Source organism: Vulcanococcus limneticus LL (assembly GCF_002252705.1).
GTDB classification, from domain to species: Bacteria; Cyanobacteriota; Cyanobacteriia; order PCC-6307; family Cyanobiaceae; genus Vulcanococcus; species Vulcanococcus limneticus.
Genome location: NZ_NQLA01000003.1, coordinates 111,032 through 164,995 on the forward strand (window position 1 = coordinate 111,032; position 53,964 = coordinate 164,995).

Here is a 53,964-nt window from a genome sequence, read left to right on the forward strand (position 1 = left end):
GAAGCCCTGGTGGGCCTGATCTCCTCCCCCCCGTCCCCGTCTCGCCCCGACCGCCCCATGCGCCGTTCCCTCCAACTGCTGCTGAGCTCCCTGCTCGTGCTCGGATCCGTCTTCGCAGCTCCCCAGGCCAGCTGGGCCTATCCCTTCTGGGCCCAGCAGAACTACGCCACTCCCCGCGAAGCCACCGGCAAGCTGGCCTGCGCCAACTGCCACCTGGCCAAGAAACCAACCCACGTGGAACTGCCCCAGGCCGTGTTCCCCGATGAGGTGTTCAAGGTGGAGGTGGAGATCCCCTACGACACCAGCGTGCAGCAGGTGGCCGGCGACGGTAGCACCACCGGTCTGAACGTGGGCGCCGTGGTGATGCTGCCTGACGGCTTCAAGCTGGCCCCCGCCGATCGCCTCAGCGAGGAACTCAAGGAGGAGACCGCCGGCGTCTACGTGACCCAGTGGAGTGACAACGACCCCAACATCCTGCTGGTTGGCCCCCTGCCTGGCGACCAGCACCAGAAGATCGTCTTCCCGATCCTCTCGCCTGATCCCGCCACCGACAGCGCCATCCACTTCGGCAAGTACCAGCTGCACGTGGGCGGCAACCGCGGCCGCGGCCAGGTGTATCCCACCGGCGAGAAGAGCAACAACGGCGTGTTCAACGCCTCTGCCACCGGCACCGTCCAGTCCGTGGAAGCGGGTGAGAACGGCGGCTCCGTGGTCGTGATCCAGACCGCCGACGGCAGCAGCGTCAGCGACGCGATCCCCGCCGGCCCCAGTGTGATCGTCAAGGCGGGCGAGAGCATCAGCGCCGGTTCGGCCCTCACCAATGACCCCAACGTTGGTGGCTTTGGCCAGCTGGATGCCGAGGTGGTGCTGCAGAACCCCGTCCGCATCTATGGCCTGCTGGCCTTCTTCGCCAGCATCGTCCTGGCCCAGATCCTGCTGGTGCTCAAGAAGCGCCAGGTGGAGAAAGTGCAGGCCGCCGAAGGCATCTGATGCCCCACCCCCTGGCTGCGGTCTCGGCGATTGCCCTGACCTTCACCTCCCCCGGGCCCCTGCTGTTCCAGCTGGGGCCCTTTTCCCTGCGCTGGTATGGCCTGCTGATCGCGCTGGCGGTGCTGCTCGGGCTGCTGGTGGCCACCCGCCTGGGCCAGCGCCGGGGCATTGAGCCAGCGGTGATCGCCGACCTGCTGCCCATCCTGGTGCTGGCCGCCGTGGTGGGTGCCCGCCTCTACTACGTGGCCTTCGAATGGCGCCAGTACCAGCTGAACTGGCTGGATGCCCTGGCGATCTGGCGCGGCGGCATCGCCATCCACGGCGCCCTGATCGGCGGCACCCTGGCCCTGATCCTCTACACCCGCTGGCGGCGGATCCCCTTCTGGACCCTGCTGGATGTGCTGGTGCCCTCAGTGGCCCTGGGCCAGGCGATCGGCCGCTGGGGCAACTTCTTCAACTCCGAGGCCTTCGGCCTGCCCACCGACCTGCCCTGGAAGCTCACCATTCCCTTCGCAAACCGGCCGGTGGAATTCCTCGACCAGAGCGGCTTCCACCCCACCTTCCTCTATGAGTCGCTGTGGAACCTGGGGGTGTTCGGCCTGCTGCTGCTGCTCTTCCGCCTCGGGCAGCGGGGCAGGATCCAACTGCCGGCTGGCGCCCTCAGCTGCATCTACCTCCTGAGCTACAGCACCGGTCGGGTGTGGATCGAGGGCCTGCGCATCGATCCGCTCTGCCTGGTGGGGGTGCCCCCCTTCTGTGAGGGCGGGCTGCGCATGGCCCAGCTGGTGAGCCTGCTGTTGATCGCCGTCGGCGGCCTGGGCCTGTGGTGGCTCTACGGCCAAGGCCGCTCCCTGCCCGATCCGAGCGGCGTGGGCAACTCCAATCCAAACGGCGGAGCAACACCTTGAGCGACGGCCCGAGCAACACGCACCCCGCCGCCAACGGCCCAGCTGACGGCCCCGCTGAAGAACCGACCGGCTCACCTGGCCACGGCGTCGTGAGCAGCGGCAAGGTCTGGATCGTGGGGGCCGGCCCCGGAGCCCCTGACCTGATGACCCTGCGGGCCCTGCGGGCCGTCGAGACGGCCGAGGTGCTGGTCTGGACGGATTCCCTGGTGAATCCCCAGATCGCCGCCCTGGCCCCCGAGGGCTGCGAGCGGCTGCGCACCAGCACCCTCACCCTGGAGGAGCTGATGGCCGTGATCATCGACCGGGCCAGAGCCGGCAGGAAGGTCGTGCGGCTCCACGATGGCGACACTGCCCTCTACAGCGCCCTCAACGAACAGCTCTGCCGGCTGGTCGATGCGGGGATCGCCGTGGAGGTGGTGCCCGGCCTAAGCGCCTACCAGGCCACCGCCGCCAGCCTCAGCAGCGAGCTGACCATTCCAGGCCTGGTCCAGACGATCGTGATCAGCCGGGCCGGCGGTCGCACGGGCGTGCCGGAGCGGGAATCGCTCGCCAATCTGGCCTCCCTGGGGGCATCCCTATGCCTTTATCTCAGCGCCCGTCATGTGGAGGAGGTCCAGGCCGAACTGCTGCGCCACTACCCCGCCGACACGCCCGTGGCGATCGGCTACCGGGTGAGCTGGCCGGACCAGTGGCTGAGCGTGGTGCCCCTCAGCTCCATGGCGGCGGTGAGCCAGGAGCGCCAGCTGATCCGCACCACCCTCTACATCGTCAGCCCGGCCCTGGCAGCACCAGGGGAGGCGCGCTCGAAGCTGTACTCGGCCAGCCACCACCACCTGTTCCGCGGCGGCGCGACCTAGAGGAACGCCCCCCAAGGCTCAGCGGGACCCGGGCCCTCGATGTTCTAAAGTCTGGAGGTGCGGGCGATTAGCACAGCGGTAGCGCACTTCCTTCACACGGAAGGGGTCACTGGTTCGAATCCAGTATCGCCCATTCAAAGCTCCTGCACTGCAGGGGCTTTCATGCTTTTCAGGGGCGCCATCGGGCCTGCGCGGCCGAGGAAGCTGCACAGTTCGGCAAATCAAGTGACAATTTGGCAGTTATCAAAACGGCCGCCACCGGGAAATGCCAATGAGTGCAGGCGATCCAGTCTCGCCGAACGCCGAAGCCGTGCCACCCGCTGCAGGCGCAGAACAGGGAAGCGAACGCCCGCCCGACGGCGACCCCCTGGTTCAGCTCGGTACCAGCCTGCTGGAAGCCCGCCAGGCCCGGGGACTCGATCGTGCCACCCTGGCCAGCCAGCTGCACATGGGAGTGGAGCAGCTGGAGGCCCTGGAGACCGCCGACCGTAGTCGTCTGCCGGAACCGGTGTTCGTTGTGGCCCAGGCTCGCCGGGTCGCCTCCAGCCTGGGCCTGGATGTAGCCCCACTGGTGGAACCGCTGCGGGGCCTGACAGGGCCGCAGCGGGCCGCTCCCCGGCCGCTGCCGGACCGCGGCAACGAACGCAGCCGCCCTGCCGCCGGACCGCGCCGCTGGGGTCAGCCGCAGCCGCCGGCCCGTCTGCGGACAGGGCAGGTGCCGGGCCTTGGCCCGTGGCCCCAGCCCTTGGCACTGCTGGCCGGCACCGCCCTGGTCGCAGCCCTAGCAGCCGCCGGCTGGTGGACCCTGAGGGGGCCTGGAGAGCGTCCAGCCAGCCCCCAGGCCCAGGGCTCCAGCGCCGGCGAGCCAGGCCGCAGGAGTCCGACGGTCTCAGGAGTTCCGATTGCCGGTGCGGGCGCCGACGGCAGCGCCACAGAGCTGGTGCTGCGCAGCACCGAACCCAGCTGGCTGGCCGTGCGCACGGCCGATGGCGCCAGCCTGTTCGAGGGCACCTTCCAGGGTCAGCGGGCCTTCCCCCTGGGCCGGGGGCTGCAGGTGCGGGCCGGCCGCCCCGACCTGGTGACAGCCCGCGTGGGGGGCGGACCGGCCCGGGCCCTGGGGCCCATTGAACAGATCCGCTGGTGGAGCTTCAGGCCCGCCGGGCCGGCAGCGCCGGCTCAGCAACCCTGAGCTCCACCCCCACCGCCTCGCGCACCACGGCGGCGCAGGCCTGCAGGCTCCAGCGCTCCAGACTGAGGTCGGCGTCTGCGGTCATCGGCTCCAGGCGGATCAGCAGGCCGTGGTCGCCCTCCGGCCTCACCTGGATGCCGGCCACGGTGGCCTGGGGCCGGCGATCGAGGGCCACGGCCAGGCGCAGCAACAGCGCCAGCTCCGCCACGGTGCGGCGCTGCTCGCGGGCCTCGATCAACTGCCAGGCCTCGTGGCGCTTCTTGGGCAGGCTGCGGCGGTGGTAGCGGGCGATGGCGGCCACCATCAGGTGCTCGCTCTCGGCGTAGCCCAGCAGGTCGCCGTGGCGGATCAGATACCAGCTGTGCTTGTGGTAGGCGCTGAGGTTGATGTGCTGGCCGCAGCTGTGCAGCATCGCCGCGGCCCAGAGCAGCTGGCGGCCGCTGCCGTCGTCGTGGTGGAGGATCCCGTGGCTCTGGCTGTAGAGGCTGAGGGCGTAGCCGGCCACCCGCTCTGCCCGTGGCAGGTCCACGCCGTAGCGCTGCACCTGGTGCAGCACCGTGCGCTGCCGGATGCTGCTCTGGAAGGCGAAGCGATCAACGATCAGCCCCTTGCGCAGCATCCAGTCGACGATCAGCCCCTCGCGCAGGGCCCGCTCGCTGATCACCAGCTCCCGGGCCCCGAGCATGGCCATGGCGGTCTGCAGCACCAGGGCGCCGGGCACGATGATCTCCGCCCGACGCTCGTTCAGGGCCGGATGGGCCCGGCGCTGCTCCGGCGTCATCTCCAGCAGGCGCGCCACCAGGCCATCGAGCCGCTCCCGGCTGAGGCGATAGCCCTGCATCCGCAGCGGCGGCCGCGGGTCCTCGGCCGCCGCCATGGCGGCGATGGCCATGGCCGTGCCACTGGTGCCCACCAGCACCGGGACCTCCCCCGGCTCCAGCCGCTCCTTCACCTTGAGCACGGCGGGCTCCAGGGAGCCCTGGATGAAGGCCCGCAGGAACTGGCGTCGCTTGGGCGATAGCGGGTCCTCGCTGACGAAATCCCGCTGCAGCCGCACGGCCCCCACGCGGGTGCTGGTCAGGGCACGGGCGTCGCGACCGTCCGCCAGGATCAGTTCGGTGGAGCCGCCGCCGATGTCCAGGATCAGGTGGGGCTGCTCGCCGAAAGCCATGCCCGAGAGGACGCCGAGGTAGATCAGCCGGGCCTCCTCCGGGCCGCTGATCAGGTCCACCTCCAGGCCCAGCTGCTCCTGCACCGACTGCAGGAACTCGCGGCCGTTGGGCGCCTCACGCACGGCGCTGGTGGCGGCGGTGAGGATGTCGCCGAGCTCGACGCCATGGCTGGCGGCCAGCTCGCGGCAGTGGCGCAGGGTGATGAAGGCCCGCTCGATCGCCTCAGGGCTGAGGTCGCCGGTGTCGGGATCGCGCTCCCCCAGGCGAGTGGCCGATTTCTCGGTGAGCACCACTGAGAAACTGCGCAGCCCAGGATCCACCGCCGCCACCAGCAGATGGATTGAGTTGGTGCCGATGTCGATGGCGGCCACGGGGCGCTGCCCGTTGGCCGGCGCGGCGCTGCTGGGGGTGACGGTCACGCGGCCAACCACGCGGCGGTGGCGCCCACTTTGCCACCGCTGGGTGGTGGCCTCCGCCGCGCAGTGGGCGACCTGACGGGCGTGGGGCTTCGCCCGGGGCCGACCGCCCTAGGGTGCGGCCCACATCGCTTGAGCCCGCTCGCCCGTGGCCTCCGCCCCAGCACCCGCCACCACCGGCCCGGGCCCGGGCGGCCTGCTCCGGTCCTGGCTCGGCCTGCTGCGGTGGGACAAGCCCAGTGGCCGCCTGATCCTGCTGATTCCGGCCGGCTGGAGCCTGTGGCTCCAGCCCGGCGCCCCGCCGCCGGCGCCCCTGGTGGGCTGGATCGTGCTGGGGGGGCTGGCGGTCAGCGGCGCCGGCTGCGTGGCTAACGACCTCTGGGACCGGCGCATCGACCCCCAGGTTGAGCGCACCCGCCAGCGTCCCCTGGCCAGCGGCCGCATCGGCGTGGCCGGGGCCCTGCTACTGCTCGTGCTCTGCCTGATGGCGGCCCTGGCTGTGGTGATCTGGGGCCTGCCGCCCGCCAGCCGGGCCCTGTCCCTGGCCCTGGCCCTGGCCACCCTGCCGCCCGTGCTGCTCTACCCCTCGGCCAAGCGCTGGTTCGCCTACCCCCAGGCGGTGCTGGCCCTGTGCTGGGGCTTCGCGGTGCTGATCCCCTGGGCCGCCGCCAGCGGTTCGCTCGCGGGGGGCTGGGCCCTGGCCTGCACCTGGCTGGCCTGCCTGCTCTGGACCTTCGGCTTCGACACGGTGTACGCCATGAGCGACCGGGAGGACGACCGGCGGCTGGGGGTGCGCAGCAGCGCCCTCAGCCTGGGCGAGCGCGCCCCGGGTGCCGTGGCCCTCTGCTACGGCGCCACGGCCCTGCTGCTGGCCCTGGCGGCGGCCATTCAGGGGGTTGGCCCCCTGTTCTGGCCCCTGTGGCTACTGGCCGGTGGCGGCATGCTGCGCGAGGCCCGGCGCCTGCGCCGGCCCGATCTGCCCCGCTCCGCCTACGGCCTGCACTTCCGCCACCAGGTGTGGCTGGGTGGGCTCTTGCTGCTGGCCCTCGTGGTCAGCCGGATTCCATGACGGGTTCCGGCGGCGCGGCCTGCGCCGAACCCAGCCCCCCCCAGTGCTGGCCGGAGCCGCTGCGCCCCGGCGATCGGGTGCGGCTGGCGGCCGCCAGCTCGGCCCTCGACGGCACCGAGCGGCTGGAGGCCGGCAGCGCCGTGCTGACGGGCTGGGGCCTGGCGGTGGAGCCCCACCCCAGCCCGCTGCGGCGCTGGGGCTACCTGGCCGGTGCCGACCCGGAGCGCCGCGCCGACCTCAGCCCGGGGGAGGGGGCGGCCCTCACCGCCTGCGTGCGCGGAGGCTGGGGCGCGGCCCGGCTGCTGGAACAGCCCCTGGAACAGCCACCCGGCTGGCTGCTGGGCTTCTCGGATGTGACCTCGCTGCTCTGGGCCCGCTGGGCCCGGGGGCTGACCGGCGGCATCCACGGCCCCCTGCTCACCACCCTGGCGGCGGAGCCGGCCTGGAGCCAGGAGCGGCTGCGGCGCCTGCTGTTCGGCGAGCCCGTCGAGCCGCTGGCCGGCGAAGTCTGGAGCCGGGGAACGGGCCCCCACGTGGCGGAGGGCCCCCTGCTGGTGGGCAATCTCACGGTGGCGACCCATCTGCTGGGCACCGCCCACCTGCCGCAGCTGCGCGGGGCGGTGCTGGTGCTCGAGGACGTGGGCGAGGCCCCCTACCGGATCGAGCGCATGCTCACCCACTGGCGCCTGGCTGGCGCCCTGCAGCAGCTGGCGGCGATCGGCTTCGGCAGCTTCAGCGGCTGCGATGACGACGACGAGAGCGACGAGGCGGGCGCCACAGTGGTGGACAGCGCCGTGGCCAAGGCAGAGGAACGCCGCGAGCAGCGCTTCTCCTGCGAGCAGGTGCTGCGGGAGCGCAGCGCCGACCTGGGCATTCCCGTGCTGGCGGGCCTGCCGGTGGGTCACCGGCCTGGCAATGCGGCCCTGCCGGTGGGGGCCCGGGCCCGCCTGGATGCCAACCGGGGCCTGCTCAGCCTCGTGCCGCCAGCACCGCCTCCGCGACCGTGAGGTCGAAGGGGGTGGTGATCTTGATGTTGGAGGGGGCCGCCTCGATCACCCGCACTGGCCAGCCCAGCCGCTCGAACAGCGAGGCGTCGTCGGTGACGCTCCAGCCCTCGGCTGCAGCGCGGGCATGGGCAGCCCGCAGCTGCTCCACCGGGAAGCCCTGGGGCGTCTGGGCACCCCAGAGCAGGGAGCGATCGGGGGTCTCCTGAATCAGGCCGGCGCCATCCACCCGCTTGATCGTGTCGGTCACGGGGGCGGCGGCGATCACGGCCTCCCCCGCCGCCGCGGCCTCCGCGCAGCGGGCGATCAGCGCCGGATCCACCAGACAGCGGGCGCCATCGTGGATCAGCACCGCCGCCGCGGCATCGGGTAGGGCGGCCAGGCCGTTGCTCACCGAGGTCTGGCGGGTGTCGCCCCCCTCGATCCAGACCACCGGCCGATTCGGCCGGGCCGCCACCACCAGAGCCTGAATCTCAGCCGCATCCACGGGCTGTCCGACGATGCCGATCCAGTGGATCAGCGGGCAGGCCAGGGCCGCCTCCAGGGTCCAGGCGAGCACGGGCCTGCCCGCCACCTCGAGCAGAAGCTTGTTGCGCTCGGCTCCCATGCGGCGGCCGCTGCCGGCGGCGGCGATCAGCAAATGCACAAGTAGTCGGTCTCCAAGGGGTGATGACGTTGGTGCGTCAGAAGGTGATCCATACAATCAGCCGGCGATCCGCCTGCCCGCCCGCCGCCATGCGCGTTCTGTTCCTGCTCCCGGGCGGCACCGACTCCCAGCTTCAGGCGATACCGGCGGCGGCCACCGTGGCCGAGCGGCTGGGGGCCCAGGTGCAGGTGGCCTGCTCCCCCGAGGCCGCCCCGGCATGGAAGCTGCTGCCGGTGGTGGAGAAGGTGATCCCCTTCGGGTTTGAGGGCGGCCCAAGCCTGGCGGACTGGGCCAACCTGCTGGGCAACGTGCGCGAGCCCGACTTCCAGGCCTGCATCAGTCTGGCCCGCGGCCGCCAGGTGGATCTGATGCTCTCGATGAGCCACATCCCCACCCGGGTGGCGGCCGGCGGCTTCTCCGCCACCAGCACCGTGACGCCGGAGGTGGGCTGGCCCCAGCAGACCTTTGCCCCCTACCTGCGGGCCCTGGGCCTGGAGCTGGACGCCGCCGCCTTCCGGCTCAGCCTGCCCAAGGCGGCCCTGGAGCAGGCCGCCGCGGCCCTGCCGGCCGGCCAGGGTCCGGCCCTGCTGCTGGCTCCGGGAGGCGGCGGCGGCGACTGGCCCGCCGCCGAGTGGGAGCAGCTCGGCAGCCAGGTGCGCTCCAGGCTGGCCGACGTGCGCCTGCTGCGGGCCGGCGCGAACCAGCTGGTGGAGCGCGCTGCCCAGGTGGCCAGCAGCGATGTGGTGCTGAGCAGCGATCCGGTCACCACCGAGCTGGCCCTGCTCAGTGGCACGCCCCTGGTGGCCCTGGGCCGGGATCCCGCCAGCCTGCCCAGCCGTGAGGGGGTGCAGGGCCTGGGGGGCAGCCTCACGACCCTCGCGGTGGCGGATGTCCTGCGGGCCCTCGGGCTCGGATGAGCCTGGCGCGCCTCAACGGCCAGCAGCGGGACAAGTCCCCCCGGCAGCGCCACCTGCGAGGCCGACGGGCCCAGAAGGGCCGTCGGCCCCTGGGGCGGGGCTGGGCCCTGCTGCGGGGGCGCCCCTGGGCCGTCCCCCTCCTGGCGCTGACGTCGCTGGTGAACCTCGGCGCCGGCGCCTATCGGATCTCAGAGGGCTGGGACTGGGGCGACTGCTACTGGATGGTGCTGATCACCCTCAGCACCCTGGGCTTCAGCGACGAGCGCACCGCCCCGCTCACCACCTCGGGTCGCCTGATCACGGCCCTGATGATCGTGGGTGGCCTGGTGGTGGTGCAGCTGACCATCCAGAGCCTGCTGGAATTGGCCAACTCCGGCTACTTTCGCCGCCTGCGGGAGCGCCGCTACCGCCAGCAGTTGCAGGGCATGCATAACCACGTTATCCTCTGCGGCTACGGCCGCATCGGCAGGGAGATCGCCGAACAGCTCTGCGCCGAGGACGTGCCCCTGCTGGTGGTGGAGATGTCTCCTGAGCGCGTGGCGGACGCCCAGCAGCGGGGACTCACGGTGCTGCAGGCTGATGCCACCCTCGATGAGACGCTGCAGGAGTCGGGGATCCACCACTGCCGGGCCCTGGTGGCGGCCTTGCCCAGCAACGCCGCCAACCTGTATGTGATCCTCAGCGCCCGGGGGCTGGCACCCCGCTGCCGACTGATCGCCCGGGCCGACAGCGCCGAGGCCGAGGGCAAGCTGCGCCTGGCCGGTGCCGACCAGGTGGTGAGCCCCTACGTGGCGGGCGGCCGCACCATGGCCGCCACGGCGCTGCGGCCCCTGGCGGTGAACTTCATGGAGCTGCTGGCCGGCTCCGACTGCGAGGTGGAGGAGTTCCAGCTCAGCCGCGACCAGGCCCGGCTGGGGGCCCTGAACGGCCGCAGCCTGGCGGAGCTGCAGCTGGGTCGCCGCAGCGGAGCCCTGGTGCTGGCGATCCGCACCCCCCACTCGCTGCTGAGCAATCCCTACAAGACCCATGAGCCGGCCCTCATCGCCAACCCCGGCGGCGACGTACGCCTGGCACCGGGCCAGCTCCTGATCGTTCTGGGCAGCTCCGACCAGCTGCAGCACTTCGGGGAGCTGCTGGGCGAGGCCCTGGCCGGGGTGGAGAGCATGCAGGCCTGAGGTCTGGGGGGCCGGGCAGGGACCAACCGGGCGGCAGCGAGTCGCGGCCTACGCTCGCGGGCGCACGCTCCGCTCCCAGCCCCATGGCCCACGCCGCCCCCCTCGCCGGTCAGGTCGCCCTGGTGACCGGCGCCAGCCGGGGCATCGGTGCCGCCATTGCCAGGGAACTGGCCGCTGCCGGCGCCACAGTGGTGGTGAACTACGCCAGCTCCCCCGCCGCCGCCGAGGCGGTGGTGACCGAGATCCAGGCGGCAGGCGGCCAGGCTTGGGCCCACCAGGCCAACGTGGCCGACGAGACGCAGGTTGAGGCGCTGGTGAAAGCGGTGCTGGAGAAGGAGGGCCGCCTGGATGTGCTGGTCAACAACGCCGGCATCACCCGCGACGGCCTGCTGATGCGCATGAAGAGCACCGACTGGCAGAGCGTGCTCGACCTCAATCTCACCGGCGTGTTCCTCTGCACCCGCGCCGTGAGCCGCACCATGCTGAAAGCCCGCAGCGGCCGCATCATCAACATCACGTCGGTGGTGGGTCTGATGGGCAACCCGGGCCAGGCCAACTACAGCGCCGCCAAGGCCGGCGTGATCGGCCTGACCCGCAGCAGCGCGGCCGAATTCGCCAGCCGCGGCGTGACCGTGAACGCGGTGGCGCCGGGCTTCATCGAGAGTGACATGACCGCCGAGCTCGACAAGGAGCCGATCCTCAAGGCGATCCCCCTGGGCCGCATGGGCCAGCCCGCCGAGGTGGCCAGCGCCGTGCGCTTCCTGGCCGCCGATCCCGCCGCCGCCTACATGACCGGCCAGGTCCTGCAGGTGGATGGCGGCATGGTGATGCGCTGAACGCCCTGTAACCGGATTCAGCTCTCCAGGGGCTGGGTGAGCTCCTCCCGCAGCCGGCGGATGCGCTGCAGCAGCTTCAGGCGCCGGCTGCGGGCCGTGGCCGTGAGGAACAGGCGCAGCGGCACGTAGATCAGGGCCATCCCCGCCCCGAAGCCGGCGATCACCAGAAAGGCGATGGCATTGCTGCCGCCGACGGGGTTGGCGAGGGCCTCGCTGAGGGGGCCGCCAAGGGCATCGGCCAGGTTGTCGGTGAGGGTGTCCTCCATGGCCGGCACCCTATCGGGCCCGGCCCTGGGCAGCACTGCTGTCCGCGCCGCCTCGTTCCGCTCCGCTCCTGTCTGCGCCGCTCCTGTCTGCGCCGCTCCTGTCTGCGCCGTTGTTGTCGCCGCCGATTCGGCTTTCCCCACCAGCCAGGGGCACGGCCGCCGTGGGACGCTGCACCAAGTAGCCCACAGCCCGCCGAGTCGATGGCCAAGCTGATCAAGTTCTCCGATGCCTCCCGCGCCGCCCTCGAGCGGGGGGTCAATGGCCTGGCCGATGCGGTGCGGGTCACGATCGGGCCCAAGGGCCGCAACGTGGTGCTGGAGAAGAAGTTCGGTGCCCCCGATGTGGTCAACGACGGCGTGACCATCGCCCGCGAGATCGAACTGGAGGATCCCTTCGAAAACATCGGCGCCAAGCTGCTGCTGCAGGTCGCCACCAAGACCAAGGACAAGGCGGGCGATGGCACCACCACCGCCACGGTGCTGGCCCAGGCCCTGACCCGCGAGGGCCTGCGCAACGTCGCCGCCGGCGCCAACCCGGTGGGGCTGCGCCGCGGCATGGAGAAGGCCACCGCCCGGGTGGTGGCCGGCATCGAGGCCCGCTCCAGCGCCGTGGCCGGTGACGCCATCCGCCAGGTGGCCACGGTGAGCTCCGGCGGCGACGAGGAAGTGGGCCGCATGATCGCCGAGGCCATGGGCAAGGTGACCGCCGACGGCGTGATCACGGTGGAGGAGAGCCGGAGCCTGGCCACCGAGCTGGAGATCACCGAGGGCATGGCCTTCGATCGGGGCTACAGCTCCCCCTACTTCGTGACCGATGGCGACCGCCAGGTCTGCGAATTCGACAACGCCCTGCTGCTGGTCACCGACCGCAAGATCAGCGCCATCAACGACCTGGTGCCGGTGCTGGAGGCCGTCTCCCGCAGCGGTTCCCCCTTGGTGATCCTGGCCGAGGAGGTGGATGGCGAGGCCCTGGCGACCCTGGTGGTGAACAAGAATCGCGGCGTGCTGCAGGTGGCCGCCGTGCGGGCCCCCTCCTTCGGAGAGCGCCGCAAGGCCGCCCTGCAGGACATCGCCATCCTCACCGGCGCCACCCTGGTGGCCGAGGACCGGGCCATGACCCTCGACAAGGTGACCCTGGCCGACCTGGGCCGGGTGCGCCGCATCACCATCACCAAGGACAGCACCACGCTCGTGGCCAGCGGCGAGCACCAGGCCGCCGTGGCCGACCGGGTGGCCGCCATCCGCCGCGAACTGGAGGACACCGACTCCGAGTACGACCGCGAGAAGCTGCAGGAGCGCATCGCCAAGCTGGCCGGCGGGGTGGCTGTGATCAAGGTGGGCGCCCCCACGGAAACCGAGCTGCGCAACCGCAAGCTGCGTATCGAGGACGCCCTTAACGCCACCCGTGCCGCCGTGGAGGAGGGCATCGTGGCCGGCGGAGGCAGCACCCTGCTGCAGCTGGCCTCCGAGCTGGATGGGCTCGCCGCGGGCCTGGTGGGTGATGAGCGCACGGGGGTGGAGATCGTGCAGCGGGCCCTGGCGGCCCCGGCCCAGCAGATCGCCCTCAACGCCGGCCATGACGGCGACGTGGTGGCCGAGGAGATCCTGCGCAGCGGCAAGGGCTTCAATGCCGCCACCGGCGTCTACGAAGACCTGCTGGCCGCCGGCATCCTTGATGCCGCCAAGGTGGTGCGGCTGGCCCTGCAGGACGCCGTGTCAGTGGCCTCCCTGCTGCTGACCACCGAGGCCGTGATCGCCGACAAGCCGGAACCGGCCGCCGCCGCACCGGCCGGTGGCCCCGGCGGGATGGGGGGCATGGGCGGCATGGGCATGCCCGGCATGATGTGAACCCGAGGGGCCTGTCCCTACAGGGACTTCACCAGGCGGGCGTGGATGCGGCAGACGCTCAGCGCCTGCCGCGGCGGGTCGGCGCAGAGGCGGCCCAGCTCCCGGTTCAGGGCCTGCACCTCGCCCAGCGGCAAGCCCGCAACCGGAAGGCCCGGCAGGGTGGCCACGGGCATCGAGACCAGCAGCGAACAGAGCACCAGCGGCAGGGCCGCGTGCAGCTGCACGGCGTCCACCGACTTCACGGTGATCGCGTCACCCCAGCTGGCTGCTGCGCCGCAGGTGGCCCATCGGACTGCAGCTCCACCCAGTCGGGCAGCAGAGCCGGCCAGCCAAGACCTACACAGGGAGACCATCTGCACCTCCTCCCGGGAGCCGGGGTACAGGGCCAGTCTGGCCACTGTCCGAGGAGCCTGGACAGTGGTTCAGAAAGGTTTTATATAGCAATCCGTGCCTGACAGCACTCAGACCCGCTGCGCCAAAGCCCTGGTGTAGGCGGCCACCTGCAGGTCCACCCCGGTGATCGCGGTGCCGACCACCACCGCATCGGCTCCGCCATCGCGGGCACGGCGGGCCTGGTCGGCGCTGGCGATGCCGCCCTCGCAGATCAGGGCCACCGACGCCGGCAGCTGGGCCCGTAGCGGGGCCAGCAGGTCCCAGGCTGGCGGATTGAGGGCGCTGGTGGCCTCGGTATAGCCATAGAGCGTGGTGCCCACCCAGCGGCAGCCCAGGGCGGCAGCCTGCAGGCCGTTGGCCACGGAGTCCACATCCGCCATCAAGGGAGCCCCCAGCTCGCCGGTGGCCCGGGCGATCAGCACGGCCAGATCCTGGCCGGCCGGCCGCAGGCGCTCGGTGGCATCCAGGGCGATCACGTCGGCACCGGCGGCCCACACCGCCTGGATCTCGGCCCAGCCCGGCGTGATGTACACAGGGCTGTCGGCAAAGCTGCGCTTCCACAGGCCCACGATCAGGGCATCGGGAGAGCGCCGCCGCACCGCGCCGATATGCTCCGGGCTCTCCAGGCGCACGCCGATGGCGCCGTTGCGCAGGCTGGCCTCCGCCATGGCGGCAATCACCTCGGGCTGGCGCAGGGGCGAGCCCTCCGGAGCCTGCACCGACACGATCAGCCCACCGGCCAGGGCTGAGGGCGCCAACCGCGCGTCGGCCTCAGGCGGCACGGTCGAACTCCTCGGGGGCGAGAGCGGCGGCGTTGGCATCGGCATCACCGGCAACCGCTGGCGTGGACAGCCAGGCCCGCAGGCTGGCGAGGCCGGGATGGGCCGGGGCCGGTGCGGGCCGGCGCCGCGCGGAGGCCTGGGGGAAGGGCAGCACCCTGGCACCGCTCGATGGGGCATCGCTCAGCGCTGCGCCGCTCGGGGCGGGAGCGACTGAAGCGGCGGGCGCAGCAGCGGGACTTGCCGAACGGTGGGCCGGGGTGGGCTGGGACGGTGCCGAAGGCTCGTGCAGCACTTGGCGCCACCACTGCAGGAGCTCGGCGCCGGCCAGCTCCAGCATCAGTGGCTCCAGGGCCGCCACGCCGTGGCGGTGGACCCATTGGGTCGAGAGGCGCTGCACGGCGCCCCGGTCCCGCTGCGCCAGGGCCAGGGCAAGCTGCCGCCGGAGGGCCTCACGGCGGGCCAGGGGCGAGGGAGTACTGGGAACGGGGGGACGCACGGGGCAAGCTCCGGCAAGGGACGGTGGGGTGGCAGCTCAGCTGAGCTTGCGATCCAGCAACGGGCGGATCAGCAGGAAGAGGCCCGCCGCCAGCACCGCCAGCACCGCCAGGCAGCTGGCGGAACTGAGGGACCCGTAGGGCGCCTCCAGCACCACCGCCGCGAGGGAGAACTGGCCGGCGTAGGCCGCGCGGATCGGTTCAATTGCGAAGGTAAGGGGATTGAGGGCGGCGAGCCAGCCCAGCCAGGCCGGCATGAAGGACAGCGGGGCCAGGGCGGTGCTGGCGAACAGCAGCGGCAGGTTGGCCACGAAGATCACGGCGATCAGCTCGATGTGGCCGGGCAGGGCGAAGGCCAGCCCCAGGCTGAGGGCCGTGACGGCGAACACCAGCAACAGCAGGGTCACAAGCACGAGAAGCAGGCCGGCCCCACCGGGCCAGCCGTAGCCCAGGACGGCGGCGGTGCCCATGATCGCCAGGCTCTGCACCAGGCTCAGGGAGGTGATGTAGAGCACGGAGGCCAGCACGATCGAGCTGCGGGCCCGCAGCGGTGCCACCAGCAGCCGGTTGAGGAAGCCGAACTCCCGATCGAACATCAGCGGCAGGCCGGCGTTGAGGGCCGCGCTGAAGGCGGTGAACACGATCACCCCAGCCCCAAGGAAGCGGCCGTAGCTCATGCCGTCGGGCAGCAGCCCCTCAGGGGCATTGGAAAAGAGGGCCCCGAACAGCACCAGCCAGATCAACGGCTGCAGCACCCCGGCCACCAGGGTGGAGGGGCGGCGCGCCAGCTGCAGGAACAGGCGCTTGGTCAGGGCCAGGGTCTCCTGGCTGAGCTCCGAGAGGGCCGAGCGGGGCGCCTCGGCGGGGGCGACGGGGCTGAGCAGGGTGGGGGTGGCGCTGGTCATGGCAAGGGAAGGAGCAGGAGAACGATCGGGGGGATCCAGGCGCCGGCTCCTGCCGGCCCACGGGCGGCAACTCAGCGCATCGCCTGCTTGCGCTCCGCTTTCGGGTCGCGGCTGCCGGCCACAGCCAGCTCGGCGTCCATCAGGGTGCGGCCGGTGGCCTGCAGATACACATCATCGAGGCTGGGACGGCTCTGGGCCAGGGCGAACACCGGCAGCTGGGCCTCGGCCAGCTGCCGGCGCAGCTGCTCGATCACGCCGTCGTGCTCCACCACGAGGTTGAGGGAGTAACCCTGGGAGCGGTTCACCACCACCTGGCGCACGCCCGCGCATCCCTGTAGCAGGGCCTGCACCCGCAGGGCCTCGGGCTCGTCGCTGAACTCCCGCACCCGCAGGGTGACCCGATCGCCGCCCAGGGCGGTCTTGAGCTCGGTGGGGCTGCCCTCGGCGATCACCCGGCCACCATCGAGGATCGCCAGCCGGTCCGCCAGGGCATCCACCTCTTCCAGGTAGTGGCTGCTGAGCAGCACCGTGGTGCCGGAATCGCGCAGCTGGTGGAGCACCTGCCAGATCGCCGCGCGGCTCTCGATGTCCAGGCCCACGGTGGGCTCATCGAGCACCAGTACCGCCGGCCGATGCAGCAGCCCGGCCGCCAGATCGAGACGGCGGCGCATGCCACCGGAATAGGTGCCGCTGCGGCGGTCGATCCAGGCCTCCATGCCCAGCAGGCCGCTCAGTTCGGCAATGCGACGGTCGCGCTCGCCATTGGGCAGGTGGTAGAGGGAGCCCTGCAGCTGCAGCAGTTCGCGGCCACTGAGGATCTTGTCGAGGGCCACCTCCTGGGCCACGTAGCCGAGGCGCTCGCGCACGCCGCGGGGATCGGCCAGGGCATCGAGGCCCGCCACCCGCACACTGCCGGAATCGGGGGCCAGCAGGGTGGCCAGGATCCGCAGGCAGGTTGTCTTGCCGGCACCGTTGGGCCCCAGCAGGCCATAGAGGCTGCCCTTCGGCACCGAGAGGTTCAGCTCTTGAAGGGCCGTAACAGCCCGATCGCCGCGCCCGTAGCGCTTGGACACCTGTTTGAGCTCGATCACCGCTTCTGGCACCGCCGGGGAACTCCGCTCAGCCGATAGGAGGAACCAATTTAGTTAGGCCGTCCCCCCAAACCCGGGGGCCAGCAGGGCCAGGAGTTGGCCCCCCTGCTCGCCAAGCTGGGCGCCGAGGGGCAGACGGGCCAGGAGCAGCAGCAGGCAGATGCCGAAGAGATAGAGGATCGACCAGCGAAACAGCCCCTTGGCCCGCTGCAGGTCGTCGGGGGCCTGCAGCAACCGGCCGCTCATCTGCAGGAGCCGGCCGTTGAAGGGCAGCAGCAACAGGCCATAGAGCAGGCCGCCTGAGGGCAGCACCAGCACTCCGAGGCTGCTGACCGCCACGGTGGCGATGGCATAGGCGGCGATTCCCCGGGCCGTGGCCACCGTGCCCTTCACCACCGGCAGCATCGGAATCCCCACCGAGCGGTAGTCGTCCTTGAGCAGCAGGGCCAGGGCCCAGAAGTGGGCGGGCGTCCAGACCATCACCAGGGCGAACAGCCACCAGCTGCCCAGGCCCAGGTGGCCCGCGGCGGCAGCCGCCCCCACCAGCGGCGGAATGGCCCCCGCCACGCCGCCCACCACGATGTTCTGGGGCGTTCGCGGCTTGAGGACCACGGTGTAGAGCAGCACGTAGCTGCACAGCCCCAGCAGCGACAGGCTCGCCGCCAGGCAATTGACGCCGCCCACCAGCAGCGCCGAGGCAGCGCAGGCCAGGGCCACCGCCACGGCGAAGGCGGTGGAGGCCGAAAGCCGGCCGGAGGGCAGGGCACGGCCGCTGGTACGGACCATGCGCCCATCCAGCTCCTGCTCCCAGAGGCAATTCAGCACCCCGGCGGCGGCGGCGGCCAGGGCACCGCCACCCAGGGTGCAGGCCAGGCGCGGCGCCGGCAGGGGCCAGCCTTCGGAGAGGGCCATGCCGCCCAAGGTGGTGGCCAGCAGCAAAGGGATCAGCCGTGGCTTGGCGATCTCCAGCCAGGGCGGCAGGGCCACCTTGGCGCGGGAGGGAACCACGTCGGCGCGGCTGAGGCTGGCGGCGGCCGTGAGAGGGGCGGGCGAGGCCGCCGGGAGCGGGGCCGTAGGAACCGTGACCATGACTAGGCGAGCTCCAGCGGGTTGAAGACGGACAGGGAAGGGCGCCGCAGCCCCCGGGCGGTGAGGGCGGCCAGCACCGCCACCAACAGGGCGGCCGTGAGCTGATGGGCCACCGTGACCGCCGGCACGGCCAGGGTGAGGCGCAGGCTGGCGATGCCGAGGAGCACCTGCAGGGCCACCAGGGCGCCCGCAAACAGGGCGAGGGGCAGCTGGCGGCGGGGCCAGCCAGGCAGCAGGGCCACCAGCGGCAGGGCCAGCACCAGCACCGCGGCGGGATTGGCTCCCAGGCGGTGGGCCAGCAGCCAGCCGCAGGCCTCGCCGCTGCCGAAGCAACGGCCGGCGGCCCACTGGCTGGCCATGAGGCCGCCGAGCAGGCACTGGCCGAGGACGGCGGTCAGGGCGCACCCCGAGAGCCAGCCCCACCAGACCGGCGCCCCATCCACGGATGGGCGGAGCAACTCGGATGGCTCGATGGGGCCGGCAGCAGCGTCAGCAGGACACTCCACGGGGGCCGCCAATCCCTGGTGGATGCCGCTGGCCAGGGCCACCAGGGTCAGGGCCGTGATGAGGTGGGCGCTGACGATGCCGCTGGGCAGCAGCTGGGTCACGGTCAGGGCGCCGAGGGCCCCCTGGCCCGCCACCAGCACCAGGGTGGCGCCCCCCAGCCAGGGCAGCCAGGCCGGTAGGCCGCGCCGCTGCAGCAGGGAGGCGCCGAACAGCACCAGCACCGCCACGCCCACGAGAAAGGCATCAAGCCGGTGGAACCATTCCAGGAACACCTGCAGGTTCATCTGGCGCCGCGGCAGCAGCGAGCCGTAGCAGAGGGGCCAGTCGGGACAGGCCAGGCCCGCCTCCATCACCCGGGTGGCGCCGCCGATACCCACCAGGGCCACGAGGGCCACCACAAGGTGGGCGCTCAGCAGGGAAAGCTGCCTCTGGAGGCGGGATGGGGGGAGCTGGGTTGGGGTCGCCATCCCTCCCTCAGGTGCCGTGGCGCGCAACCTAGCCATGCTGTCCATGACGGCCCGGCGGGCGTCAGCGAATCCCAGCAGCCCCGTTCAGGGCAGCGGATCCCGCTGGCGCGGAAGCCAGGCTCCAGCTGCGGAGCCGATCGGCCACCAACGTCGCGGATTCCCACACGCAACCCCCGCGGACGGCGACAGCCCTGGGGAATCTCCATAGGCTTGGAGCCAGAACCTCCCAGGGACGATGCTGATTCCCGCCCCCGTCCTCAGCCTGATCATCGGCATGGTGCTGGTGCTCAGCGGCCTGTGGATCGGGCAGAACGTGAATCTGCTGCCGGTCGATGCCAGCAGCAACGCCCCCGTCTACGACGAGTTGTTCAAGGTGCTCTTCAGCATCGGCGCGATCCTGTTTCTGGGAATCGTGGGGTTGCTGGTGTTCAGCCTGGTGCGCTTCCGCCGCAGGCCAGGGGAACTGGGCGACGGCATCGCGCTGGAGGGCAATCTGCCCCTGGAAATTGTCTGGACCGCGATCCCGGCGATCGTGGTGCTGTTCGTGGGGATCTACAGCTACGACATCTACGAGCGAATGGGCGGCATGGTGCCCCTCAACGACCATGCCGTGCATGCCATGCAGCACGAGGCCCACGGCGGCGAGGGGGGAGCTGCCATGGCCGCCATGGCAGGAGGAGGGATCGAATCTGACGAGCGGATCTGGGGGGGCATCACGCCGGCGAGCGCCGATGCGCTCACGGTGGATGTCACGGCGATGCAGTTCGCCTTCATCTTCCGCTACCCCGATTCGGAGATCATCAGCGGTGAACTGCACGTTCCCGCCGGCCGCCCCGTGGCCCTGCGCATGAAGGCCAATGACGTGATCCACGCCTTCTGGGTTCCCCAGTTCCGGCTCAAGCAGGACGTCATCCCCGGCCAGCCCACCCTGCTGAGCTTCACCCCAACCCGCCCCGGCAGCTATCCGATCATCTGCGCAGAACTCTGCGGGCCCTACCACGGCGGCATGCGCACCACCGTGGTGGTGGAAGAACCTGAGAACTTCCAGGCCTGGGTGAGCAAGAACAGCCCCAATCCGCCGCCAGCACCGGTCACGCCGGTCGTCGCCGCCGCCGCCGCCATCTCCCCCCTCCAGTCATGACGCTCACCCTCCCCCCCCAGGCGGGCCCGGCACCCACCCTGCAGCCCACGGGCTGGCTCCGCTACTTCAGCTTCAGCGTCGATCACAAGGTGATCGGCCTGCAGTATCTGGTGTGCGGCTTCCTGTTCTATCTGGTGGGCGGCGCCCTGGCAGGGGCGATCCGCACCGAGCTGCTCACCCCGATTTCAGACTTCCTGCCGCGTGAGACCTACAACGAAGTGCTCACCCTGCACGGCACGGTGATGATCTTCCTGTGGATCGTGCCGGTGGTGAATGGGGCCTTCGGCAACTACCTGATCCCCTTCTACGTGGGGGCGAGGGACATGGCCTTCCCCCGGCTCAATGCCGTGGCGTTCTGGCTGATTCCACCGGCGGGCCTGCTGCTGATCGGCAGCTATTTCATCGCCGGTGCCGGCGCCTCCCAGTCGGGCTGGACCGCCTACCCACCCCTGAGCCTCACCACACCGGCCACGGGTCAGGTGATCTGGATCCTGAGTGTGCTGCTGCTTGGTGGCAGCTCGATCTTCGGCGGCATCAACTTCATCGCCACGGTGCTGAAGATGCGCCGGCCGGGCCTGGGGCTGATGCAACTGCCGATGTACTGCTGGGCCATGCTCGGCACCAGCATCCTGGTGGTGTTGTCCACGCCGGTGCTGGCCGGCACCCTGGTGCTGCTCAGCTTCGACATCATCGCCCACACCGGCTTCTTCAATCCGGCCCTGGGCGGCAACGCCGTGGTGTATCAGCACCTGTTCTGGTTCTACTCCCACCCTGCCGTCTACATCATGGTGCTGCCGGCCTTTGGTCTGGTGAGTGAGATCCTGCCGGTGCATGCCCGCAAACCCCTGTTTGGCTACACCACGATGGTGTATTCGATCCTGGCCATCGTGTTCCTGGGGCTGATCGTGTGGGCCCACCACATGTTCACCAGTGGCACGCCGCCCTGGATGCGGCTGTTCTTCACGATCGCCACCTCCTTCATCGCCGTTCCCACCGGAATCAAGTTCTTCAACTGGCTGGCCACCCTATGGGGCGGCAAGCTGAGCCTCAACAGCGCCATGCTGTTCGCCTGCGCCTTCATCGTGAACTTCGTTTTCGGGGGCATCACCGGCGTAGCACTGGCCCAGGTGCCATTCGACATCCACGTGCATGACACCTACTTCGTGGTAGGGCATTTCCACTACATCGTCTACGGCGGCACGGTATTCGTGATCTTCAGCGCCGTATACCACTGGTATCCCAAGTTCACCGGGCGTCTGCTGAATGAGCCCCTTGGTCAGGCGCACTTCTGGCTCACCTTCGTGGGCTTCAACCTCTGCTTCGCGCCCCAGCACTGGCTCGGCCTGAACGGCATGCCCCGGCGCGTGGCCGAGTACGACCCCCAGTTCACCTGGATGAACCAGCTCAGCAGTGCAGGCGCCCTGCTGATGGCGATCAGCACCCTGCCCTTCCTGGTGAATGTGCTGGTGAGCGCCTTCCGGGGTGAGGTCGCCGGCGACAACCCCTGGAACGCCCTGACGCCCGAATGGCTCACCAGCTCGCCGCCGCCGGTCGAGAACTGGAAGGGCGAGGCACCTCTGGTGACCCATCCCTACGGCTACGGCAGCGCCCCCGATGCGATCGACCTGAAGGCCACATCGGGCCGGGACCTCTGGAGCAGCGGCCGCAGCTGAGCTCCGCCCATCAGCCCATGGCGATCGCCCTCCCGTCCCGCGGGCCCGTTGCCTGCCGATCCGTTCCCGTCACCCCGCCACCATGACCAGCCTCAGCCCCGGCAGTGCCACCAGTTCCCCGCCGCTGGGCCATGGTGATCCAGCCGGCCCCGACTCCCTGGCCGGCGTCCACGACCACGACGGCGCCCACGGCGGCCACACATCCGGCCATCCGGACCACCGTCTCTTCGGCCTGGGGATGTTCCTCGTGGCCGATGGCATGACCTTTGCTGGCTTCTTCGCGGCCTACCTCACGTTCCGGGCCGTGAACCCCCTGCCCAGTGGCTCCAGCTACGAGCTGGAGCTGCTGCTGCCCAGCATCAACACCGTGTTGCTGCTGGTGAGCAGCGTCACCTTCCACCGGGCGGGCAGCGCCCTCAAGGCGGGCGATGGGGCCCGCAGTCGCCGCTGGTTGCTGATCAGCGCGGCCCTGGGCCTCACCTTCCTGGCGGCTCAGCTCAAGGAGTATTTCTCCCTGCCCTTCGGCCTCACCGACAACCTGTTCGCCAGCACCTTCTACGCCATCACCGGCTTCCACGGCCTGCACGTGAGCCTGGGGGCGCTGATGATCCTGATCGTGTGGTGGCAGTCGCGCCCAGGCGGCTCGGTGAACCGCGACAACCCCTTTCCGCTCGAGGCCACCGAGCTCTACTGGCACTTCGTGGATGGCATCTGGGTGGTGCTCTACGGGCTGCTGTATCTGCTCTGATCGATCGATCGTGATCGGGCAGCCCTGAGCGGGGCTGTCGGCACCGGCGCATCGGAACTGCGGCGTTGAAACTGAGCACTTGGACCTGGCCAGTCCCAATTGGTGTGCCAGCACACCACCGCAGCCCCCCTGAGGGGAATCCCCCCTTGCCCATGTTCAACAACACTGGGCAAAATTGCTCAGTTGCAGCAACCGGGCCAGCGGCGATGGCAGAAGAGAAGCAGGGGCCCAGGGGCGGCATGCTGGAAGGGAAAGCCTTGCTTGAAAAGGCACGGTCCCTGAGCAATCGTCCGGAGGACCAGATCGCCAAGGCCTGCGGCTACGTGGGTCCGAGTGGACGGATCCTCAAGAAGAGCTTTTACCGGGCCCTGGTGGAGGCCAAGGGGTACGCCCTGCCCTCGAGCGCGACCACTGGCGGTGCGGCCAAGGGTCGCCAGGCCGAATTCCGCACCCGGGTTCACGGCAACGGCAACCTGCTGATCGGCCACGCCTATACCCGCCGCCTTGGCCTGGAACCCGGCCAGGAGTTCCGGATCGAGATCCACCAGGAAACGGGGGCCATCTGGCTGCTGCCGCTGGAGGGCCGCGGCCATGGCGATGGCCCCGATGCCGAAGACACCGAGGCTGCAGGATCCTGAGACGACACCGAGCGCAGGGGCGTCAGTCTTGCTCGCCAGCGCTCCGAACGCCGCGATGGAACGCGGCGCTGAACAGCAGCAGGTCGATGCCGCTGAACAGGAAACTGATCCCCACCAGGATCCCGAGCACCGAGATCAACCCGGCGGGGTTCATGGTCACGATCAGCAGGCCGAGGGCGATGGTCACCAGGCCGTTGGCCAGGCCCCAGCCCCAGCCGGCGGTCTCGCGGTTGGAAAGGGCCACGATCGTGGTCACGACGCCCTCCACCAGGAACACCACGCCGATGGCGAAGGCCAGGCTGGCCACCTGCCGGGCCGCCGGCAGCACCCCGGCCCCGAAGCCGCGCAGGATCCAGAAGCCCGTCACCACGAACAGGGTCGACACCACCAGCCGCAGGAAGGTGTGCAGCCGGCTGAGGCGGCGCGAGCGGTTGAGATTGTTGACCCAGCCGATGATCCCCCCCAGCAGGAAGGCGATCGCCACCACCACCGTGAGGCCCGCCGAGGCCAGCACAGGGAACAGCAGGGCGATCACACCGAGCACGAGCAGCAGGATGCCCTCGGCGATGGTGAAGCTGCGCAGCGCGTTCAACTGGGCGGACGCAGGGCCCAGGAGCGCGGGGGGTTCGGCGTCGGAGGGGCTGGGGCCAGCGCTCGGAGGGGTGGCGGTCATGGGTCGGGATGTTCACCACGAACACCCGGACCCTAGGCAGAGCGGCCGGAGCCGTCACCCCCAGCCGTGCTCGGCGAGCCAGGCGGCGCTGATCCCTCCCGCGCCAGGCCCGTCGGCGGCCCCTGGGCCCTGGCCTGCGGCAGCCCCGGCGCTCAGCAGCCGTTCCGTGTACTTGGCCAGCAGGTCCGCCTCCAGGTTCACCACATCGCCCACCGCCCGCTGACGCAGGCTGGTGCTGGCCCAGGTGTGGGGGATCACGGCGATCCAGAACTCCGCCCCGTCACCGCTGCAGCCCGCCACCGTGAGGCTGATGCCATCCACGGCCACGCTGGCCTTCTCGCAGATGTAGCGGCCATAGGCGGGATCGCGCCAGCGCAGGGCCAGACGCCAGGAGGCGGGCTGCTGCTCGATCGCCGTCACCGTGCCCAGGCCATCCACGTGGCCGCTCACCAGGTGGCCGCCGAGGCGATCGGCCAGCCGCAGGGCCGGCTCCAGGTTCACCCAGCCGCGCCGCTCGGCCTTGGCCGCCAGGGTGGTGCGGCCCAGGGTCTCCTCGCTCACATCGGCCCGGAAGCCGGTGGCCAGCCGCTCGGCCACGGTGAGGCAGACGCCGTCCACCGCCACGCTGTCGCCCAGGGCCAGGCCGGCCGGATCGAGCCCGGAACCGGGCGGCAGGCGCAGCTCCACCCCGCTGGCGCTGCGCTGCAGCTGGCCCACGGCCTGCACCAGTCCGGTGAACATCCGCGCTGTGGCAACGGTGGCCATAATCGGGCAGAGGGCAGCAGCGGCGAGGGAGATGGTCGAGATGCGCGTAGCCGGAATTGCCCTGGATGCCGCCAGCCGCAGCCCGATCGTGCTGCTGCGCGACCCCTCCGGCCGGCGCCAGGTGCCGATCTGGATCGACCAGGCCCAGGCCCAGAACATCATGGCCGGCCTCAGCGACCAGGCTCCGCCCCGGCCCCTCAGCCATGACCTGATGGCCAACCTGCTGGCCGTGGGTGGGCTCACCCTGGAGCGGGTGATCATCCACACGATCGAGGACAGCACCTTCCGAGCCGTGCTCAAGCTCACGGACTCCGAGGGCATGGCCAGCGAGCTCGACGCCCGCCCCAGCGATGCCATCGCCCTTGCCCTGCGCACCGGTAGTGGCATCTGGATGCTGGAGGAGGTGGTGGCCGATGCCTCGATCCCCGTGGATGCGGAGGCCGACGCGGAGGACGCCGCCGACTTCCGACGTTTCCTCGACGGCGTCAGCCCGGCGGAGCTGGTGCGCCAGATCGCCAAGGCCCACCCAGACGTCGCAGCGGCAGCCGAGGGCCCCGAGGGCCCGGCACCGGAAGCGGAGCCGCCTGGCGCCGAAGAGCCCGGCAGCGGCGAGGAGCCTCCGGCGGAGCCCCCCGCTGGCTGAGCTGCGCCCCTTCGGCCGGGGACGGCCGGTATCGAGCTTCACCCTGGGCACGATGCGGGCCCTGGACAGCCCCGCCCAGCTGGCGGCGGTGCTGGAGGCGGCCATCGAGGCCGGCATCAACCACATCGAAACCGCCCCGGCCTATGGCCCCGCGGAGACCTACCTGGGCCAGGCCCTGGCGGCCCTGGCGGAGCGCGACCCCGCCGCCCGCCGCGCCCTGGTGCTCACCAGCAAGCTCCTGCCCGGCCCCGATCTGGCCAGCGGCCAGGAGCAATTGCGTGCCTGCCTGCAGCGCCTGGGCGTGGCCCGGCTCGACAACCTGGCCGTCCACGGCCTCAACCGCCCCGACCACCTGGAGTGGGCCCTGCGGGGCCCCGGCGCCGACCTGCTGGCCTGGGCCGAGGGGGAGGGGCTGGCCGGCCAGGTGGGCTTCTCCAGCCACGGCGGCCCCGAACTGATCGAGGCGGCCCTGGCCAGCGGCCGCTTCGGCTTCGCCAACCTGCACGTGCACCTGTTCGACCAGAGCCGCCTACCCCTGGCCCGCGCCGCCCTGGCGGCCGGGATGGGCGTGCTGGCCATCTCCCCCGCCGACAAGGGCGGCCGCCTCTACGACCCACCCACCGAGCTGCGGGACGACTGCGCCCCGTTCCACCCCCTGGAGCTGGCCTACCGCTTCCTGCTCGAGCAGGGGATCTCCACCCTGAGCCTGGGGGCGTCCCAGCCGGGCGATCTGGCCTGGGCCTCCCGCCTGACGGCCGCCCCAGGCCGCCACGGCCCGCCGAGCCCCCAGGCTCCCGCGCCGGAGCCTGCTCCCCTCGCGGACACCCTGGAGCGCCTGGCCGCCGCCGGCCGCCAGCGCCTCGGGGCGGAGGCCTGTGGCCAGTGCCGCGCCTGCCTGCCCTGCCCCAGCGGCGTGCCGATCCCCGAACTGCTGCGCCTGCGCAACCTCGCCGTCGGCCACGGCATGACCGCCTTCGCCCAGGAGCGCTACAACCTGATCGGCCGGGCCGGCCACTGGTGGGAGGAACGCAACGCCACGGCCTGCGCCGGCTGCAACGCCTGCCTGCCCCGCTGCCCCCACCAGCTGCCGATCCCCGCCCTGCTCGCCGACACCCACCGGCGCCTGGCCGCGGCGCCGCGACGGCGCCTCTGGGGCTAGCGATCGGGCATGGGCTGGCCCAGGGCGGTGCTAGGCCGCCGTGGCGTCCCAGAGCTGCTGCCAGCGCTGGCGCTGCTCGGGCGTGAACGGGGCCAGGTTGGTGCAGCGCTCAAGCAGCGGCGCCGGCGGCAGCAGCAGCTCCCGCAGCGGCTCAGGCCAGCGGGCCAGGGCCGGTGCCAGCCGCTGCCGCGGCAAAGGCGGTACCCAGCCGCCAGCCAGCAGCCGATCCAGCAGGGGCAGGCTCAGGCCATCGGCCAGCCACTCCAGGGGCAGCGGCGGCGCCAGCTGCCCGGGCCCCACGGCGGGTCGCAGCAGCAGCTGCCACCACAGCGGCGCGCCGCTCTCCGGCAGCAGGGCGGTGAGGCGCGGATCGCGGCGCAGCAGCGGCAAGACCTGGTGGCTGGGCAGCACGGCCGCCTCGGCATCACCCGCCAGCACCAGGTTGAGCCCGTCGCGCTCATCGAAGGCCAGGGCCTGGGCCCGCAGCCGGCGCAGCCAGGGCCGCAGGCGCGGATCCTCAAGGGCGGCGGTGGCGCTGGCGGTGGGATCGGCGCCCATGCGGGCCACCGCCTCGGCCGTGGCAGCGGCGGCGACAGAGCCCTGGGCCGGCCCCTGCTGCTGCAGGCCCAGCTGGTGCAGCCCAAGGGCGATGACCAGCCGCGGGCTGGAGGGCAGGAGCACCCGGCCCCGCAGGCTGGGATCGAGCAGCAGATCCCAGCCCTCTGCGCGGCGCCTGGCCAGGTCCGGGCGGCTGCGCAGCAGCAGCAGCCACGGACCGAAGGCCCAGGGGAAGGCCAGGGCCGGGGCCCCCTGCGGCCGGAACAGCCGACTCACCGGAGCGGCCAAGGGATCAAGACCCGCCAGCAACCGCTCGGCCCCGAAGGGCTGCAGGGCTTCGGAGGCCAGCAGCGTCGCCCAGCCATCGCCCAGGGACAGCAGGGCGGCGTCAGGGCGGCCGGCGGCGGCCAGCACCGCCTGGGGCGTCTCCACCAACTGGGCGCGCCAGGGCTTCGGCAGGGGCTTGAGCCAGGCCGGAGGCAGGCTGCCCCGTACCGCCACCAGCTGAGGTCCCGAACTGCCGCAACCCGCCAACAGCCCCATGCCACCGAGGGCCGCGGCCTGCAGCAGCTGGCGTCGGGAGAGGGAAGCGGGCAGGGCCATGGCGCGACCCTAGGCGTGAGACCGTCAGTCGTTGCAGCCCTGCACGGAGATGCGATAGCTGAAGCCCAGGGCACCGGGCTTGGTGCTGGAGCCGATGTGGAAGTTCATCAGGTTGGTGCGACGGCCGGGCACCGTGGCGAAGGGCCCGAACATGCGGCCCGTTCCCTGGGGCGGGGAGATGGTCACGTCAAACAGGCGCAGGCTGGCGCCATCGGTGAAGCGCATGTAGCCCCGCACCGGGTAGGTGGCCTGGTCCGTGGAGGTGGCCGTGAAGAAGAAGCGGTAGCTCGTGAAGGGGCGATCGACGACGAAGTCCGTATTCCAGTTGGTGCGGCCCAGCAGCCGGCCCGGGCCAACCCGCTTGGACACCACAGGATCGCCACTGCCGCCGAGGGGCATCAGGAAGCTGCACTGGGGCTGGGCCTGGGCGGCGAGCGGACTGGCCAGGGCCAGCAGCAGGCCCAGGGACCAGGCGGCAGAGAGGGGGGAGACCAGACAGTGGGGACGGGGCATGGTCTGGAACGCCGGCGCCGAGGAGTGCTCGGAGCGTAGGTCCCAGCTGCGGATTCAACGGAGCGAGGCGAATGGGCCAACAGCGCCCTGTCAACAACCGCCACACGGGCGATGGGGAGGTGGTCGGGGGACCGAAGGAGCCAACGGCAGGCGCGAGCTACACGGGTGAGTGACGGGGGCCAACCCCAGCCGTGGGCAACACGCAGAACCAACACACAGTTGACGGCTCTTGGCCGGCCCTATGGCCAGGGATGGCTGGGGCCAGGCCTTGTCAAGCTGAAACGTTTTCCATGGCGCCTGGCCACCTGCTCCAGAACTGGAGCGATGGGCCCGGATCAAGCTCGATCGGCCTGCAGCAGCTCGGAGCAGGCCCGATCGCAGGCCGCGGCGAGATCCTGGGGCGAGCGACCCAGCAGTTCCCAGAGCAGGGCCAGGCCACCGGCCCCGACCCCCTCCTTGACGTAGCCGCGCTCGTAGTCGCGCAGCTCGGCCCTGGCGCAGTCGCCGAAGCGCAGGCCGGCGGCGAAGGCCAGGGGCTCGACGGACCACTGCCTGCCGATCCGCTCCAGCAGGGCGACCAGATCGCTGCCAGCCTCGCCCGCCACCCAGGCGGTGGTGCCGATCGCCACGGACGCGGCCAGCCGGGGCCGCTGCTCCGGTGCCGCCAGGGCCAGGGCCAGGGCCAGCACCGCCGCCATCTGGCTGCCGCCCGCCAGCAGCACCGGCACGCCGCGGTGGCCCGCCTCCAGGGCCAGGGCAGCCGCCAACACCTGCATCGGATCCCCCACGGCAGCCAACACCGAGAGGACATGGGCGCGCCGCTCGGAAAGCTGACCCTGGGGATGGCACCCTGCGGATGGGAGTCCGGCAGCCGCCAGGCCCCGGGCCACCAGCTCGGCCTTGAGGGCGTGGGCGGGCGTCCGCAGGCTGCCGCTCACCAGCCCCTGCACCGGCAGGCCGAGGCCCGTCAGCACCGCCTGGGCCGTGGTGGTACCGCCCGGCACGCATTCCGCCAGCAGCAGGGGCCTTGCGGGCTGGCGGGCCAGGTGTGCCCCCCAGCGACGGCCAAGAGCCAGCAGCCTCTCCACCCGCTGGGGCTCCAGGGCCTGGCCGCCGCTGAGGCAGCGGGCCGGGTCGCCGGCCAGGCGCAGGTGGGGGATGGCCGGCGCCACCGGCGCCCCCAGGTCCACCACCAGCGGATCGAGGCCCAACTGCGCCACCACCACCTGGGCGATCAGCGCCGGAGTCACCCCGGCTGGCAGGGGCGGCAGGGCATGGGGGCGCTGGGCGGCTGGGCCCAGCAGTAGCAGCTCGGCATCGGCGGCGGCGGTCCAGCGCCGCGATTCGGGGGTGGCACCGGCGGCGGAGATGCCACTCACCGCAGCGGTGTCGGTGCCGGCCAGCAGCAGAAGCACCCGGGCGGAGCCGCCAGTGGCCGCCAGCTGGGCGCACCAGGCCTCGGCCCGCTGGGGATCGCCGCTGAGCCGGCGCGGCAGGGCCATGGGCCTCAGAGCGGATCGAGGGCCACCAGGCCCCTCAGCAGATATGGGGGCTCGCTGATCGGGGCCTGCAGGCGCGGGAAGATCCAGTAGGCCACGGCGTGCAGGGCCAGCACGTAGATCAGGTTCTGCACCAGCACGAGCGCCATGGCCGCCAGCTGCACCTGCAGCAGGTCTGGACCGCCGCCCAGCTGCAGCCACACGGCGATCCGATCCAGCAGCCCGGAGGCTGCGGTGGTGATCAGCACCCAGAGGTTCTCGCCCACCAGCACCGAGAGCACGGCCACCCGCACCAGGAAACCCGCCGTGCCGATCAGCAGGCCCACCCCCCAGGTGAGCCACCAGCTCCAGCGCCGCCGCCAGCCCCAGCCCAGCCACAGGGCCAACAGGCCATAGGGGAACAACACCAATGGCCCGCGGATCGGCCCCATCAGGGCCACCAGCAGCAGCCCCGTCACGGCCACGCCCTCCACGGCGCAGCGGTCGTTCTGGCGCAGGGCCAGCAGGGCCAGCGGCAGGGGCAGGGCCAGGCGGAACAGGGCACCCCCCACGGGCAGGTAGTAGAGGGCCACCCAGAGCAGGGCCGTGGCGGCGGCCAGATAGGCCGTCTCGGTGAGCTGGCGGGCCTGACGGCGGCTGAGGCGGGCAGGGGATTGGGAGGGGGGAGGCGTCATGGCGCGGCTCAGCGGGGCGCCGGCGCGGGGGTGAGCACGGGAGCCGGCTGGGCCGCAGCTGCGGGAGCCGCCGCGCTGCCGCCTGGGGCAATGCGCTCGATCGTCTCCACCTCGAAGCTCACGCCGGCGGCCCGCAGGGCCCGGGTCACCGCTTCGGCCGGGGCGGAGGGATCGGCACCGGGCAACCGGATGGTGACCCGGTAGGGAGCGGGGCTGAGCGGCTGGGCCCTGGCGGGGGCGGCCTGGCCGCCCGTCGCAGGGGGTTGGCCAGGGGCCGCTCCCTTCGCAGTCGTGGCTGCACCCACCGGTTTCGCGGCCGCCCCCGGGACCTTCCCGGCCCCTGGAGCGGGCCTGGCGCCAGCCGCGGTGCCGGCCGTGGCGCCAGCAGCGGGTGCGCCGGGGCTCAGTGCGGCCGCCCCGGAGCCTGAGGAACCAGCGGGGGCCTGGGGAGACGGCGCGGGGGCTCCGGGGGTGGAGAAGCTACGGGCGAGCTGATCGCCGAACCGGGTGCCGCTGCAGCCGGCCAGCAGCAGGGTCAGACCCACACCGGCGGCCCCGCTCCACCGCCTTGCCCAGCCACCGCGTTCGCGCCCGGTCGGTCCAGGGCCGCTGGGGCGGCGGTGGGTCCTGGAGACGGCGGACGCCATCAGCTGCCCGCGGGCTTGATCACCCGCACGGCACTGGCCCTCAGCCGGCCGGTCTTGGTGGTGCCAGGGGACTTCTTGGCTGCGGGCTTTGCGGCAGCGGCCCGGGTGCCGGTCGTCTTGGCCGCCGCCGTCTTCGCGGAGGAGCCGGCCGTTGACGCCTTGCTGGCGGCCGTCTTGCGCCCCTTGCCCTTGCCACTGGAGGCCTTGGCGGCCAGCAGCTCCACCGCCTGCTCCAGGGTGATCGTGTCGGCGGTGGCGCCCTCCGGCAGCGAGGCGTTGACCTTGCCCTGCTTCACATACAGCCCGTAGGGGCCATCGAACAGCTGGATCGCCTCGCCATCCCCCTCGGGGGTGCCCAGGTCCTTGAGGGCGGTGCGGCCGCCGCGGCCCTTTTTGGGCGTGGCCAACAGCTCCAGGGCCCGGCTCAGGCCCACCACCAGCACGTCGTCCTCGGCCTTGAGGGAGCGGTAGTCCTTCTCGCCCTTGCCCTTGTGGTGCACCACGTAGGGGCCGAAGCGACCCAGGCCGGCCTCCACCTTGCCGCCGTCGGGGTGCTCGCCCAGGTGCCGCGGCAGCCGCAGCAGGCCCAGGGCATCCTCCAGGCTGAGGTCTTCCGGCTTGACGCCCTTGGGCAGGGAGGCGCGCTTGGGCTTGGGGTTGTCGTCGCTCACCTGGCCACGCTGCACGTAGGGGCCGTACTGGCCGAACAGCAGATACACCAGATCGCCCGTTTCCGGGTCTTCCCCCAGGGATTCGGGCCCCTCGGCCTTCTGCTTGAGGATCAGCTCCGCCTTCTCCGCATCGAGGTCGGCCGGGGTGATCTCCTGAGGCAGGGTGGCCTTGAGCAGTTCCTCGGTGCCGTCGTCGGCAACGCGCTTGGTTTCGAGATAGGCGCCGAAGCGGCCGATGCGGACCACGCAGGGCAGCCCTTCCAGCTCGATCGTGCGCGAGGCGGTGGGGTCGATGTCGCCCTCGCGCTGCTGCACCTGGGTTTCCAGCCCCTGCTCGCCCTTGTAGAAGCTCTCCAGATAGGGCAGCCACGACACCTTGCCGTGGGAGATCTCATCGAGGGTGTTCTCCATCCGGGCGGTGAAGCTGGTATCCACCAGGTCCGGGAAGTGCTCCTCCAGCAGGGCCGTCACGGCGAAGGCCGTGAAGCTGGGGGTGAGGGCGTTGTTCGCCAGGGTGGCGTAGCCCCGGTCCACGATCGTGCCGATGATCGAGGCGTAGGTGGAGGGGCGGCCGATGCCCTCCTTCTCCAGCATCTTCACCAGGGCCGCCTCGCTGTAGCGGGCCGGCGGCTGGGTCTGGTGGCCGAGGGCCTCCACCGCCTGACAGGCCGGACTGTCGCCCACCTTCAGGGAGGGCAGCAGCACCTCCTGGCCTTCCAGGGCGGCGTCGGGATCGTCGGAGCCCTCCACGTAGGCGCGGAAGAAGCCGGCGAAGTCGATGCGCTTGCCGGAGGCGCGGAAGCTGGCCGGGCCCAGGCTGCCGCCATCCACCTGCAGCTCCACCGCCAGCATCGTGAGCCGGGCATCGGCCATCTGGCTGGCCACGGTGCGCTTCCAGATCAGATCGTAGAGGGCCAGATCCTTCTCCTTGAGGCCCGTCTCATTGGGGGTGCGAAAGCTCTCGCCGGCGGGGCGGATGGCCTCGTGGGCCTCCTGGGCATTGCGGGCCTTGGTGGAAAACTGGCGCGGCGAGGGGCTCAGGTAGTCCTTGCCGTACTTCTCCGACACGCAGCTGCGGGCGGCGTTGATGGCCTGATCACTGAGGTGCACCGAGTCGGTGCGCATGTAGGTGATGAAGCCGCGCTCGTACAGCCCCTGGGCCGTGCGCATGGTCTCGCGGGCCGAGAGCCGCAGCTTGCGGTTGGCCTCCTGCTGCAGGGTGCTGGTGGTGAAGGGCGGCACCGGCTTGCGCACGGTGGGCTTCTCCTCCACCTCCGCCACCCGCCAGGCGGCGCCCTGCACCGCGGCCTGGAGCGTGCGGGCCTCGACCTCGCTCAGCAGCTTGACCTTGCTGCCGGCCTTGAGGGCGCCGGTGCTCTCATCGAAGTCGGCCCCGCCGGCGATGCGCTCGCCCTTGAGGTGGGTGAGCTTGGCCTCGAAGCCCGCGCCGGCCTGCTCCAGCCTGGCCTTGAGATCCCAGTAGCTGCCACTGCGGAAGGCGCGCCTGGCCCGCTCGCGCTGCACCAGCAGCCGCACCGCCACCGACTGAACCCGGCCGGCCGAGAGGCCCCAGGCCACCTTCTTCCACAGCAGCGGCGAGAGGGTGTAGCCCACCAGCCGGTCCAGGATCCGCCGGGTCTCCTGGGCATGGACCAGCTGCATGTCCAGCTCGCGGGTCTGCTCCAGGGCGCGGCCGATCGCCTCCTTGGTGATCTCGTGAAACACCATCCGCTTCACCGGCACCTTGGGGGCCAGCAGCTGCAGCAGGTGCCAGCTGATCGATTCCCCCTCCCGGTCTTCGTCAGTGGCCAACAGCAGCTGGTCAGCGCCCTTGAGGGCGTCCTTGAGTTCCTTCACCACCTTTTTCTTGTCCTTCGGCACCACGTAGAGAGGCTCGAAGTTGTTGGCGGTGTTGACGCCCAGATTCGCCCACTTCTCGCCCTTGTGGGCCGCTGGGATCTCGCTGGCGTTGTTCGGCAGGTCGCGCACGTGCCCCATCGAGGCTTCCACCTTGAAGTCCCTCGGAAGGAAGCCGCGGATGGTGCGGGCCTTCGTGGGGCTCTCGACGATGACCAGCGTGTGCGCCACAGGCAGGCGGAAAACCGGTTCCCTCTTTATCGCACCGTGCGCCCGATCGGGCGAGGGTGGCCGCCTGGGACCGGGTCCGAGCCGCCGCGCCAGTCCGACCAATCCGCCCCGGCAGCGCAGCTACAGTCCGCAGCGACGGGCGATCTCCCCAAGCCGTGATGACCCTGGCAGCCGCCGCAGACCCCAGCACCGCGGTGAACGCCATCACCTCGCTGCAGCTCAACGCCGGCGCCATTGCCCCCGAGGCGGCGGTGCTGATCGCGATGGTGGCCTGCCTGCTGGTGGACCTGGCCGGTGAAAAGGCCGCCAGCCGCTGGGTTCCGCCCCTCTGCTACGGCGGCCTGGGCGGTGCCCTGGTGCTGCTGGCGCTGCAGTGGAACGCCAACCCGCTGGAGCCCTCGTTCCTCGGCTCCTTCCTCGCCGACAACCTCGCGATCGCCTTCCGAGCCGTGGTGGCCGCCTCCACGCTGCTGTCACTGCTGATCAGCTGGCGCTACGTGGAGCAGAGCGGCACGCCGGTGGGCGAATACGCCGCGATCCTGCTGGCCGCCACCCTCGGCGCGATGTTCCTGTGTGGCTCCACCGATCTGGTGAGCATCTTCGTGTCGCTCGAGACCCTCTCGGTGGCCAGCTACCTGCTCTCGGGCTACATGAAGCGCGACGCGCGCAGCTCCGAGGCCGCCCTCAAATACCTGCTGGTGGGCTCCGCAGCAGCCGCCGTGTTCCTCTACGGCGCCTCGCTGCTCTACGGCCTTACCGGTGGCGCCACCAGCCTGGAGGCCGTGGGCCTGGCGCTGCAGACCAGCACCACCCCTGTGGCGGCCCTGGCCCTGGTGTTCGTGCTGGCCACCGTGGCCTTCAAAATCGCCGCCGTGCCCTTCCACCAGTGGACGCCGGACGTCTATGAGGGCTCGCCCACACCGGTGGTGGCCTTCCTCTCGGTGGGCTCCAAGGCGGCGGGCTTCGCCCTGGCCCTGCGGATCCTCGTGGGCTGCTTCGAGGGCTTCGAGACCCAGTGGAAGCTGCTGTTCACCGTGCTGGCGATCCTCAGCATGGTGCTGGGCAACGTGGTGGCCCTGGCCCAGACCTCGATGAAGCGGATGCTGGCCTACAGCTCCATCGGCCAGGCAGGCTTCGTGATGATCGGCCTGGTGTGCGGCACCGAGGACGGCTACGCCGCGATGGTTCTCTACATGGCGGCCTACCTGTTCATGAACCTGGGGGCCTTCGCCTGCATCATCCTGTTCTCGCTGCGCACCGGCAGCGATCGCATCAGTGATTACGCCGGCCTCTACCAGAAGGATCCCCTGATCACCCTGGGCCTCAGCCTGTGCCTGCTGTCCCTGGGGGGCATCCCGCCGATGCTGGGCTTCTTTGGCAAGATCTATCTGTTCTTTGCCGGCTGGGCCGATCACCAATACCTGCTGGTTGTCGTCGGCCTGGTGACATCTGTGGTGTCGATCTACTACTACATCTCGGTGATCAAGATGATGGTGGTGAAGGAACCTCAGGAGGCCTCGGATGTGGTGAAGGCCTACCCCACGCCCAGCTGGAACATCGCCGGCCTGCAGCCCCTGCGCACCGCCCTGATCACCTGCGTGGTGGTGACCGCCGTGGGCGGCATCCTCTCCAACCCCCTCTTCAACTGGGCCAGCGGGACCGTCGCCGGCACGCCGATGCTGCAGAAGGTGCTCGCCGCAAGCGCCGCCCTGCCGGTCGGATGAGCGCAACACGGAGCACAAAACGGAGCGCCACATCCGGCTCATCCCCACGCCCAACGCCATGAGCGAACCGGTTGCGGTTCTTGAGCACGTGCGCAAGACCTACGGCAGCGGCGACACCGAGGTCGTGGCTCTCGACAACCTCTGCCTGAGCGTGCGCCGAGGCGAATACCTGGCCGTGATGGGCACCTCTGGCTCGGGCAAGAGCACGGCCATGAACATCCTGGGCTGCCTGGATCGCCCCAGCAGCGGCCACTACCGGCTCAACGGCACGGCCGTGGAGCTGCTCAGCGACGACGAGCTGGCCGATTTACGCAACCAGGAGCTGGGCTTCGTGTTCCAGCAGTTCCATCTGCTGCCGGAACTCTCGGCCCTGGAGAACGTGATGCTGCCGATGATCTACGCCGGGGTGTCGCTGGAGCAGCGGCGTGAGCGGGCCACCGCGGCCCTGCAGAGGGTGGGCCTGGGCCAGCGGCTGCAGAACAAGCCCAACCAGCTATCCGGCGGCCAGCAGCAGCGGGTGGCCGTAGCGCGGGCGATCATCAACCAGCCCAACCTGCTGCTGGCCGACGAACCCACCGGAGCCCTCGACTCCAGCACCACCAAGGAGGTGCTGGATCTGTTCGATGAACTGCACCACTCCGGCATGACCGTGCTGCTGGTGACCCACGAACACGACGTGGCCGACCGGGCCCAACGGGTGGTGCAGTTCCAGGACGGCCACATCATCGGCGACCGGCCCGGCAAGGCCGCCCCGCTGAACTGAGCCCAGCGGAGCTGGGTCAGCCCGCCTTGGCGGTGGCCGCCGGCCTGGGGCGCTCCAGGCTCTGCAACAGCTGGCCCATCAGCAGTGCCACCGCATCGGAGCCGGCCACGCCCTTGCCGGGATCCAGCTCTCCCGGATCCATCGCCACCCAGCCCCCGTCGGCGGGCTGGCGCAGCTCGAAGTGCAGGTGGGGCCCGGTGCTGAGGCCCGTGCTGCCCACCCGGCCGATCACTTCGCCCTGGCGCACCCGGGCGCCCTCCTGCACGTAGAGCTCGGAGAGGTGGCCGTAGAGCGTGCGGCGCAGGGGGTGCTGGTGCTCGATCTCGATCGCCAGGCCGTATCCCCCGGCCAGGCCGCTGCTCACGACCCGACCACCGAGGGCCGCCACAACCGGCGTGCCCTCGGGAGCCGCCAGGTCCCGACCGGCGTGCATCAGCCAGCTGCCGAGCACCGGATGCAGGCGCCAGCCGAAGTTGCTGGTGGTGAGGGCCGAGCCGATCACCGGGAACAGCAGCTGGCGGTTGCCGTTGCCCAGGATCGGAGCCGGCCGCGGCGTCACCCGGAACACCGAGGCCAGGCTGAAGTTGCCGCCGCTGCCGGCCAGCAGGGCCGACACGGGCACCGTGATTGGCGGCAGGGGCATGCCATCGGCGCCGATCCGGGCACCCCCGAGCAGCGCCTCGCCGTCGCGCCCGTCGGCGCTGCCGGCGCGACCGCGCCAGCGCAGGGCCAGGCCGGAGCGGCATTCCTGGCTGGATAGGGCACCGCTGCTGCACGCCTGCCGCTGGGCCAGGGCCTCGATCGGGCTGAGGGCCGAGCCGTTGCGAATGCGAGCCCGCTCGCCGGGGGTGACGATCCCCTGGCGCACCAGCTCATCGAGCGACTGGTCGAAGCGGCGCGGCGGTGGTGTGCCGCCGAGCTGGTCGAGGTTGGGGCGCAGCGGCGGCCGTTCCATCGCGGCCGGCGGCACCACCAGCGGACCCTGGCCGGCAGGGCTGGGGGAACCGGAGCCAGGGGATGAGGAGCCGGGGCCCGGCGGCGCAGGAGCCGGCAGGGCAGGAGCCGGTGGGGGCGCCAGGGACGGGGCGGGAGGGGCCGCAGGTGGCGAGGCCCCCTCCAGCTGGGCCCAGGCCAGGCCGCCCCCCAGGAGCGGCGGGATCCCCAGCAACAGGGTCAGCAGGCGGGGGCGTGGCACCGGGGCAGGCAGGCAATGGATGGGGCCAACTCTAGAAATGCCGGTGCAGGGCGTCCCGACGCTCTCCCAGCCCCAGGACCAGGCTGCCATCGGCGTTGAGGCCCAGCACCTGCCACAGCTCGCCGCGGTGGCGCACCGGCTCGGGCGGCAGCCATAGCCGCTGCTGGGCCTGCCGGCGCACCAGCTCCGGCTCGCCCGCCGCGGCCACCGCCCACTCCAGGGCCCGCAGCACCCGCGCCGCCAGGCGCTCCGGCCGCGCCTGGGGATGGTGCCGCCGGCTGGCCCCTGGCGTAGGCCTTCGAGAGGCCAGGGCCTCCGCCAGGCTGATGCCTTCGGGCGGCACCCGGTTGCAGCCGTTGATCCCCAGGCCCACCTGGGCCCCGAGGATCCGCTCCCCTCGCCAGCGCAGCCGTGGCAGCACCCCGGCAAGCTTGCGGCCCTCCAGCAGCAGGTCGTTGGGCCACTTGATCTGGGGCCGCAGGCCCAGTGGCTCCAGCTGCAGAGCCAGCCCCACGGCCACCGCCAGGGCCAGGGAGGCCGATCCCTGGAGCTGCCCGGGCCAGGGCAGCAGAGCACTGAGCCACACCCCCCCTGGCGGAGAACACCAGAGCCGCCCAGCCTGACCGTGGCCACGGGTCTGGCGGCGGGCGATCACGGCCAGGGGGGCCGGTGTGCTTTGGCGCACCAGCCGATCGAGCTCGGCTTCGGTGCTGGCACACACCGGGAGCCCGCAGAGACGCCAGGGCAGAACGGGCACCGCAAGCTCAGGGTCAAACCGGCGATGGGCCGCCGCGATGGCGCCGATCACCGAAGAATCCCGGCAGCCGCAGCGCCCGCAGACGCACGGGCAGTTCGGCACGCCGTCTCCACCATCTCCGCCCCGCTCACAGCCCCGCCAACCACTGCCCCATTCGCGCGGCACCGGCTTCCAGCTCGCTGGATGGATGAACCAGGGCCAGGCGGGCCCAGCCCTCGCCGGCGGCACCGAAGCCGTTGCCGGGGGTGAGACAGACGCCGCTGAGCTCCAGCAGCTGGGCGCAGGCGGCCTCCGAATCCAGGCCCCGGGCCGCCGCCGCCTCGGGCAACTGCAGCCAGAGGTAGAGGGCCATGGAGGGCAGGCGAACCGGCCAGCCCACGGCCTCCAGCGCGGCGGCCGTGCGGTCCCGGCGCTCGCGGTAGACGGCACGCAGCTGGGCCGGCCACTCCGGGGCCTGCTGCAGGGCCGCGATCGCGCCGGCCTGCAGCGCCAGCGACTGGTTGAAATCCACGACTCCCTTCACCTGGCGCAGGGCCGTGATCAGCCACTCGGCGCCGATGGCAAAGGCCAGGCGGTAGCCGCCCAGGCACCAGCTCTTGGAGAAGGAGAAGAACTCGATGCCGCACTCGCGCCAGTGGGGATGGCGCAGCAGGGCCGGCGCCTCGCCGTCAAGGGCCAGATCCACGTAGGGGTTGTCGTGGGCGAACACGACGCCATGGCGCAGGGCCCGTTCCGCCGCCCGATCCACCCAGGCCTGTTGGCCGGTGGTGGCGGTGGGGTTGTGGGGGAAGCCCAGCACCATCAGCTTGAGCTGATCCCACTCGGCGGGGCTGAGCTGGTCGAAATCGGGAGCGAACTCCTGCTCGGCGCTGAGGCGGAGGAAGCGGGGCTCGGCCGAGGCCAGATGCAGGCCGCCCAGGTGGGAGGGGTAATAGGGGTCGAGCAGCAAGGCACGATCGCCGGGATTGAGCAGGGCCAGGGGCAGGTGGGCCGTGCCCTCCTGGGACCCAACCAGCAGCAGCACCTCCCGCTCCGGATCCACGGCCGTGCCGAAACGCCGCTCGGCCCAGGCGGCGGCCGCCTGGCGGAAGGGCAGCGTGGCGCCGTGCAGGCAGTAGGAGGCGGCCTGCGGCAGGGCGAGGGCATCGCGGATCGCCTCAATCGCCACCGATGGCGGCTGCAGGTCAGTGGAGCCGAGTGAGAGATCCAGCAGGGGGGGCAGACCCCGCTCCAGGGCCGAGGCCTGGTAGGCCAGCTTGCGCTGGTCGTTGCGGGCGAAGACGCCGCTGCCAAGCCGGGCCGCCCGCTCCGAGAGCGGGACCACGGGACGCGACCGCTCGCCGGGCCGCGGCTCAGAGATGGGCATCCAGGAAAGCCTGCAACTGGGGCTTCGCCATGGCGCCCTCGTGGCGGGCCACTTCCTGGCCAGCGCGGAACAGGATCAGGGTGGGCAGGCCCTGGATGCGGTAGGTATCGCGGCTGGTGGGATTGGGATCGGCCTCCAGCTTGCCCACCTTGAGCCGACCGTCGTACTCGGTGGCGGCCCAGTTCATCAGCGGCGCCATCAGCCGGCAGGGGCCGCACCAGTTGGCCCACACGTCCACCAGCACAGGCGTGGCCACCACGAGCACCTCGGCTTGGAAGTTGGCGTCGGTGAGCTCGGCGACGGTCACGGGGGTCTCAAGTGCTGGGACCCATTGTATGAAGTAGCCCCGGGCACACGGGGGCCATAGCCCCTGACCATGCGGCGGCGCGGGTCAGAGCCGGTGGGCAGGCCTCAGAGCTTGTCGATCGAGCGCTTGAGCTGCTCCAGATCGGCATCCACCTCGGCCACCTTCACGGGCTCCAGCTGGGGCAGAGGCCCATCGGGCGCCGGCAGGGCGGTGGGAGCCTGGCCGCCGGAGAGGCGGGTCTTGAGGGCGGCGAGCTCGTCATCCACGTCGTTGCCGCCCTGCAGGGCCGCGAACTGGCTCTCCAGATCGGCTCCGGCAAGCTCGGCGGCCGCCTGGCTGCGGGCCTCGAGCACCTGCACCTTCTCCTCCATCTGCTCGAAGGCAGCCATGGCGTTGTTGGTGCCCAGGCCGTTGACGGCGCTCTGCAGCTGCTCCTGGGCCTGGGCCGCCTGGGCCCGGGCCTTGAGCATGTCCTTCTTGGTCTTGGCCTCGGCGATCTTGCCCTCCAGGCCCACCAGGCTCTTCTTGAGCTGCTCCACCTGGCCCGCCTGGCTCTGCAGCTGGGTGTTGAGGGTGGTGGCGGTGTCCTGGTAGGTCTTGCGGCGGCTGAGGGCCTCGCGGGCCAGGTCCTCCTCGCCCTTCTTGAGGGCCAGCTCGGCCCGCTCGTACCAGGTCTTGGACTGGGCCTCGGCCTGTTCGGCCTGGTTCTGGATCCGCTTCTGGCTGGCGATGGCGGTGGCCACGGCCTGGCGCAGCTTCACCAGGTCGGACTGCATGTCCGCCACGGACTGATCCAGGATCTTGCCGGGATCCTCCACCGAACTGAGGGCGGCGTTCGCGTTGGCCCGAAGCAGACGGCTGAGCCGATCAAAGAAGCCCATGGATCAGGGATGGGGCGATGACTGAGCGTAGCCAGATCGGCGCAGACCGGGCCAGCGGGAAAGCCGCACCCCATTCCGGCCTGGTTCCCCGCCCGTAACCTTGGATCCGGCCCAAGCCAGGCACCGCCCCATGGCCATCGCCCCCCGCAACCAGAGCCGGCGCCAGGGGGCGGTGACCGTGCTGCTGCCGCCACCGCGACCACCGGCCACGGGCCTGGCCACCTGCCTGCAGCAGCTCCAGGCCGAGTGGCGGCAGGAGGGCAGCCTGGCGGCCCTGTGGCAAGCCTGGCCGCGCATCGCCGGCCCCCAGCTGGCGCCCCACTGCCGGCCCCTGCAGCTGCGGGGCGGCCGGCTCACGGTGGGGGCCAGCCATCCCCAGTGGCTCCAGGCCCTGCGCTTCAACAGACACCAGCTGCTGGGCGCCCTGCGGGGGGCGGGATTCCGCGTCAAGGAGCTCAGCTTCCAGCAGCATTACCCCGCTGGCACCCCCAGCAGCGGCGCCGAGCAGGAAGAGGCCGTCTGGGCCGCCCATCCCAGCCGGGTGGATGTGCATGGCATGGCCGCCTGCCCCGCCTGCGGCCGGCCGGCACCCACGGGGGAGATGGCCCGCTGGGGTCACTGCAGCTTCTGCCAGCGGGCCGCGATGGATGCGGGGGTGACCATGGGCACACCGAGCGGGGCCGGGGGCTAGCCCGCAGCTGATCGGTAGCGACCCTGATCGGTAGCGACCCTGATCTGTTGCGAGCCTGATCTGTGGCGACGCTGTCCGCGAGTCTGCCTGTCGGGCTCGGCTCAGTAGCGCTCCGGCCGCGGCAGCTGCCAGTCCGGCGCCGGCACGCCGGCCTGGCGCAACTCCGCCGCCCGGCGCTGCAGCCGCAGGCGCTCCACGCGCCAGAGCTGGTAGAGCCCCTCGCTGCCGAGCCGCTCATGGGGCAGGCCGCGCCAGTGGGGCAGCTGGGCCGTGCCCTGGTCGATCACCACCAGCACGCTGGAGCCGGCCAATGCCGGCGTGGGAGTCTGGCCGCGGCGCCGCTCGCGGGCCAGGCGGTCGTTGAGATTGAGCAGGCCCACTGGGTCGATGCCCTCGTAGAGCACCACCTGACGGGTGTAGTAGTGCAGCGAGGGCTTGAGGATGCCCACCATCGCCAGGGGCTCGGCCGGCCGGCGCTGGGCCAGCACCGCCGCCGCCATGCGGCGCACCGGAAGCTGGCGCACCCGATCGCCGAGCCGTGTCATCGGCTGTAGGGCCACCACGGCGAACAGCAGTAGCGGCGCCTGCAGCGCCACCAGCCAGGCACCGCGCCCATGGGTCCGCCCCAGGGGGGAGCCCAGCACCACCCCCAGGAGCAGCGCCAGCGCGAAGCAGGCCGCCGCCCGCAGCACCAGGCCGCTGGCCAGCAGCTCCGCCGGCAGGGTGGGCATCTCCGGATCGCGAATCAGGGGGATCCACAGCGGCGAGGCCGCCAGACCAGCGGCCAGCACCGCCACCAGCACCAGGGTGCCGCCCATCACCCCCCAGCGTTCCCAGCGCTGCCGGGCCATGGCAGGGACCTGCAGGGCCAGATCCTGGCCGGCCAGGGCGATCAGAACCCCGGCGGCGGGGGTGGCGGGGATCCAGTAGCTGGGCAGCTTGGTGGCCGCCAGGGTGAAGAAGCCCAGCACCGCCAGCAGCCAGCAACCGGCGAACAGCCGCAGCGAGCGCGCCGGATCGAGAGGCCCCCGTTGCCGGAAGGCCGCCAGCAGGCCGGCCAGCAGCAGCGGCGTGAACGGCAGGCTCGCCACCACCAGCACCGGGCCGAAGAACCACCAGGGCTGCAGGTGGTGATTCACCACCGCCGTGAAGCGCTGCAGGTTGTGGTACCCGAAGAAACTGTCCCAGAACGGCTGGCCCTCCACCAGCAGCTCGAGCCCGTACCAGGGCAGGGCCACAGCCGCGGTGACCGCCAGCCCCGCCAGGGGTTGCAGCCGCTGACGCAGCAGCGCCAGCTGGCCGCTGCGCCAGGCGAACAGGGCCAGGGTGAGGGCCGCCAGCACCACGGCCACCGGGCCCTTGGCCAGCACCGCCAGGCCCAGCACCAGCCAGCCCGGCCACCACGGCCCGGCCCCCCGGCCCTCGGCGCCACTGGCGGCAAAGCGGCGCCAGAACAACAGCAGGGCCAGGGCGAGGCAACCGCTGAACAGGGCGTCGCTCACGGCGATGCGGCTCCAGAGCAGGACCAGCGGCGAGAGGGCGAAGGCCAGGGCCGCCGCGAGGGCCGTGAGCCCGCGCTGGCGCTCGCCCGGCAGGATCGAGCCGCTGGGCTGGGGCCAGCGCCAGAGGGTGGCGGCCAGGGCCAGCATCACCGCCAGGCTCGAGAGCGCGGAGGGCAGCCGCGCCGCCCAGGTGCCCAGGGGGTTCCACTGCGCCTGGCCCGGCAGCAGGTAGCCCAGCCCCATCAGCCAATACACCAGGGGCGGCTTGTCGTAGCGGGGCAGGCCGTTGACCCTCGGCGTCAGCCAGTCGCCGGTCTCGGCCATCGCCCGGGCGGCGGCGGCGAACAGGGGTGGGGTCTCATCCACCAGGCCGGTAGCGCCGAGGTCCAGAAGGAACAGCAGCACCCCGCAGCCGGCCACCAGCAGCAGCAGCAGACCCCTCCCCCCACCCTTTGGGAGGAAGGCGCCGCGATGGAGCTGCCGGGCCGGCGTGGGTCGCTCAGGAGACACGGCGCACGGCGGGGCTGGCCGACCCTATCGCCCGAGCCCGGAGCGCACCCAGGCCTCGATCCGCTCCGCAAAGGCCTGGCGCGAGGCCTGGCGCTCCACCCAGGCGCGGCAGGCACGCCGCTCGATTCCGCCCAGCTGGCCCACCGCCCCCGCCAGGGCGGCCACGTCGTCGGGCTCCACCAGCAGGCCCGTGACGCCGTGCTGCACCAGCTCACCAGGACCGCCGCGGCGATAGGCCAGCACCGGCACACCACAGGCCAGGGCTTCCACCACCACGTTGCCGTAGGCCTCGTTCCACTTGGGCGTGTTGAGCAGGGCCCGGCAGCGGCCCAGCTGGGCCTGGAGCTGGGCGGTGGGCAGGAAGCCGCGCCAGTCGAGGGTGCCGCTGGGCACCGAGGCCTCCACCGCCGCCGCGTAGGCCGGATCCTCCACCAGCCCCCAGACCGCCAGCCGCTCCCCCAGCTGGGCCGCCACCGCCGCCGCATCCTCCAGGCCCTTCTCCGGCGCCACCCGACCCACCCAGCCCAGCAGCGGCTCCGGTTCAGCCACAAAGTCGTAGGCCGCCAGGTCGAAGCCATTGCCCACCACCACCGGCGGCTGGGGCAGGGCGAAATCGGCAGCCTGGGCGTGGCTGTGGAAGGCCAGGCGCCGCTGGTCCCAACGGGCCACCTCGGCGATGGCCCCATCCATCACCGCCGCCACCGAACCCATGCTCACCAGGTGGAACAGGGGTGCGGCCGTGCTGGGGGTGAGCCAGAGGGGCAGCCAGTCGTAGGCCAGGTTGATCACCGCATCGAAGTCGGCGGCCGTCTCCAGGGCGCGGCGCCAGAGGCGAGGCAGCAGCCCGTCGGTGGGAATCTGCACGGCGGCCTCCCGCTGCATGTGCTGCCAGCTGGGCTGGTCGACGCCGGGGCAGGTCCTCAGGGCGGCGCCGGCGCAAGCGGCCGGCAGCTGCGAGCCTTCGGCCGCCAGCACCGTGAGTCGGTGGCCCCGCTCCAGCAGGCCCGCCACCAGCGAGGTGAGGGTGAGCTCCACGCCGCCGCCGCGGCCGCTGCCCAGGGCTCCCACCGGAGTGCTCACCACCAGGATGCGCAGGCGATCGCCGGGCTGGGCGGCGGTCGCCAGGGTTGTACCGCTCATGGCACCAGCTCCTGGGTCTCCGTGGCCAGGCGGCCGGCTGCTGGATCCCACAGCTGCTGGCGCCGGTTGATCAACAGCACCGACACCAGCGCCAGTGCCGCCCCCGCCCACTGCAGCGGCCGCAGCTGCTCGCCCAGCAGGACCATGCCGCAGAGCAGGGCAAACAGGGGGGTGAGGAAGGTGAGCGCCGTGAAGCTGGTGAGGTCGCCACTGCTGGCGAACCAGAAGAACAGCCCGTAGGCCAGGGCGCTGCCGAACAGGGCCGCATAGGCCATCAGGGCCCAATCCGTAGCGCTCCAGGCCGGCCAGAAGGCGGGCGCTGCCGGATCCAGCAGCGGCGCCGCGGCCGAGGCCAGCAGCAGGGGCAGGGCCCCCAGGGCCATGTGCCAGCCCGTGACCACCACCGGATCGCTGCGACGGCAGGCGTAGCGGCTCAGCACCGTGCCCACCGCCATCGCCAGGGCGGCGCCGAGCATCCACAGCTCGCCGTGGCTCCAGGCCCGCTCCCCCAGGGCCCGCGGCCCCTCCAGCCACCAGTGCTGCAGCACCGACCCCGGCAGGCCCAGACACAGGATGCCGAGCAGCCCCAGCAGCAGGCCCGTCCAACCCACCGGGTTGATCGCCTCGCCGAACAGGCTGCGGGCCAGCAGCGCCACCAGAAGCGGCTGGGAGTCGATCAACACCGAGCCGAGGCCGGCGCCGGTGCCCCCCAGGCCCTGGGCCAGCAGGCCCTGGAACAGGCTGGCGTCCACCAGGGCAAACAGCAGCAGCCAGGGCCGATCGGCCGGGTCCACCGCCAGGGAGCGGCCCAGCCCCACCGCCACCAGCAGCAACACCAGCCCCGCCGGCAGCAGCCGCAGCCAGGCCACCGTCAGCGGGCCGGCGCCATCGAGCAGCGGCCGCATCGCCGCCATCGCCGTGCCCCACAGCATGAAGGGCAATACCATCAGCAGCCAGCGCAGCGTCACCGGCTCCAGACGGTTCACGGTCACCTTTTTAAGATCCAGCCACTACACACTGCTTCGATGGCCTGGCCCTGGCGCCGCAAGTCACGCCGCAAACTGGCTCGGATCGCCATCGAGGGCCCGATTGCCGGCCCTACCCGCGAGCGGGTGCTCAAGGCGCTGCGGGAGGTGGAGGAGCGGGAGTTCCCTGCCCTGCTGCTGCGCATTGACAGTCCCGGCGGCACCGTGGGCGACAGTCAGGAGATCCACGCCGCGATCAAGCGGCTGCGCGCCAAGGGCTGCCGCGTGGTGGCCAGCTTCGGCAACATCTCCGCCTCCGGCGGCGTCTACGTGGGAGTGGCGGCCGAGCAGATCGTGGCCAACCCCGGGACCATCACCGGCTCGATCGGCGTGATCCTGCGGGGCAACAACCTCTCCAAGCTGCTGGAGCGGGTGGGGATCAGCTTCGAAACCGTGAAGAGCGGCCTCTACAAGGACATCCTCTCGCCGGATCGCGCCCTGACGGGCGATGAGCGGGAGCTGCTGCAGGGCCTGATCGACTCCAGCTACGGCCAGTTCGTGGCGGCCGTGGCCGAGGGGCGGGGCCTGGAGGAGGAGCAGGTGCGCGGCTTCGCCGATGGCCGCGTGTTCAGTGGCGCCCAGGCCCAGGAGCTTGGGCTGGTGGATGCCCTGGGGGATGAGGACACGGCCCGTCGCCTGGCGGCCCGCCTCGCCGATCTGGACGAGGAGAAGACCCTGCCGGTGACCTTCGGCAAGCCCCAGAAGCGGCTCGCCAACCTGATCCCGGGCCGCGCCCTGCTGGGCCGGCTGCAGGAGGCCCTCAACCTGGAGCTGGGCTGGAGCGGCCAACCCCTCTGGCTGTACCGGCCATGAGCAACGCCCTGCAGCTGCGCGCCCTGCGGGGTGCCACCACAGCCACCGCCAACAGCCACGCGGCCATCAGCGAAGCGGTGGCCGAATTGCTCGATGCCCTGGTGGAGCGCAACGGCCTGGAGGGTCCCCAGCTGCTGTCGGTGACCTTCTCGGTGACGGCGGACCTCGATGCCTGCTTCCCCGCGGCAATCGCCCGCCACCGCCACGGCTGGGACGGGGTGGCGCTGCTGGACTGCCAGCAGATGGCGGTGGCCGGCGACCTGCCTCGCTGCATCCGTCTGCTGGCCCACGCCTGGCTGGAGCCAGAGCGCCCCGTGCGCCACGCCTACCTGCGCGAGGCCGCCCGGCTGCGGCCCGACCTGGCCGCCCTCTAGGGCCGATCCAGTCGCATCCGGTCACAACTGCCAGCTCCGGCGCCGGCCCACGGTCCCGGCTGGCGCCGCCGCCCCCTATCGAGACTCACAGCTAAAGGCGCAGCGCCGGAACCAGCCCTCCTCCCCCACCATGACCCCACTCCTCCACCGCCTGCGCCAGCCCGCCGCCCTGGCGACCCTTGCCGCCTCCGGCCTCGGCGCGGCAGCCCTGGGCACCGGCCTGGCCCTGGCCCCCCTCACCGCCCCGGCCCCGGCGTCGGCCCAGGGCACCCCTGGCCTGATGGAGTTCCGCTGGGACAACACCAAGGACTACCGGCGGCTCTACTTCTTCATGAGCGACACCGGCCGGCTTGCCCGCTCGGACTACTACCTGATCCTGCGGCCCAAGGACCGCAAGACGGCCATCCTCAAGCTCACCGTGGGCATCCCCAAGACCTTCGACAGCAAGATCGAGGCCAAGCAGGTCAAGCTCTGCTACATGAGCGAGGGCGGCATGCTCTCACGCACCCGCTGCAAGCAGGACATTCCGGCAGTGGTGGAGGTGACGGGAGATGGCACCGCCATCGAAGTCTTCCCCAACACACCGGTGCCCGTGGGTGGAACCATCGGCGTGTACATGAGCATCTTCAACCCGTTCAACGCGGGCATGTATCAGTTCAACGCCCTGGCCCAGGCCCCCGGCGACGTGCCCATCTCGGGTTACCTGGGCAGCTGGCTGATCCAGATCGATCCCCCCAGCAACTGATGAGCCAGGTCCGGCCCCATCCGCCTGGCTGGTACGTTGGTCCATCGACATTGAACGCGCAGCAGAGCCGGAGCCATGACCAAACGGACCCTCGAAGGAACCAGCCGCAAGCGCAAGCGGGTCTCCGGTTTCCGGGTGCGCATGCGCAGCCACACCGGTCGTCGCGTGATCCGCACCCGCCGCAAGCGCGGCCGCGCCCGCCTGGCCGTCTGAGCCCGGCCTCGGGCCCGTTCGCGAGCCACGTCGTACCCGCCCATCCCCCCGCGTCCCCGCAGCCATGGTCCTTCCCCGGGAACATCGGTTGCGGGGACGCTTTGTGTTCGACCGCCTCTATCAGAAAGGCCGGCGCTTCCAGGGCACGCTGCTGGTGCTGCGCACCATGGCGGCGGAGCCCGGGCTGCTCAGGCCAGGTCTGCTCAGGCCCGGCAACCCCGACGGCCAGCCGCCCCGCTTCGCGGTGGTGGTGAGCAGCAAGGTGAGCAAGAAATCGGTGCGGCGCAACCAATTGCGGCGCCTGCTGCACGGCCAGCTGGTGGCCCTGGCCCGGATCGCCTGGAGCGGTGCCGACCAGTGGGTGCTGATCTCGCTCAAGCCCGGCAGCGCCGACGCGGACGACGGGGCACTGCTGGGAGAATGTGCGCAACTCCTGCAGAAGGCGGGCCTGAGCCAATGACCCCAGTTCCCTCCAGCACTCCGCTCGTCGCGCCTGGCGCCAGCATCAACGAGGACGTCTTCTACGAGGGCGGACCGGCCAGGGGCGATCTGCTCCTCAACCTGCTGTTCGGCCTCACCCTGATCGGTATCCCCTTCGCCGTGGGCGCGATCGTGCGGGCCCTGTGGCTGCGCTTCACGATCACCAGCCGCCGCGTCTCGGTGAGCGGGGGCTGGCTGGGGCGTGACCGCACCCAGGTGGTCTACAGCCAGATCCGTGAGGTGCGCTCCGTGCCCCGGGGCTTCGGCTTCTGGGGCGACATGGTGCTGGTGCTCAGCGACGGCATGAAGCTGGAGATGCGCGCCGTGCCCCGCTACCGGGAGGCGGAGGCCTTCATCCTCGAGCGCATGGACGCGGCCGCCAAGACGGCCGGCAGCGCCCCCAAGAGCGGCTTCGGCGCCGCCGCCTGATCGCAGCCAAGCCGTCCTGCCTGGCCCCAGGCCCAGCCCCGATCGGCCCCGTGCTCGGGCACACTGGCCGCCTATCCCCACCCCCCTGAGCTCCCCACGCCGTGATCGGCTACATCTCCGACAACCTGCTGCTCCCGATCCTCGACTTCTTCTACGGATTGGTGCCGAGCTACGGGCTGGCGATCATTGCCCTCACGGTGGTGATCCGGCTGGCCCTGTTCCCCCTGAGCGCCGGATCGATCCGCAGCGCCCGCCGCATGCGCATCGCCCAGCCGGTGATGCAGAAGCGCCAGGCCGAGATCAAGGCCAAGTTCGCCAACAACCCGGCCAAGCAGCAGGAAGAGCTGGGCGCCCTGATGAAGGAGTTCGGCAGCCCTCTGGCGGGCTGTCTGCCCCTGCTGGTGCAGATGCCGATCCTGTTCGCCCTGTTCGCCACCCTGCGGGGCTCACCGTTCGCCGATGTGCCCTACACCCTCAACCTGAAGGTGTTGCCGGCCGACCAGATCGCGACGGTGGAGGCCAAGCCCTTCAACAGCCCCAGCCACTCGATCTTCGTGACGGCCACCAGCCATGTGCCGGTGATCGCCAGCCTGGAGCAGGGCACCAAGCTCGGCGTGGGCGACCAGCAGAGCGTGACCCTGCACACCCGCGACGGCGCCAGCTTCGCCTCGGTGCTGGCGGACGTGCAGGACGGTGAGGCCTTCACCCCCAGCTGGAGCGTCACCAAGGGCGAGGGAGTGGTGAGCGTGGATGCCAATGGCACCATCACCGCCCTCGCCCCCGGCGATGCCGTGGTGGAGGCCAAGATCCCCGGCCTGGCGGCCCGCAGCGGCTTCCTGTTCATCAAGGCCCTGGGCCAGGTGGGCTTCTACACCGACGGCGCCGTCAACTGGGACATCGCCATCCTGGTTGCCGCCTTCGGCGCCAGCCTGTTCGCCTCCCAGATCCTCTCGGGCATGGGCATGCCCCCCAACCCGCAGCAGGCCACGGCCAACAAGATCACGCCGGTGATGATCACGGCGATGTTCCTGTTCTTCCCGCTGCCGGCCGGGGTGCTGCTCTACATGGTGGTGGCCAACATCTTCCAGGCGCTGCAGACCTTCCTGCTCACCCGCGAGGCCCTGCCCGACAACCTGCAGCAGATCCTCGACCAGCAGCTGTCCCAGCAGACCGTGGCCGCAACGGCCACCGGAGCCGGCAGCCAGCGCCTGCCCTTTGAGCCCAACAAGGGCAAGAAGTAACCCCTGGGCAGCCCCTGCCCAGGCTCCCCTCCCCGCTGCCATGGCCGACGACCTGCGCCCCGTGCCGATCCAGGAGCTGCGTCCCCTGGCCGAGGGACGGCGCTGGACGATCGACCAGCACCTGGGCGAACTCGAGAGCCTCACACCAGTGCGTGGGGAGCTTCAGGCCATCCATCGCGGCAACGTGCTGGAGGTGGCAGGCCTGGCCGAGACGATCGTGACCCTCTGCTGCGACCGCTGCCTGCAGCACTTCAACCACCCCCTGGCCTTCCGCACCAAGGAACTGCTCTGGCTCGGCGATGCCGCCCGCGACGCCGGCCTGAGCGAAGACGACGTGCTGGAGGCCGGAGCCCAGGTGCTCGATATCGAGGCCGACGCCCTCACCGAGAGCCTGGACCCCCGCGGCGACTTTGACCCCGCCCACTGGGCCTTCGAGCAGCTCAGCCTGCAGCTGCCCGTGGTCAACCGCTGCGGCCCCGAATGTCCCGGCCCCAACCTGCGGGGGAGCGGCCCCGGCGAGGCCATCGATCCCCGCTGGGCCGCCCTGAAGAACCTCACCCCCTGAGCCCCAAGCCATGAGCCAGGCCTGGGCCGACCACCTCGATCTGCTGATCCGCGCCCGCACGCCGATCCTCTGGATCCGCAGCCAGGAGGAGGAACGCATCGCCACCCTGCTGGCGGCCACTGCCCAGCGGCTGGGGAACCGCGCCCTGGCGCGCTGGGACTTCATCAGCGGCCTCAGCGGCCTGCCCAACCGCGAGGGAGAGGCGGCCCGCAACCCCCTGGCGGCCCTGGAGGCCCTGGCCCCCCTGGCGCCGGATCAGGCGGCCATCCTGGTGCTGCACGACTTCCACCGCTACGCCGACGACGGCAGCGTCTGCCGCAAGCTGCGCAACCTGGCGGCCTCCCTGCGCCAGCAGCCCCACACCCTGGTGATCACCGCCGCCGAGTGGCAGCTGCCGCGGGAGCTGGAGGAGTGCGTGACCGTGCTGGATCTGCCCCTGCCGGAACAGGAGGAGATTCGCGCTTTGCTGCAGGGCATCGCCCGGGCCTGCGGCCAGACCCTGGAGGGCGACCTGCTGGAGCGGCTCAGCCACAGCTGCAGCGGCCTGAGCGAGCAGCGCATCCGCCAGGTGGCGGCCAGGGGCCTGGCCCGCCGCGGCGCCCTGGGCGAGGGCGACCTCGCTGAGGTGCTGGAGGAGAAGCGCCAGGCCATCGCCCGCAGCGAGCTGCTGGAGTACTGCCCCAGCGAGGCCACGCCGGCGGACATCGGCGGCCTGGATGCCCTCAAGCGCTGGCTGGAGCAGCGCCAGCAGGCCTTCAGCGACGAGGCCCGCCGCTATGGCCTGCCCCTGCCCCGCGGCGTGCTGCTGGTGGGCCCCCAGGGCACCGGCAAGTCGCTCACGGCCCGGGCGATCGCCCACAGCTGGGAAATGCCGCTGCTGCGGCTGGATGTGGGCCGGCTGTTCGCTGGGCTGGTGGGGGCCTCGGAGGCCCGCACGCGGGAGATGATCCAGCGGGCCGAGGCGATGGCCCCCTGCGTGCTCTGGATCGACGAGATCGACAAGGGCTTCGGCAGCGCCGACGGCGGCCGCAGCGACGGCGGCACCAGCCAGCGGGTGCTGGCCAGCCTGCTCACCTGGATGGCCGAGAAGACCAGCGCCGTGTTCGTGGTGGCCACCGCCAACGGCGTGGAGAAACTGCCGCCGGAGCTGGTGCGCAAGGGCCGCTTCGACGAGATCTTCCTGCTGGATCTGCCCGAGGCCACCGAGCGTCGGGCGATCCTCGATCTGCAGCTGCGGCGCCGGCGGCCCGAGCACCGCCTGCCCCTGGAGGTGGTGGTGGACCGCACGGCCGGCTTCTCCGGCGCCGAGCTGGAGCAGGTGGTGATCGAGGCGATGCACCAGGCCTTCAGCGAACGGCGCGACTTCGGCGAGGCCGACCTGGTGGCGGCAGCCGCCCAGCTGGTGCCCCTGTCACGCACGGCTCGCGAACAGCTGGAGGCGCTGCAGCAGTGGGCCAGCAGCGGCCGGGCCAGGCCCGCCTCCAGCTGCAGCCACACCGGCAGCGGCACCAGTCCAGCGAGCTGAGGGGCCCCGCCCCTGCCGGGCGGGCGCGCTCCGCCTCCAGCCGAGCCGCGACCGGAACCGCCGGCACCCATGAAGCTCCGCAACCGGTCCCCATTGCGCCGGGTAACGAAGCCCAACGCCCCGTAACGAAGCCAGGGGCACCCCAGGGGCAGATCCCTTTGCCCTCCGTAGGTTCTGGCCAAACCGCAGGCCCCCCGTGGAAAGCCGTCCCGCCATCACCACCCAACTGGCCGTGGCCTGCCTCGGTGCCGGCGTGATCACCACCTTCGCGGTGGCCCAGGGCCAGAACCCCTTCACAGCCCTCGGCATCACCCTGTTCTCGGCCCTGGCTGCCGTGGCCGTGGGCCAGGTGCTCTGAGCGCGACCCACGCCCCCGTGCCGAATCCGGTTAGCCCGCTGCGGGAGCTGATGCCCGCCCTGGCGGGCAAGACCTACTTCAACTACGGCGGTCAGGGCCCGCTGCCCACGCCATCGCTTGAGGCGATCACAGCAAGCTGGCGCACCATCCAGGAGCTGGGCCCCTTCACCGGCGCGGTGTGGCCCTTCATCGAGCGGGAAACCAGCCGGGTGCGTCGGGCCCTCGCGGCCCTCTGCGGCGTGTCTCCCTCGCGGCTGGCCCTCACCGAGAACGTGAGCAGCGGTTGCCTGCTGCCCCTGTGGGGCCTGCCCTGGCAGCCGGGCGATGAACTCCTGATCGGCGACTGCGAGCATCCCGGCGTGGTGGCCGGTTGCCGCGAGCTGGCCCGGCGCCAGGGCCTGGAGCTGGCGGTGCTGCCCGTCCAGCAGCTCTGCCTCGGGACACCCGCTGCGGAGCTGGACGGGGCGGTCCTGGCGAGCCTGGAGCGCCGGCTCAGGCCGAACACCCGGCTGGTGGTGCTCTCGCACCTGCTCTGGAACACCGGATCGCTGATGCCGATCGCAGCGGTGGCCGAGCGGCTGGCCGCCCACCCCCGCCAGCCCTGGCTGCTGGTGGATGCGGCCCAGTCGCTGGGCAGCCTGCCGGTGTCGGAGGCCGCTGCCGCCGCCGACATCTACGCCTTCACCGGTCACAAATGGTGCTGCGGACCCGAAGGCCTGGGCGGAGTGGCCCTCTCCGAGCGGATCCTGGAGCAGGGCCAGCCCACCCTGATCGGCTGGCGCAGCCTGCGCAGCGAAACCGAGGCCACCAGCCCCTGGCACCGCGACGCGCGCCGCTTCGAGGTGGCCACCTCCTGCGTGCCCCTGGCCAGCGGCCTGGCCACCTCCCTGGAGCTGCTGGCGGCCGAGGGCAGCGAGGCCGAGCGGCTGGGGCGGATCCGTGCCGGTAGCGGGCGGCTGTGGGAGGGGCTGCAGGCACTGCCGGGAGTGCACACCCTGCTGGAAGAGCCCCCACCGGCCGGGCTGGTGAGCTTCCAGCTGGAGGGCCCGGGCCCCCAGGCGGTGGTCCAGGCCCTGGGGGAGCGGCAGATCTGGATCCGCAGCCTGGCCGATCCGACCTGCCTGAGGGCCTGCACCCACATCACCACGACTGACGCCGAAGTGGATCGGTTGCTGGAGGCCCTGGCCGATCTGGGCTGAACGCCGAATCGGTCGGAGCAGATCTGCTCGGATCAGATCTGCTCGGAGGGGATCACACCTTCCACTTCAAGCTCATGGGTGAGCAGGTTGCGGTACACCCAGCCAGCCAGCAGGGCGCCGGCGATCGGGGCCACCCAGAACAGCCACAGTTGCCCCAGGGCAGCACCGCCCACCCACACGGCCACGCCGGTGCTGCGGGCCGGGTTCACCGACGTGTTCGTCACGGGGATGCTGATCAGGTGGATCAGGGTGAGCGAGAGGCCGATCGGCACACCCGCGAATCCGCGTGGGGCCAGTTTGTCGGTGGCGCCGAGGATCACCAGCAGAAAGATGAAGGTGAGCACCACTTCGGTGATCAGGGCCGCCAGGAAGCCGTAGCCCCCGGGCGAGTGGGCCCCGAAGCCATTGGTGGCCAGCGGATTGCTGCCGGCGAGGGCGAAACCGTCA

General features: G+C 71.6%; 58 protein-coding genes and 1 tRNA gene (2 of these 59 only partly in view). 32 read left to right on the forward strand and 27 right to left on the reverse strand.

Annotation, left to right across the window (positions count from 1 at the left end; all coding sequences use genetic code 11):
- From petC to CJZ98_RS02795, 6 genes are all read left to right on the forward strand, one after another.
- Positions 1-19: the 3' end of a cytochrome b6-f complex iron-sulfur subunit gene (gene petC / locus CJZ98_RS02770; RefSeq protein WP_094588102.1), read on the forward strand. It extends 530 nt beyond the left edge of the window; 19 of the gene's 549 nt are visible here — the last part of the coding sequence; its start codon lies off the left edge, out of view; its stop codon occupies positions 17-19.
- A gap of 38 nt (positions 20-57) precedes the next feature.
- Positions 58-990 (forward strand): cytochrome f, encoded by a 933-nt coding sequence (gene petA, locus CJZ98_RS02775; RefSeq protein WP_094588104.1) that lies wholly within the window; start codon positions 58-60, stop codon positions 988-990.
- Positions 990-1,898, forward strand: a complete 909-nt coding sequence (gene lgt / locus CJZ98_RS02780; RefSeq protein ID WP_094588106.1) for a prolipoprotein diacylglyceryl transferase — start codon at positions 990-992, stop codon at positions 1,896-1,898. The genes petA and lgt overlap by 1 nt, the downstream gene beginning before the upstream one ends.
- Before the next feature lie 89 nt (positions 1,899-1,987).
- A complete protein-coding gene (gene cobM, locus CJZ98_RS02785; RefSeq protein WP_094588108.1) occupies positions 1,988-2,755 on the forward strand; it encodes a precorrin-4 C(11)-methyltransferase in 768 nt (255 codons plus the stop codon).
- A 61-nt stretch (positions 2,756-2,816) separates the two neighbouring features.
- Positions 2,817-2,888, forward strand: a tRNA-Val gene (locus tag CJZ98_RS02790).
- Positions 2,889-3,065: 177 nt separating this feature from the next.
- Entirely contained in the window at positions 3,066-3,944 is an 879-nt protein-coding gene (locus CJZ98_RS02795) for a helix-turn-helix domain-containing protein (RefSeq protein ID WP_198537444.1), read from the forward strand.
- On the opposite strand, the gene CJZ98_RS02800 is transcribed toward CJZ98_RS02795, so the two are convergent.
- The gene (locus CJZ98_RS02800; RefSeq protein ID WP_232756134.1) at positions 3,904-5,535 is read right to left on the reverse strand and encodes a Ppx/GppA phosphatase family protein; all 1,632 of its coding nucleotides are present in this window, start codon (positions 5,533-5,535) and stop codon (positions 3,904-3,906) included. The genes CJZ98_RS02795 and CJZ98_RS02800 overlap by 41 nt on opposite strands.
- A 145-nt stretch (positions 5,536-5,680) precedes the next feature.
- On the opposite strand from CJZ98_RS02800, the gene CJZ98_RS02805 reads away from it, so the two are divergent.
- Together CJZ98_RS02805 and CJZ98_RS02810 are read left to right on the forward strand one after the other, a co-directional pair.
- Positions 5,681-6,601 (forward strand): 4-hydroxybenzoate polyprenyltransferase, encoded by a 921-nt coding sequence (locus CJZ98_RS02805; RefSeq protein WP_232756135.1) that lies wholly within the window; start codon positions 5,681-5,683, stop codon positions 6,599-6,601.
- Positions 6,598-7,608 carry a S66 peptidase family protein gene (locus CJZ98_RS02810; RefSeq protein ID WP_094588114.1) on the forward strand — a complete coding sequence of 337 codons (1,011 nt, stop codon included), beginning with the start codon at positions 6,598-6,600 and terminating at the stop codon, positions 7,606-7,608. Before CJZ98_RS02805 ends, CJZ98_RS02810 begins: the two co-directional genes overlap by 4 nt.
- Here CJZ98_RS02810 and ispD read toward each other — a convergent pair.
- Positions 7,571-8,251: a 2-C-methyl-D-erythritol 4-phosphate cytidylyltransferase gene (gene ispD, locus CJZ98_RS02815; protein ID WP_094588116.1), complete on the reverse strand. Its 681-nt coding sequence runs from the start codon at positions 8,249-8,251 to the stop codon at positions 7,571-7,573. The genes CJZ98_RS02810 and ispD overlap by 38 nt on opposite strands.
- Positions 8,252-8,340: 89 nt before the next feature.
- Here ispD and CJZ98_RS02820 point away from each other — a divergent pair, with 89 nt between their 5' ends.
- The 3 genes from CJZ98_RS02820 to fabG all read left to right on the forward strand — a co-directional run bounded on the left by CJZ98_RS02820 (position 8,341) and on the right by fabG (position 11,179).
- Positions 8,341-9,168: a glycosyltransferase family 9 protein gene (locus tag CJZ98_RS02820; protein WP_094588118.1), complete on the forward strand. Its 828-nt coding sequence runs from the start codon at positions 8,341-8,343 to the stop codon at positions 9,166-9,168.
- Complete coding sequence (locus tag CJZ98_RS02825; RefSeq protein ID WP_094588120.1) at positions 9,165-10,343, forward strand: potassium channel family protein; 1,179 nt, start codon at positions 9,165-9,167, stop codon at positions 10,341-10,343. The genes CJZ98_RS02820 and CJZ98_RS02825 overlap by 4 nt, the downstream gene beginning before the upstream one ends.
- Before the next feature lie 83 nt (positions 10,344-10,426).
- Entirely contained in the window at positions 10,427-11,179 is a 753-nt protein-coding gene (fabG, locus tag CJZ98_RS02830) for a 3-oxoacyl-[acyl-carrier-protein] reductase (RefSeq protein WP_094588122.1), read from the forward strand.
- 17 nt (positions 11,180-11,196) lie between these two features.
- On the opposite strand, the gene CJZ98_RS02835 is transcribed toward fabG, so the two are convergent.
- Positions 11,197-11,445: a hypothetical protein gene (locus tag CJZ98_RS02835; protein WP_094588124.1), complete on the reverse strand. Its 249-nt coding sequence runs from the start codon at positions 11,443-11,445 to the stop codon at positions 11,197-11,199.
- Between the two features lie 201 nt (positions 11,446-11,646).
- On the opposite strand from CJZ98_RS02835, the gene groL reads away from it, so the two are divergent.
- The gene (groL, locus tag CJZ98_RS02840; RefSeq protein WP_094588126.1) at positions 11,647-13,293 is read left to right on the forward strand and encodes a chaperonin GroEL; all 1,647 of its coding nucleotides are present in this window, start codon (positions 11,647-11,649) and stop codon (positions 13,291-13,293) included.
- Positions 13,294-13,310: 17 nt separating this feature from the next.
- Here groL and CJZ98_RS18980 read toward each other — a convergent pair whose 3' ends face one another.
- The 7 genes from CJZ98_RS18980 to CJZ98_RS02875 all read right to left on the reverse strand — a co-directional run bounded on the left by CJZ98_RS18980 (position 13,311) and on the right by CJZ98_RS02875 (position 19,021).
- Positions 13,311-13,691: a hypothetical protein gene (locus tag CJZ98_RS18980; protein ID WP_232756136.1), complete on the reverse strand. Its 381-nt coding sequence runs from the start codon at positions 13,689-13,691 to the stop codon at positions 13,311-13,313.
- A 63-nt stretch (positions 13,692-13,754) separates the two neighbouring features.
- The gene (locus CJZ98_RS02850; protein ID WP_094588130.1) at positions 13,755-14,507 is read right to left on the reverse strand and encodes an N-acetylmannosamine-6-phosphate 2-epimerase; all 753 of its coding nucleotides are present in this window, start codon (positions 14,505-14,507) and stop codon (positions 13,755-13,757) included.
- Positions 14,458-14,964: a hypothetical protein gene (locus tag CJZ98_RS02855; RefSeq protein WP_094588132.1), complete on the reverse strand. Its 507-nt coding sequence runs from the start codon at positions 14,962-14,964 to the stop codon at positions 14,458-14,460. Before CJZ98_RS02855 ends, CJZ98_RS02850 begins: the two co-directional genes overlap by 50 nt.
- 36 nt (positions 14,965-15,000) lie before the next feature.
- Positions 15,001-15,867: an ABC transporter permease gene (locus CJZ98_RS02860; RefSeq protein WP_094588134.1), complete on the reverse strand. Its 867-nt coding sequence runs from the start codon at positions 15,865-15,867 to the stop codon at positions 15,001-15,003.
- A gap of 71 nt (positions 15,868-15,938) precedes the next feature.
- Entirely contained in the window at positions 15,939-16,958 is a 1,020-nt protein-coding gene (locus CJZ98_RS02865; RefSeq protein WP_232756138.1) for an ABC transporter ATP-binding protein, read from the reverse strand.
- Positions 16,959-17,012: 54 nt separating this feature from the next.
- A complete protein-coding gene (locus tag CJZ98_RS02870; RefSeq protein ID WP_094588138.1) occupies positions 17,013-18,047 on the reverse strand; it encodes a heme o synthase in 1,035 nt (344 codons plus the stop codon).
- A 2-nt stretch (positions 18,048-18,049) separates the two neighbouring features.
- The gene (locus CJZ98_RS02875) at positions 18,050-19,021 is read right to left on the reverse strand and encodes a COX15/CtaA family protein (protein ID WP_094588140.1); all 972 of its coding nucleotides are present in this window, start codon (positions 19,019-19,021) and stop codon (positions 18,050-18,052) included.
- Between the two features lie 235 nt (positions 19,022-19,256).
- On the opposite strand from CJZ98_RS02875, the gene CJZ98_RS02880 reads away from it, so the two are divergent.
- The 4 genes from CJZ98_RS02880 (at position 19,257) to CJZ98_RS02895 (ending at position 23,221) form a co-directional block, all read left to right on the forward strand.
- Positions 19,257-20,162, forward strand: coding sequence for a cytochrome c oxidase subunit II (locus tag CJZ98_RS02880; protein ID WP_094588142.1), 906 nt, complete (start codon positions 19,257-19,259; stop codon positions 20,160-20,162).
- Positions 20,159-21,835 (forward strand): cytochrome c oxidase subunit I, encoded by a 1,677-nt coding sequence (gene ctaD / locus CJZ98_RS02885; protein ID WP_094588144.1) that lies wholly within the window; start codon positions 20,159-20,161, stop codon positions 21,833-21,835. The genes CJZ98_RS02880 and ctaD overlap by 4 nt, the downstream gene beginning before the upstream one ends.
- A gap of 82 nt (positions 21,836-21,917) precedes the next feature.
- On the forward strand, positions 21,918-22,583 hold the full coding sequence (locus CJZ98_RS02890) for a cytochrome c oxidase subunit 3 (RefSeq protein ID WP_094588146.1): 666 nt from the start codon (positions 21,918-21,920) through the stop codon (positions 22,581-22,583).
- Positions 22,584-22,822: 239 nt separating this feature from the next.
- On the forward strand, positions 22,823-23,221 hold the full coding sequence (locus tag CJZ98_RS02895; protein ID WP_094588148.1) for an AbrB family transcriptional regulator: 399 nt from the start codon (positions 22,823-22,825) through the stop codon (positions 23,219-23,221).
- 22 nt (positions 23,222-23,243) lie between these two features.
- On the opposite strand, the gene CJZ98_RS02900 is transcribed toward CJZ98_RS02895, so the two are convergent.
- Both CJZ98_RS02900 and CJZ98_RS02905 read right to left on the reverse strand, forming a co-directional pair.
- The gene (locus CJZ98_RS02900) at positions 23,244-23,894 is read right to left on the reverse strand and encodes an HdeD family acid-resistance protein (protein ID WP_094588150.1); all 651 of its coding nucleotides are present in this window, start codon (positions 23,892-23,894) and stop codon (positions 23,244-23,246) included.
- A 54-nt stretch (positions 23,895-23,948) separates the two neighbouring features.
- Positions 23,949-24,635, reverse strand: a complete 687-nt coding sequence (locus tag CJZ98_RS02905; RefSeq protein WP_094588301.1) for a riboflavin synthase — start codon at positions 24,633-24,635, stop codon at positions 23,949-23,951.
- A 55-nt stretch (positions 24,636-24,690) separates the two neighbouring features.
- Between CJZ98_RS02905 and CJZ98_RS02910 the strand changes: the two genes are divergently transcribed.
- Both CJZ98_RS02910 and CJZ98_RS02915 read left to right on the forward strand, forming a co-directional pair.
- Positions 24,691-25,302: a bifunctional nuclease family protein gene (locus CJZ98_RS02910; RefSeq protein ID WP_094588152.1), complete on the forward strand. Its 612-nt coding sequence runs from the start codon at positions 24,691-24,693 to the stop codon at positions 25,300-25,302.
- Between the two features lie 52 nt (positions 25,303-25,354).
- Complete coding sequence (locus tag CJZ98_RS02915; RefSeq protein ID WP_094588154.1) at positions 25,355-26,461, forward strand: aldo/keto reductase; 1,107 nt, start codon at positions 25,355-25,357, stop codon at positions 26,459-26,461.
- A gap of 30 nt (positions 26,462-26,491) precedes the next feature.
- Here the strand turns inward: CJZ98_RS02915 and CJZ98_RS02920 are convergent, their stop codons facing one another.
- The 6 genes from CJZ98_RS02920 to topA all read right to left on the reverse strand — a co-directional run bounded on the left by CJZ98_RS02920 (position 26,492) and on the right by topA (position 33,714).
- On the reverse strand, positions 26,492-27,622 hold the full coding sequence (locus tag CJZ98_RS02920) for a type 2 periplasmic-binding domain-containing protein (protein WP_198537445.1): 1,131 nt from the start codon (positions 27,620-27,622) through the stop codon (positions 26,492-26,494).
- Between the two features lie 24 nt (positions 27,623-27,646).
- On the reverse strand, positions 27,647-28,135 hold the full coding sequence (locus CJZ98_RS02925) for a hypothetical protein (protein WP_232756139.1): 489 nt from the start codon (positions 28,133-28,135) through the stop codon (positions 27,647-27,649).
- Between the two features lie 335 nt (positions 28,136-28,470).
- Entirely contained in the window at positions 28,471-29,637 is a 1,167-nt protein-coding gene (gene cobT, locus CJZ98_RS02930; RefSeq protein WP_094588156.1) for a nicotinate mononucleotide-dependent phosphoribosyltransferase CobT, read from the reverse strand.
- A 5-nt stretch (positions 29,638-29,642) separates the two neighbouring features.
- The gene (locus CJZ98_RS02935; protein ID WP_094588158.1) at positions 29,643-30,308 is read right to left on the reverse strand and encodes a DUF2232 domain-containing protein; all 666 of its coding nucleotides are present in this window, start codon (positions 30,306-30,308) and stop codon (positions 29,643-29,645) included.
- 8 nt (positions 30,309-30,316) lie between these two features.
- Complete coding sequence (locus CJZ98_RS02940) at positions 30,317-30,853, reverse strand: hypothetical protein (protein WP_094588160.1); 537 nt, start codon at positions 30,851-30,853, stop codon at positions 30,317-30,319.
- Between the two features lie 101 nt (positions 30,854-30,954).
- A complete protein-coding gene (gene topA / locus CJZ98_RS02945; RefSeq protein WP_094588161.1) occupies positions 30,955-33,714 on the reverse strand; it encodes a type I DNA topoisomerase in 2,760 nt (919 codons plus the stop codon).
- A gap of 158 nt (positions 33,715-33,872) precedes the next feature.
- On the opposite strand from topA, the gene CJZ98_RS02950 reads away from it, so the two are divergent.
- Together CJZ98_RS02950 and CJZ98_RS02955 are read left to right on the forward strand one after the other, a co-directional pair.
- Positions 33,873-35,438: an NAD(P)H-quinone oxidoreductase subunit N gene (locus CJZ98_RS02950; RefSeq protein WP_094588163.1), complete on the forward strand. Its 1,566-nt coding sequence runs from the start codon at positions 33,873-33,875 to the stop codon at positions 35,436-35,438.
- 58 nt (positions 35,439-35,496) lie between these two features.
- Positions 35,497-36,201: an ABC transporter ATP-binding protein gene (locus tag CJZ98_RS02955; RefSeq protein WP_094588165.1), complete on the forward strand. Its 705-nt coding sequence runs from the start codon at positions 35,497-35,499 to the stop codon at positions 36,199-36,201.
- 16 nt (positions 36,202-36,217) lie between these two features.
- Here CJZ98_RS02955 and CJZ98_RS02960 read toward each other — a convergent pair whose 3' ends face one another.
- From CJZ98_RS02960 to CJZ98_RS02980, 5 genes are all read right to left on the reverse strand, one after another.
- On the reverse strand, positions 36,218-37,156 hold the full coding sequence (locus CJZ98_RS02960; RefSeq protein ID WP_232756152.1) for a M23 family metallopeptidase: 939 nt from the start codon (positions 37,154-37,156) through the stop codon (positions 36,218-36,220).
- A gap of 271 nt (positions 37,157-37,427) precedes the next feature.
- A complete protein-coding gene (locus CJZ98_RS02965; protein WP_094588169.1) occupies positions 37,428-38,204 on the reverse strand; it encodes a biotin--[acetyl-CoA-carboxylase] ligase in 777 nt (258 codons plus the stop codon).
- A 76-nt stretch (positions 38,205-38,280) separates the two neighbouring features.
- Complete coding sequence (locus CJZ98_RS02970) at positions 38,281-39,519, reverse strand: aminotransferase class I/II-fold pyridoxal phosphate-dependent enzyme (protein WP_094588171.1); 1,239 nt, start codon at positions 39,517-39,519, stop codon at positions 38,281-38,283.
- A complete protein-coding gene (locus CJZ98_RS02975) occupies positions 39,506-39,826 on the reverse strand; it encodes a thioredoxin family protein (protein ID WP_094588173.1) in 321 nt (106 codons plus the stop codon). The genes CJZ98_RS02970 and CJZ98_RS02975 overlap by 14 nt, the downstream gene beginning before the upstream one ends.
- 104 nt (positions 39,827-39,930) lie before the next feature.
- Positions 39,931-40,707 (reverse strand): PspA/IM30 family protein, encoded by a 777-nt coding sequence (locus CJZ98_RS02980; protein WP_094588175.1) that lies wholly within the window; start codon positions 40,705-40,707, stop codon positions 39,931-39,933.
- 130 nt (positions 40,708-40,837) lie between these two features.
- On the opposite strand from CJZ98_RS02980, the gene CJZ98_RS02985 reads away from it, so the two are divergent.
- Complete coding sequence (locus CJZ98_RS02985; RefSeq protein ID WP_094588177.1) at positions 40,838-41,398, forward strand: DUF721 domain-containing protein; 561 nt, start codon at positions 40,838-40,840, stop codon at positions 41,396-41,398.
- A gap of 101 nt (positions 41,399-41,499) precedes the next feature.
- Here the strand turns inward: CJZ98_RS02985 and CJZ98_RS02990 are convergent, their stop codons facing one another.
- The 3 genes from CJZ98_RS02990 to CJZ98_RS03000 form a co-directional block, all read right to left on the reverse strand.
- Positions 41,500-43,332: a glycosyltransferase family 39 protein gene (locus CJZ98_RS02990; RefSeq protein WP_094588307.1), complete on the reverse strand. Its 1,833-nt coding sequence runs from the start codon at positions 43,330-43,332 to the stop codon at positions 41,500-41,502.
- A 102-nt stretch (positions 43,333-43,434) separates the two neighbouring features.
- Positions 43,435-44,550 (reverse strand): glycosyltransferase family 4 protein, encoded by a 1,116-nt coding sequence (locus CJZ98_RS02995; RefSeq protein ID WP_094588179.1) that lies wholly within the window; start codon positions 44,548-44,550, stop codon positions 43,435-43,437.
- Positions 44,547-45,497: a DMT family transporter gene (locus tag CJZ98_RS03000; RefSeq protein ID WP_094588309.1), complete on the reverse strand. Its 951-nt coding sequence runs from the start codon at positions 45,495-45,497 to the stop codon at positions 44,547-44,549. The genes CJZ98_RS02995 and CJZ98_RS03000 overlap by 4 nt, the downstream gene beginning before the upstream one ends.
- A 78-nt stretch (positions 45,498-45,575) precedes the next feature.
- Between CJZ98_RS03000 and sppA the strand changes: the two genes are divergently transcribed.
- From sppA to CJZ98_RS03050, 11 genes are all read left to right on the forward strand, one after another.
- On the forward strand, positions 45,576-46,388 hold the full coding sequence (sppA, locus tag CJZ98_RS03005; protein WP_094588181.1) for a signal peptide peptidase SppA: 813 nt from the start codon (positions 45,576-45,578) through the stop codon (positions 46,386-46,388).
- A complete protein-coding gene (aroH, locus tag CJZ98_RS03010) occupies positions 46,385-46,762 on the forward strand; it encodes a chorismate mutase (RefSeq protein WP_094588183.1) in 378 nt (125 codons plus the stop codon). Before sppA ends, aroH begins: the two co-directional genes overlap by 4 nt.
- A gap of 130 nt (positions 46,763-46,892) precedes the next feature.
- Positions 46,893-47,507 carry a DUF2808 domain-containing protein gene (locus tag CJZ98_RS03015; RefSeq protein WP_094588184.1) on the forward strand — a complete coding sequence of 205 codons (615 nt, stop codon included), beginning with the start codon at positions 46,893-46,895 and terminating at the stop codon, positions 47,505-47,507.
- Positions 47,508-47,582: 75 nt separating this feature from the next.
- Entirely contained in the window at positions 47,583-47,720 is a 138-nt protein-coding gene (gene rpmH / locus CJZ98_RS03020; protein WP_094588186.1) for a 50S ribosomal protein L34, read from the forward strand.
- 64 nt (positions 47,721-47,784) lie between these two features.
- Entirely contained in the window at positions 47,785-48,180 is a 396-nt protein-coding gene (gene rnpA, locus CJZ98_RS03025) for a ribonuclease P protein component (protein WP_094588188.1), read from the forward strand.
- The gene (locus tag CJZ98_RS03030) at positions 48,177-48,629 is read left to right on the forward strand and encodes a PH domain-containing protein (protein WP_094588190.1); all 453 of its coding nucleotides are present in this window, start codon (positions 48,177-48,179) and stop codon (positions 48,627-48,629) included. Before rnpA ends, CJZ98_RS03030 begins: the two co-directional genes overlap by 4 nt.
- Positions 48,630-48,730: 101 nt before the next feature.
- The gene (gene yidC / locus CJZ98_RS03035) at positions 48,731-49,870 is read left to right on the forward strand and encodes a membrane protein insertase YidC (RefSeq protein WP_094588192.1); all 1,140 of its coding nucleotides are present in this window, start codon (positions 48,731-48,733) and stop codon (positions 49,868-49,870) included.
- A 40-nt stretch (positions 49,871-49,910) separates the two neighbouring features.
- Entirely contained in the window at positions 49,911-50,435 is a 525-nt protein-coding gene (locus CJZ98_RS03040) for a YceD family protein (protein WP_094588194.1), read from the forward strand.
- A gap of 10 nt (positions 50,436-50,445) precedes the next feature.
- Positions 50,446-51,960, forward strand: a complete 1,515-nt coding sequence (locus tag CJZ98_RS03045; protein ID WP_094588196.1) for an AAA family ATPase — start codon at positions 50,446-50,448, stop codon at positions 51,958-51,960.
- A gap of 196 nt (positions 51,961-52,156) precedes the next feature.
- A complete protein-coding gene (locus CJZ98_RS18715; protein ID WP_198537446.1) occupies positions 52,157-52,318 on the forward strand; it encodes a hypothetical protein in 162 nt (53 codons plus the stop codon).
- A 50-nt stretch (positions 52,319-52,368) separates the two neighbouring features.
- Positions 52,369-53,517: an aminotransferase class V-fold PLP-dependent enzyme gene (locus tag CJZ98_RS03050; RefSeq protein WP_094588198.1), complete on the forward strand. Its 1,149-nt coding sequence runs from the start codon at positions 52,369-52,371 to the stop codon at positions 53,515-53,517.
- A 32-nt stretch (positions 53,518-53,549) separates the two neighbouring features.
- On the opposite strand, the gene aqpZ is transcribed toward CJZ98_RS03050, so the two are convergent.
- On the reverse strand, positions 53,550-53,964 hold the 3' portion of the coding sequence (gene aqpZ / locus CJZ98_RS03055; protein WP_094588200.1) for an aquaporin Z. The gene runs 356 nt beyond the window's last position; 415 of the gene's 771 nt are visible here — the last part of the coding sequence; its start codon lies off the right edge, out of view; its stop codon occupies positions 53,550-53,552.

What these genes read in the sequence shown, in the direction of transcription:
- petA (WP_094588104.1), top strand. Translation starts at nt 58, where the DNA reads ATGCGCCGTTCCCTCCAACTGCTGCTGAGCTCCCTGCTCGTGCTCGGA.
- lgt (WP_094588106.1), top strand. Translation starts at nt 990, where the DNA reads ATGCCCCACCCCCTGGCTGCGGTCTCGGCGATTGCCCTGACCTTCACC.
- CJZ98_RS02810 (WP_094588114.1), top strand. Translation starts at nt 6,598, where the DNA reads ATGACGGGTTCCGGCGGCGCGGCCTGCGCCGAACCCAGCCCCCCCCAG.
- CJZ98_RS02820 (WP_094588118.1), top strand. Translation starts at nt 8,341, where the DNA reads ATGCGCGTTCTGTTCCTGCTCCCGGGCGGCACCGACTCCCAGCTTCAG.
- CJZ98_RS02825 (WP_094588120.1), top strand. Translation starts at nt 9,165, where the DNA reads ATGAGCCTGGCGCGCCTCAACGGCCAGCAGCGGGACAAGTCCCCCCGG.
- fabG (WP_094588122.1), top strand. Translation starts at nt 10,427, where the DNA reads ATGGCCCACGCCGCCCCCCTCGCCGGTCAGGTCGCCCTGGTGACCGGC.
- CJZ98_RS02835 (WP_094588124.1), bottom strand. Translation starts at nt 11,445, where the DNA reads ATGGAGGACACCCTCACCGACAACCTGGCCGATGCCCTTGGCGGCCCC.
- groL (WP_094588126.1), top strand. Translation starts at nt 11,647, where the DNA reads ATGGCCAAGCTGATCAAGTTCTCCGATGCCTCCCGCGCCGCCCTCGAG.
- CJZ98_RS02850 (WP_094588130.1), bottom strand. Translation starts at nt 14,507, where the DNA reads ATGCCAACGCCGCCGCTCTCGCCCCCGAGGAGTTCGACCGTGCCGCCT.
- CJZ98_RS02860 (WP_094588134.1), bottom strand. Translation starts at nt 15,867, where the DNA reads ATGACCAGCGCCACCCCCACCCTGCTCAGCCCCGTCGCCCCCGCCGAG.
- CJZ98_RS02870 (WP_094588138.1), bottom strand. Translation starts at nt 18,047, where the DNA reads ATGGTCACGGTTCCTACGGCCCCGCTCCCGGCGGCCTCGCCCGCCCCT.
- CJZ98_RS02875 (WP_094588140.1), bottom strand. Translation starts at nt 19,021, where the DNA reads ATGGCGACCCCAACCCAGCTCCCCCCATCCCGCCTCCAGAGGCAGCTT.
- CJZ98_RS02880 (WP_094588142.1), top strand. Translation starts at nt 19,257, where the DNA reads ATGCTGATTCCCGCCCCCGTCCTCAGCCTGATCATCGGCATGGTGCTG.
- ctaD (WP_094588144.1), top strand. Translation starts at nt 20,159, where the DNA reads ATGACGCTCACCCTCCCCCCCCAGGCGGGCCCGGCACCCACCCTGCAG.
- CJZ98_RS02890 (WP_094588146.1), top strand. Translation starts at nt 21,918, where the DNA reads ATGACCAGCCTCAGCCCCGGCAGTGCCACCAGTTCCCCGCCGCTGGGC.
- CJZ98_RS02895 (WP_094588148.1), top strand. Translation starts at nt 22,823, where the DNA reads ATGCTGGAAGGGAAAGCCTTGCTTGAAAAGGCACGGTCCCTGAGCAAT.
- CJZ98_RS02900 (WP_094588150.1), bottom strand. Translation starts at nt 23,894, where the DNA reads ATGACCGCCACCCCTCCGAGCGCTGGCCCCAGCCCCTCCGACGCCGAA.
- CJZ98_RS02905 (WP_094588301.1), bottom strand. Translation starts at nt 24,635, where the DNA reads ATGTTCACCGGACTGGTGCAGGCCGTGGGCCAGCTGCAGCGCAGCGCC.
- CJZ98_RS02910 (WP_094588152.1), top strand. Translation starts at nt 24,691, where the DNA reads ATGGTCGAGATGCGCGTAGCCGGAATTGCCCTGGATGCCGCCAGCCGC.
- CJZ98_RS02915 (WP_094588154.1), top strand. Translation starts at nt 25,355, where the DNA reads ATGCGGGCCCTGGACAGCCCCGCCCAGCTGGCGGCGGTGCTGGAGGCG.
- CJZ98_RS02920 (WP_198537445.1), bottom strand. Translation starts at nt 27,622, where the DNA reads ATGGCCCTGCCCGCTTCCCTCTCCCGACGCCAGCTGCTGCAGGCCGCG.
- CJZ98_RS02925 (WP_232756139.1), bottom strand. Translation starts at nt 28,135, where the DNA reads ATGCCCCGTCCCCACTGTCTGGTCTCCCCCCTCTCTGCCGCCTGGTCC.
- cobT (WP_094588156.1), bottom strand. Translation starts at nt 29,637, where the DNA reads ATGGCCCTGCCGCGCCGGCTCAGCGGCGATCCCCAGCGGGCCGAGGCC.
- CJZ98_RS02935 (WP_094588158.1), bottom strand. Translation starts at nt 30,308, where the DNA reads ATGACGCCTCCCCCCTCCCAATCCCCTGCCCGCCTCAGCCGCCGTCAG.
- CJZ98_RS02950 (WP_094588163.1), top strand. Translation starts at nt 33,873, where the DNA reads ATGACCCTGGCAGCCGCCGCAGACCCCAGCACCGCGGTGAACGCCATC.
- CJZ98_RS02955 (WP_094588165.1), top strand. Translation starts at nt 35,497, where the DNA reads ATGAGCGAACCGGTTGCGGTTCTTGAGCACGTGCGCAAGACCTACGGC.
- CJZ98_RS02960 (WP_232756152.1), bottom strand. Translation starts at nt 37,156, where the DNA reads ATGGAACGGCCGCCGCTGCGCCCCAACCTCGACCAGCTCGGCGGCACA.
- CJZ98_RS02970 (WP_094588171.1), bottom strand. Translation starts at nt 39,519, where the DNA reads ATGCCCATCTCTGAGCCGCGGCCCGGCGAGCGGTCGCGTCCCGTGGTC.
- CJZ98_RS02980 (WP_094588175.1), bottom strand. Translation starts at nt 40,707, where the DNA reads ATGGGCTTCTTTGATCGGCTCAGCCGTCTGCTTCGGGCCAACGCGAAC.
- CJZ98_RS02985 (WP_094588177.1), top strand. Translation starts at nt 40,838, where the DNA reads ATGGCCATCGCCCCCCGCAACCAGAGCCGGCGCCAGGGGGCGGTGACC.
- CJZ98_RS02995 (WP_094588179.1), bottom strand. Translation starts at nt 44,550, where the DNA reads ATGAGCGGTACAACCCTGGCGACCGCCGCCCAGCCCGGCGATCGCCTG.
- CJZ98_RS03000 (WP_094588309.1), bottom strand. Translation starts at nt 45,497, where the DNA reads ATGGTATTGCCCTTCATGCTGTGGGGCACGGCGATGGCGGCGATGCGG.
- sppA (WP_094588181.1), top strand. Translation starts at nt 45,576, where the DNA reads ATGGCCTGGCCCTGGCGCCGCAAGTCACGCCGCAAACTGGCTCGGATC.
- aroH (WP_094588183.1), top strand. Translation starts at nt 46,385, where the DNA reads ATGAGCAACGCCCTGCAGCTGCGCGCCCTGCGGGGTGCCACCACAGCC.
- CJZ98_RS03015 (WP_094588184.1), top strand. Translation starts at nt 46,893, where the DNA reads ATGACCCCACTCCTCCACCGCCTGCGCCAGCCCGCCGCCCTGGCGACC.
- rpmH (WP_094588186.1), top strand. Translation starts at nt 47,583, where the DNA reads ATGACCAAACGGACCCTCGAAGGAACCAGCCGCAAGCGCAAGCGGGTC.
- rnpA (WP_094588188.1), top strand. Translation starts at nt 47,785, where the DNA reads ATGGTCCTTCCCCGGGAACATCGGTTGCGGGGACGCTTTGTGTTCGAC.
- CJZ98_RS03030 (WP_094588190.1), top strand. Translation starts at nt 48,177, where the DNA reads ATGACCCCAGTTCCCTCCAGCACTCCGCTCGTCGCGCCTGGCGCCAGC.
- CJZ98_RS03040 (WP_094588194.1), top strand. Translation starts at nt 49,911, where the DNA reads ATGGCCGACGACCTGCGCCCCGTGCCGATCCAGGAGCTGCGTCCCCTG.
- CJZ98_RS03045 (WP_094588196.1), top strand. Translation starts at nt 50,446, where the DNA reads ATGAGCCAGGCCTGGGCCGACCACCTCGATCTGCTGATCCGCGCCCGC.
- CJZ98_RS03050 (WP_094588198.1), top strand. Translation starts at nt 52,369, where the DNA reads ATGCCCGCCCTGGCGGGCAAGACCTACTTCAACTACGGCGGTCAGGGC.